Source organism: Streptomyces sp. NPDC059454 (genome assembly GCF_042749965.1).
Lineage (GTDB): Bacteria > Actinomycetota > Actinomycetes > Streptomycetales > Streptomycetaceae > Streptomyces.
The window spans coordinates 37,913-94,240 of sequence record NZ_JBHYVC010000001.1 but is presented as its reverse complement, the minus strand read 5'-3'; the positions used below and the strand labels follow the sequence as shown (position 1 = coordinate 94,240).

At 71.4% G+C, this 56,328-nt stretch carries 51 protein-coding genes and 1 tRNA gene (1 of these 52 running past the window's edge); 35 read left to right on the top strand and 17 right to left on the bottom strand.

The features are described from left to right. On the top strand, positions 1-646 hold the 3' portion of the coding sequence (locus ACFXAE_RS00435; RefSeq protein ID WP_384706111.1) for a MarP family serine protease. It extends 554 nt beyond the left edge of the window; 646 of the gene's 1,200 nt are visible here — the last part of the coding sequence; the start codon falls outside the window, past its left edge; the stop codon is at positions 644-646. Between the two features lie 37 nt (positions 647-683). On the opposite strand, the gene ACFXAE_RS00430 is transcribed toward ACFXAE_RS00435, so the two are convergent. The 6 genes from ACFXAE_RS00430 to ACFXAE_RS00405 all read right to left on the bottom strand — a co-directional run bounded on the left by ACFXAE_RS00430 (position 684) and on the right by ACFXAE_RS00405 (position 8,704). After that, positions 684-866 (bottom strand): hypothetical protein, encoded by a 183-nt coding sequence (locus ACFXAE_RS00430; protein WP_384706109.1) that lies wholly within the window; start codon positions 864-866, stop codon positions 684-686. Positions 867-971: 105 nt separating this feature from the next. After that, entirely contained in the window at positions 972-1,922 is a 951-nt protein-coding gene (locus tag ACFXAE_RS00425; RefSeq protein ID WP_384706107.1) for an alpha/beta fold hydrolase, read from the bottom strand. Continuing rightward, positions 1,919-2,407 (bottom strand): phage holin family protein, encoded by a 489-nt coding sequence (locus tag ACFXAE_RS00420; protein ID WP_384706105.1) that lies wholly within the window; start codon positions 2,405-2,407, stop codon positions 1,919-1,921. The genes ACFXAE_RS00425 and ACFXAE_RS00420 overlap by 4 nt, the downstream gene beginning before the upstream one ends. Before the next feature lie 72 nt (positions 2,408-2,479). Next, on the bottom strand, positions 2,480-3,916 hold the full coding sequence (gene nhaA / locus ACFXAE_RS00415; RefSeq protein WP_384706103.1) for a Na+/H+ antiporter NhaA: 1,437 nt from the start codon (positions 3,914-3,916) through the stop codon (positions 2,480-2,482). A gap of 194 nt (positions 3,917-4,110) precedes the next feature. Next, on the bottom strand, positions 4,111-6,066 hold the full coding sequence (acs, locus tag ACFXAE_RS00410; protein ID WP_384706101.1) for an acetate--CoA ligase: 1,956 nt from the start codon (positions 6,064-6,066) through the stop codon (positions 4,111-4,113). A 196-nt stretch (positions 6,067-6,262) separates the two neighbouring features. Continuing rightward, positions 6,263-8,704, bottom strand: a complete 2,442-nt coding sequence (locus ACFXAE_RS00405) for a SulP family inorganic anion transporter (protein ID WP_384706099.1) — start codon at positions 8,702-8,704, stop codon at positions 6,263-6,265. A gap of 248 nt (positions 8,705-8,952) precedes the next feature. Here ACFXAE_RS00405 and ACFXAE_RS00400 point away from each other — a divergent pair, with 248 nt between their 5' ends. Then, a complete protein-coding gene (locus ACFXAE_RS00400; RefSeq protein ID WP_384706097.1) occupies positions 8,953-10,221 on the top strand; it encodes a hypothetical protein in 1,269 nt (422 codons plus the stop codon). Between the two features lie 3 nt (positions 10,222-10,224). Here ACFXAE_RS00400 and ACFXAE_RS00395 read toward each other — a convergent pair whose 3' ends face one another. Then, a complete protein-coding gene (locus tag ACFXAE_RS00395) occupies positions 10,225-11,205 on the bottom strand; it encodes an ATP-binding protein (RefSeq protein WP_384706095.1) in 981 nt (326 codons plus the stop codon). A 101-nt stretch (positions 11,206-11,306) separates the two neighbouring features. Between ACFXAE_RS00395 and ACFXAE_RS00390 the strand changes: the two genes are divergently transcribed. Next, positions 11,307-12,131, top strand: a complete 825-nt coding sequence (locus ACFXAE_RS00390; protein WP_384706093.1) for an oxidoreductase — start codon at positions 11,307-11,309, stop codon at positions 12,129-12,131. 387 nt (positions 12,132-12,518) lie between these two features. Here ACFXAE_RS00390 and ACFXAE_RS00385 read toward each other — a convergent pair whose 3' ends face one another. Next, a complete protein-coding gene (locus ACFXAE_RS00385) occupies positions 12,519-13,352 on the bottom strand; it encodes an HAD family hydrolase (RefSeq protein WP_384706091.1) in 834 nt (277 codons plus the stop codon). A gap of 580 nt (positions 13,353-13,932) precedes the next feature. Here ACFXAE_RS00385 and ssd point away from each other — a divergent pair. From ssd to ACFXAE_RS00350, 7 genes are all read left to right on the top strand, one after another. Further along, on the top strand, positions 13,933-15,039 hold the full coding sequence (ssd, locus tag ACFXAE_RS00380; RefSeq protein WP_384706089.1) for a septum site-determining protein Ssd: 1,107 nt from the start codon (positions 13,933-13,935) through the stop codon (positions 15,037-15,039). An 11-nt stretch (positions 15,040-15,050) separates the two neighbouring features. Beyond that, positions 15,051-16,241 (top strand): TadA family conjugal transfer-associated ATPase, encoded by a 1,191-nt coding sequence (locus ACFXAE_RS00375; RefSeq protein ID WP_384706087.1) that lies wholly within the window; start codon positions 15,051-15,053, stop codon positions 16,239-16,241. Then, on the top strand, positions 16,238-17,113 hold the full coding sequence (locus tag ACFXAE_RS00370; RefSeq protein WP_384706085.1) for a type II secretion system F family protein: 876 nt from the start codon (positions 16,238-16,240) through the stop codon (positions 17,111-17,113). Before ACFXAE_RS00375 ends, ACFXAE_RS00370 begins: the two co-directional genes overlap by 4 nt. Next, positions 17,110-17,898 carry a type II secretion system F family protein gene (locus ACFXAE_RS00365; RefSeq protein WP_384706083.1) on the top strand — a complete coding sequence of 263 codons (789 nt, stop codon included), beginning with the start codon at positions 17,110-17,112 and terminating at the stop codon, positions 17,896-17,898. Before ACFXAE_RS00370 ends, ACFXAE_RS00365 begins: the two co-directional genes overlap by 4 nt. Positions 17,899-17,965: 67 nt before the next feature. Then, positions 17,966-18,175, top strand: coding sequence for a DUF4244 domain-containing protein (locus ACFXAE_RS00360; RefSeq protein WP_384706081.1), 210 nt, complete (start codon positions 17,966-17,968; stop codon positions 18,173-18,175). Next, complete coding sequence (locus ACFXAE_RS00355) at positions 18,162-18,527, top strand: TadE family type IV pilus minor pilin (RefSeq protein ID WP_384706079.1); 366 nt, start codon at positions 18,162-18,164, stop codon at positions 18,525-18,527. Before ACFXAE_RS00360 ends, ACFXAE_RS00355 begins: the two co-directional genes overlap by 14 nt. Continuing rightward, a complete protein-coding gene (locus tag ACFXAE_RS00350) occupies positions 18,524-19,018 on the top strand; it encodes an Rv3654c family TadE-like protein (RefSeq protein ID WP_384706077.1) in 495 nt (164 codons plus the stop codon). The genes ACFXAE_RS00355 and ACFXAE_RS00350 overlap by 4 nt, the downstream gene beginning before the upstream one ends. Here the strand turns inward: ACFXAE_RS00350 and ACFXAE_RS00345 are convergent. After that, positions 18,936-21,437 (bottom strand): DEAD/DEAH box helicase, encoded by a 2,502-nt coding sequence (locus tag ACFXAE_RS00345; protein WP_384706075.1) that lies wholly within the window; start codon positions 21,435-21,437, stop codon positions 18,936-18,938. The genes ACFXAE_RS00350 and ACFXAE_RS00345 overlap by 83 nt on opposite strands. A 79-nt stretch (positions 21,438-21,516) precedes the next feature. On the opposite strand from ACFXAE_RS00345, the gene bldG reads away from it, so the two are divergent. The 11 genes from bldG (at position 21,517) to ACFXAE_RS00290 (ending at position 37,695) form a co-directional block, all read left to right on the top strand. Continuing rightward, the gene (gene bldG, locus ACFXAE_RS00340; protein WP_006132569.1) at positions 21,517-21,858 is read left to right on the top strand and encodes an anti-sigma factor antagonist BldG; all 342 of its coding nucleotides are present in this window, start codon (positions 21,517-21,519) and stop codon (positions 21,856-21,858) included. A gap of 109 nt (positions 21,859-21,967) precedes the next feature. After that, on the top strand, positions 21,968-22,405 hold the full coding sequence (locus ACFXAE_RS00335) for an ATP-binding protein (protein ID WP_384706073.1): 438 nt from the start codon (positions 21,968-21,970) through the stop codon (positions 22,403-22,405). Between the two features lie 319 nt (positions 22,406-22,724). Next, positions 22,725-25,142: a sodium-translocating pyrophosphatase gene (locus ACFXAE_RS00330; protein ID WP_384706071.1), complete on the top strand. Its 2,418-nt coding sequence runs from the start codon at positions 22,725-22,727 to the stop codon at positions 25,140-25,142. A 192-nt stretch (positions 25,143-25,334) separates the two neighbouring features. After that, positions 25,335-25,925, top strand: a complete 591-nt coding sequence (locus ACFXAE_RS00325; RefSeq protein ID WP_384706069.1) for a small secreted protein — start codon at positions 25,335-25,337, stop codon at positions 25,923-25,925. Positions 25,926-25,974: 49 nt separating this feature from the next. Further along, complete coding sequence (locus ACFXAE_RS00320; protein WP_384706067.1) at positions 25,975-27,504, top strand: methyltransferase; 1,530 nt, start codon at positions 25,975-25,977, stop codon at positions 27,502-27,504. A 312-nt stretch (positions 27,505-27,816) separates the two neighbouring features. After that, complete coding sequence (locus ACFXAE_RS00315) at positions 27,817-28,014, top strand: hypothetical protein (RefSeq protein ID WP_384706065.1); 198 nt, start codon at positions 27,817-27,819, stop codon at positions 28,012-28,014. Between the two features lie 246 nt (positions 28,015-28,260). After that, positions 28,261-31,122, top strand: a complete 2,862-nt coding sequence (gene topA / locus ACFXAE_RS00310) for a type I DNA topoisomerase (RefSeq protein ID WP_384706063.1) — start codon at positions 28,261-28,263, stop codon at positions 31,120-31,122. 156 nt (positions 31,123-31,278) lie between these two features. Further along, the gene (tmk, locus tag ACFXAE_RS00305; RefSeq protein ID WP_384706061.1) at positions 31,279-34,494 is read left to right on the top strand and encodes a dTMP kinase; all 3,216 of its coding nucleotides are present in this window, start codon (positions 31,279-31,281) and stop codon (positions 34,492-34,494) included. A gap of 103 nt (positions 34,495-34,597) precedes the next feature. After that, positions 34,598-35,803, top strand: coding sequence for a DNA polymerase III subunit delta' (locus tag ACFXAE_RS00300; protein ID WP_384706059.1), 1,206 nt, complete (start codon positions 34,598-34,600; stop codon positions 35,801-35,803). 97 nt (positions 35,804-35,900) lie between these two features. Beyond that, the gene (locus tag ACFXAE_RS00295) at positions 35,901-37,499 is read left to right on the top strand and encodes an alpha/beta hydrolase (RefSeq protein ID WP_384706057.1); all 1,599 of its coding nucleotides are present in this window, start codon (positions 35,901-35,903) and stop codon (positions 37,497-37,499) included. A 119-nt stretch (positions 37,500-37,618) separates the two neighbouring features. Beyond that, positions 37,619-37,695: transfer RNA gene (locus tag ACFXAE_RS00290), tRNA-Thr, on the top strand. 134 nt (positions 37,696-37,829) lie between these two features. Here ACFXAE_RS00290 and ACFXAE_RS00285 read toward each other — a convergent pair. Continuing rightward, positions 37,830-38,084, bottom strand: a complete 255-nt coding sequence (locus ACFXAE_RS00285) for a hypothetical protein (RefSeq protein WP_384706055.1) — start codon at positions 38,082-38,084, stop codon at positions 37,830-37,832. A 430-nt stretch (positions 38,085-38,514) separates the two neighbouring features. On the opposite strand from ACFXAE_RS00285, the gene ACFXAE_RS00280 reads away from it, so the two are divergent. The 6 genes from ACFXAE_RS00280 to ACFXAE_RS00255 all read left to right on the top strand — a co-directional run bounded on the left by ACFXAE_RS00280 (position 38,515) and on the right by ACFXAE_RS00255 (position 43,832). Further along, on the top strand, positions 38,515-39,033 hold the full coding sequence (locus ACFXAE_RS00280) for a hypothetical protein (protein WP_384706053.1): 519 nt from the start codon (positions 38,515-38,517) through the stop codon (positions 39,031-39,033). Next, entirely contained in the window at positions 39,030-39,380 is a 351-nt protein-coding gene (locus tag ACFXAE_RS00275) for a winged helix-turn-helix domain-containing protein (protein ID WP_384706051.1), read from the top strand. The genes ACFXAE_RS00280 and ACFXAE_RS00275 overlap by 4 nt, the downstream gene beginning before the upstream one ends. Then, positions 39,377-40,297, top strand: a complete 921-nt coding sequence (locus ACFXAE_RS00270; protein WP_384706049.1) for an ABC transporter ATP-binding protein — start codon at positions 39,377-39,379, stop codon at positions 40,295-40,297. The genes ACFXAE_RS00275 and ACFXAE_RS00270 overlap by 4 nt, the downstream gene beginning before the upstream one ends. After that, the gene (locus tag ACFXAE_RS00265; RefSeq protein ID WP_384706047.1) at positions 40,294-41,199 is read left to right on the top strand and encodes an ABC transporter permease; all 906 of its coding nucleotides are present in this window, start codon (positions 40,294-40,296) and stop codon (positions 41,197-41,199) included. The genes ACFXAE_RS00270 and ACFXAE_RS00265 overlap by 4 nt, the downstream gene beginning before the upstream one ends. A 219-nt stretch (positions 41,200-41,418) precedes the next feature. Beyond that, positions 41,419-42,744: an RICIN domain-containing protein gene (locus ACFXAE_RS00260; protein ID WP_384706045.1), complete on the top strand. Its 1,326-nt coding sequence runs from the start codon at positions 41,419-41,421 to the stop codon at positions 42,742-42,744. Between the two features lie 194 nt (positions 42,745-42,938). Further along, positions 42,939-43,832 (top strand): glycosyltransferase family 2 protein, encoded by an 894-nt coding sequence (locus tag ACFXAE_RS00255; RefSeq protein ID WP_384706043.1) that lies wholly within the window; start codon positions 42,939-42,941, stop codon positions 43,830-43,832. Positions 43,833-43,873: 41 nt separating this feature from the next. On the opposite strand, the gene ACFXAE_RS00250 is transcribed toward ACFXAE_RS00255, so the two are convergent. Beyond that, complete coding sequence (locus ACFXAE_RS00250; RefSeq protein WP_384706041.1) at positions 43,874-45,565, bottom strand: bifunctional 3'-5' exonuclease/DNA polymerase; 1,692 nt, start codon at positions 45,563-45,565, stop codon at positions 43,874-43,876. A 76-nt stretch (positions 45,566-45,641) separates the two neighbouring features. Continuing rightward, positions 45,642-46,415, bottom strand: a complete 774-nt coding sequence (locus tag ACFXAE_RS00245) for a Clp protease N-terminal domain-containing protein (RefSeq protein WP_384706039.1) — start codon at positions 46,413-46,415, stop codon at positions 45,642-45,644. 86 nt (positions 46,416-46,501) lie between these two features. On the opposite strand from ACFXAE_RS00245, the gene ACFXAE_RS00240 reads away from it, so the two are divergent. Next, the gene (locus ACFXAE_RS00240; RefSeq protein WP_384706037.1) at positions 46,502-47,626 is read left to right on the top strand and encodes a DUF2786 domain-containing protein; all 1,125 of its coding nucleotides are present in this window, start codon (positions 46,502-46,504) and stop codon (positions 47,624-47,626) included. Here the strand turns inward: ACFXAE_RS00240 and ACFXAE_RS00235 are convergent. Next, complete coding sequence (locus ACFXAE_RS00235) at positions 47,623-48,141, bottom strand: DUF4232 domain-containing protein (protein WP_384706035.1); 519 nt, start codon at positions 48,139-48,141, stop codon at positions 47,623-47,625. The two genes, ACFXAE_RS00240 and ACFXAE_RS00235, sit on opposite strands and share 4 nt — an antisense overlap. Positions 48,142-48,242: 101 nt before the next feature. Further along, entirely contained in the window at positions 48,243-48,701 is a 459-nt protein-coding gene (locus tag ACFXAE_RS00230) for a hypothetical protein (RefSeq protein WP_384706433.1), read from the bottom strand. Positions 48,702-49,181: 480 nt separating this feature from the next. On the opposite strand from ACFXAE_RS00230, the gene ACFXAE_RS00225 reads away from it, so the two are divergent. Next, positions 49,182-49,466 carry a DUF397 domain-containing protein gene (locus ACFXAE_RS00225; RefSeq protein WP_384706033.1) on the top strand — a complete coding sequence of 95 codons (285 nt, stop codon included), beginning with the start codon at positions 49,182-49,184 and terminating at the stop codon, positions 49,464-49,466. A 92-nt stretch (positions 49,467-49,558) separates the two neighbouring features. Here the strand turns inward: ACFXAE_RS00225 and ACFXAE_RS00220 are convergent, their stop codons facing one another. Then, entirely contained in the window at positions 49,559-50,056 is a 498-nt protein-coding gene (locus ACFXAE_RS00220) for an ATP-binding protein (RefSeq protein WP_384706031.1), read from the bottom strand. A 408-nt stretch (positions 50,057-50,464) separates the two neighbouring features. On the opposite strand from ACFXAE_RS00220, the gene ACFXAE_RS00215 reads away from it, so the two are divergent. From ACFXAE_RS00215 to ACFXAE_RS00205, 3 genes are all read left to right on the top strand, one after another. Continuing rightward, positions 50,465-51,289, top strand: coding sequence for a helix-turn-helix domain-containing protein (locus ACFXAE_RS00215; RefSeq protein ID WP_384706431.1), 825 nt, complete (start codon positions 50,465-50,467; stop codon positions 51,287-51,289). A 99-nt stretch (positions 51,290-51,388) separates the two neighbouring features. After that, positions 51,389-52,849, top strand: coding sequence for an aldehyde dehydrogenase family protein (locus ACFXAE_RS00210; RefSeq protein WP_384706029.1), 1,461 nt, complete (start codon positions 51,389-51,391; stop codon positions 52,847-52,849). A 50-nt stretch (positions 52,850-52,899) separates the two neighbouring features. Beyond that, on the top strand, positions 52,900-53,541 hold the full coding sequence (locus ACFXAE_RS00205) for a helix-turn-helix transcriptional regulator (RefSeq protein ID WP_384706027.1): 642 nt from the start codon (positions 52,900-52,902) through the stop codon (positions 53,539-53,541). Between the two features lie 31 nt (positions 53,542-53,572). Here ACFXAE_RS00205 and ACFXAE_RS00200 read toward each other — a convergent pair whose 3' ends face one another. Both ACFXAE_RS00200 and ACFXAE_RS00195 read right to left on the bottom strand, forming a co-directional pair. After that, the gene (locus tag ACFXAE_RS00200; protein WP_384706025.1) at positions 53,573-53,899 is read right to left on the bottom strand and encodes a hypothetical protein; all 327 of its coding nucleotides are present in this window, start codon (positions 53,897-53,899) and stop codon (positions 53,573-53,575) included. Further along, positions 53,896-54,201, bottom strand: a complete 306-nt coding sequence (locus ACFXAE_RS00195; RefSeq protein ID WP_384706023.1) for a hypothetical protein — start codon at positions 54,199-54,201, stop codon at positions 53,896-53,898. Before ACFXAE_RS00195 ends, ACFXAE_RS00200 begins: the two co-directional genes overlap by 4 nt. Positions 54,202-54,321: 120 nt before the next feature. Here ACFXAE_RS00195 and ACFXAE_RS00190 point away from each other — a divergent pair, with 120 nt between their 5' ends. From ACFXAE_RS00190 to ACFXAE_RS00180, 3 genes are all read left to right on the top strand, one after another. Then, positions 54,322-55,116 carry a Scr1 family TA system antitoxin-like transcriptional regulator gene (locus tag ACFXAE_RS00190; RefSeq protein ID WP_384706021.1) on the top strand — a complete coding sequence of 265 codons (795 nt, stop codon included), beginning with the start codon at positions 54,322-54,324 and terminating at the stop codon, positions 55,114-55,116. After that, the gene (locus tag ACFXAE_RS00185) at positions 55,109-55,330 is read left to right on the top strand and encodes a DUF397 domain-containing protein (RefSeq protein WP_384706019.1); all 222 of its coding nucleotides are present in this window, start codon (positions 55,109-55,111) and stop codon (positions 55,328-55,330) included. Before ACFXAE_RS00190 ends, ACFXAE_RS00185 begins: the two co-directional genes overlap by 8 nt. Positions 55,331-55,436: 106 nt before the next feature. After that, complete coding sequence (locus ACFXAE_RS00180; RefSeq protein WP_384706017.1) at positions 55,437-56,198, top strand: MerR family transcriptional regulator; 762 nt, start codon at positions 55,437-55,439, stop codon at positions 56,196-56,198. The last annotated feature ends 130 nt before the right edge of the window (positions 56,199-56,328 follow it).

The following is a 56,328-nucleotide window of genomic DNA, read 5'->3' as shown; positions in this document are numbered from 1 at the left end:
GCCCCCGGACCCGGCCCTGGCGGGCAGCCCCGTCGCCCTCCGCGCGCAGCGCTCCATCGTCAAGGTGATGGGCACCGCCCCGAGTTGCGGCAAGGTCCTGGAGGGCACCGGCTTCGTCTTCGCCGAGCGCCGCATCATGACCAACGCGCATGTCGTGGGCGGCGTCGACGAGCCGACCGTGCAGATAGGCGGCGAGGGCAGGAAGTACGACGCCACGGTCGTCCTCTACGACTGGAAGCGCGACATCGCCGTCCTCGACGTACCCGAACTCAAGGCGCCCGCGCTGCGTTTCACCGCCGAGGACGCGAGCAGCAACGACAGCGCGATCGTCGCCGGCTTCCCGGAGAACGGGGCGTACGACGTCCGTTCCGCGCGTGTGCGGGGGCGCATCACGGCCAACGGCGCGGACATCTACCGCCGGGGCACGGTCCGCCGCGACGTGTACTCCCTGTACACGACCGTCCGTCAGGGCAACTCGGGCGGCCCGCTGCTGACCCCCGAGGGGGAGGTCTACGGCGTGATCTTCGCGAAGTCCAGGGACGACGCGGAGACCGGCTACGCGCTCACCACGGACGAGATCCAGGAGGACATCGCCAAGGGCCGCACCGCGAACCAGCAGGTGGACAGCGACAGCTGCGCGCTCTAGGGAGGGGCCTGACCCCGGGGAACGGCCGTACGGTCCGTCAGCCGCGCGGGTGGCGCAGGCGGACGGAGACCCAGCGGGCCCGGCGGCGGAGGATGCGCGGAATTCCCACCCTGAGGTCCGTACCTGCCATCCGTGATGCACCGCCTCGCTGGTGGGAACTCATACCGCCCGCCGAGCGGCGGTCGCGGCTTGCGTCACTGTAGTCGTGCGTCCAGCCCATACCCGGACGTCTGCCCCCGCCCCAAGGTCGATAACCACCTCACGCGCCCTCAATTGGCCTATGCGCCAGGCAATTGGCCGATCGTCAGACAAGTGATCGGTTCGATCACCGATCAGGTTCGGGATCCTTCAGCCAATTGATCAGTTCCGTCGAGAAAGTGACCGGATCCTCCTCGTGCGGGAAGTGTCCCAGCCCGTCGAACAGCCGCCAGCGATACGGCGCTTCGACGTACTCCCCGGACCCCGCGGCGCTGCGCGTGCGCACGACCGGGTCCAGCGAGCCGTGCAGATGCAGCGTCGGCACCCGCACCGGCCGCTTCATCCTGCGGTTGAACTGGATGCCGTCCGGGCGGGCCAGGGAGCGCACCATCCAGCGGTACGGCTCGATCGAGCAGTGCGCCGTGGAGGGGATGCACATGGCCCGCCGGTAGTTCTCCAGCGCCTTCTCGTCCGGCGGGTGCGGCCCGGACCACTCCTGGATGAGCTCGGCCACCAGCGCCCCGTCGTCCGCGGTGAGCCGGCGCTCCGGGATCCAGGGCCGCTGGAACCCCCAGATGTGGGACATCGCGGCCGACTGTCTGGCGTCGGAGAGCAGCGCCGAGCGCCAGCGCCGCGGATGCGGCATGGACGCGACCGCGAGCCGCCGCACGAGCTTGGGGCGCATCGCCGCCGCCGTCCACGCCAGGTATCCGCCCAGGTCGTGCCCGACCAGCGCGGCATCCGGCTCGCCGAGGGAGCGGATCACCCCGGTGATGTCCAGCGCGAGGTTGGCCGGGTCGTAACCGCGCGGCGTACGGTCGCTGCCGCCGACACCCCTCAGGTCCATGGCGACGGCCCGGAAACCGGCGTCGGCGAGCGCCGTCAGCTGGTGCCGCCAGGTCCACCAGAACTGCGGGAAGCCGTGCAGCAGCAGCACCAGGGGGCCGTCGCCCAGCTCCGCGATGTGGAAGCGGGCGCCGTTGGCGGCGACGTCCCGGTGCGTCAGTCCGGCGCCGCCGGGGATGCCGAGGCGTACGACCGAAGCGGGCTGCGCCGGAGGTGTGGCGGGTTCCGTCATGAGGACGAGCGTGCCACAGCCTCAATGGCCTGGGGGACCCGGTCCTCGGGCAACTCGGGGCGCGGGTGCGGCTTGGCCTTCTGCAGCACGCCGGCCGTCTCCTTCACGGAGGCGGCGACCTTCTGCGGGCCCCGGCCCTTCTTCGCCTTCTTGGCGAAGACGATGCCGATCAGCGCGAGGAACAGCGCGATCAGCACGTTCGCCGCGAAGGAGAGCAGGAAGCAGACCGCGAGGTTCCAGCCGCTCCAGGTGCGGATGCCGTACGCGAGAGCGAAGTTCAGCATCGGCAGGGAGAAGAGGAGCAGCACTCCTGCCGCCGTGAAGGCGCCGCCGCTGGTCGCACCCCGCTTGACGTCCTGCTTGAGCTGCGCCTTCGCCAGCGCGATCTCGTCGTGCACCAGCGCCGACATGTCTGCGGTCGCCGAGGCGAACAGCTGGCCGATGCTGCGTTCGGCGCCGACCGGGCTGCCGTCGGGTGCGCTCATCGCGGTCTCCCTCTTCTGCGTACGTCTTCGTGTCCGCGCGTACGGTTCAGTCTTTTGTACCGTCTCGTCAGATCATGCCGGACCGTCGTGCTCCTCGCCTGCCCCGCCCGTCACTTCGGCAAGCGCGTCCCGCTCGGCGGCCTTCTCCCGGGCGAGTCGCCGGTGCTCCGCGGCCTTCCGCTCGTGGATCTCCGCCATGCGCAGGTGGTACGCCGGGTCGTCCTGCTCGTAGACGTCCGGGACGCCGCTGAGGTCCTCGTCGCGCTCCTCTTCCTCGGTCAGTCTGCGGTACTTGGCGTTCCGTACCTTCAGCAGCACCGTCGCGACGGCGGTGGCGATCAGCGAGCCGGCCAGGACGGCCGCCTTGACGCTGTCGGTCATCGACGCGTCGCCCTCGAAGGCGAGTTCCCCGATGAGCAGCGAGACGGTGAAGCCGATCCCGGCGAGGGTCGCCACCGCGAACACGTCCGCCCAGGCGAGGTCGTCACTGAGCGAGGCCCTGGTGAAGCGTGCCGTCAGCCACGTACCGCCGAAGATGCCGAGCGTCTTGCCGACGAGGAGCCCGAGCACCACGCCGAGCGTCTCGGGCTGCGTGAACACGTCCGCGAGGGCGTCGCCGGAGATCACCACGCCGGCGCTGAACAGGGCGAACAGCGGGACCGCGAGGCCCGCCGAGAGCGGCCGGACGAGGTGCTCGATGTGCTCGCCCGGGGAGTGCTCCTCGCCCTCGCGGCGGTGGCAGCGCAGCATCAGGCCCATCGCGACACCGGCGATGGTGGCGTGGATGCCGCTGTTGTACATCAGTGCCCACACGACCAGCGCGAGCGGCACGTACACGTACCAGCCGCGTACGCCCTTGCGCAGCAGCAGCCAGAAGACGACCAGGCCCGCGACCGCGCCGCCGAGCGCCGCGAAGTTCAGGCCGTCGGTGAAGAAGACCGCGATGATCAGGATCGCGAACAGGTCGTCGACGACGGCGAGGGTGAGCAGGAAGGCCCGCAGCGCGCTCGGCAGGGAGGTGCCGATGACGGCGAGCACGGCGAGCGCGAAGGCGATGTCGGTGGCGGTGGGCACCGCCCAGCCGGCCAGGGAGCCGCCGCCCACGCCGCTGGTGAACGTGTAGACCAGTGCCGGTACGGCCATGCCGCACAGGGCGGCGACGACGGGGAGTGCGGCGGCCTTGGGATCGCGGAGATCACCGGCGACGAGTTCGCGTTTGAGCTCGACCCCCGCGACGAAGAAGAAGACCGCTAGCAGTCCGTCGGCGGCCCAGTGCGCCACGGACAGGTCGAGCCCGAGGGCCTCGGGGCCGAAGTGGAAGTGGCTGACACTCTCGTAGCTGCTGTGCAGACCGGGTACGTTCGCCCAGACCAGCGCGGCGACGGCGGCGAGGAGGAGCAGGACGCCGCCGACCGTCTCGGTGCGCAGCGCGTCCGCGACGTACGACCGCTCGGGAAGGGAGAGGCGGGCGAAGGCCTTGCGGGGGCCGGGGGTATGGGGCGCGGTCACGGGAAGTTCCTCTGGTCGGCGGGCAGCACGAATCGCGTGCCGACCAGACTTCCCGGCGCCCCATGAGACAACTTTTTGTTGAGCTTAGCCAATGTGCTCCTGGAGCGCATCCGGAGCGCATCTGGAGCACACGAGGCACCCGGCGCAGGAGTGCGCCGGGTGCCTTCGTCAGGCCGTGCCCGGCAGGTGTCCGCTCAGTCCTCGCCGGGCGCCTGGGGCAGCTTGGCCTGGATGAGATCCATGACCGTGCTGTCCGTCAGCGTCGTGACGTCTCCGAGCTGGCGGTTCTCCGCGACGTCCCGCAGCAGGCGGCGCATGATCTTGCCGGAGCGGGTCTTCGGCAGCTCGGCCACCGGCAGGATCCGCTGGGGCTTGGCGATCGGGCCGAGCGTGGTGCCCACGTGGCTCCGCAGCTCGCCGACGAGGTCCTCGGTCTCCGCCGCCGTGCCGCGCAGGATCACGAAGGCGACGATCGCCTGGCCGGTCGTCTCGTCCGCCGCGCCGACCACGGCCGCCTCGGCGACCGACGGGTGCGAGACGAGCGCGGACTCGACCTCGGTGGTGGAGATGTTGTGGCCGGACACCAGCATGACGTCGTCGACCCGGCCGAGCAGCCAGATGTCGCCGTCGTCGTCCTTCTTGGCGCCGTCACCGGCGAAGTACTTGCCCTCGAAGCGCGACCAGTACGTGTCGATGAACCGCTGGTCGTCGCCCCAGATGGTGCGCAGCATCGACGGCCACGGCTCGGTGAGGACCAGGTAGCCACCGCCGCCGTTCGGTACCTCGTTCGCCTCGTCGTCGACGACGGTCGCGGCGATGCCGGGCAGCGGGGTCTGGGCGGAGCCCGGCTTGGCGTCGGTCACGCCCGGCAGCGGCGAGATCATGATGCCGCCGGTCTCGGTCTGCCACCAGGTGTCCACCACCGGGGTGCGGTCCGCGCCGATGTTCTTGCGGTACCAGATCCACGCCTCGGGGTTGATCGGCTCGCCCACCGAGCCCAGCACCCGCAGGCTGCTGAGGTCGAACTTGGCGGGGATGTCGTCGCCCCACTTCATGAACGTGCGGATCGCGGTGGGCGCGGTGTAGAGGATCGTCACGCCGTACTTCTGCACGATTTCCCAGAAGCGGCCCTGGTGCGGTGTGTCCGGCGTGCCCTCGTACATCACCTGGGTGGCGCCGTTGGCGAGCGGGCCGTAGACGATGTAGGAGTGACCGGTGACCCAGCCGACGTCGGCCGTGCACCAGTACACGTCGGTCTCCGGCTTGAGGTCGAAGACGGACCAGTGCGTGTACGCCGTCTGGGTCAGGAAGCCGCCGGAGGTGTGCAGGATGCCCTTCGGCTTACCCGTCGTCCCCGAGGTGTAGAGGATGAACAGCGGGTGCTCGGCTTCGAATGCCTGCGGGGTGTGGTCGGCGCTCTGCCGTTCCACCAGGTCGTGCCACCACACGTCCCGGCCCTCGGTGAAGGCGACGTCCTGGCCAGTGCGGCGGACGACGAGGACGTGCTCGACGGTGCCGGCCTTGGCGACCGCCTCGTCCACGGCCGGCTTGAGCGCGGAAGGCTTGCCGCGCCGGTAGCCGCCGTCGGCCGTGATGACGACCCGCGCGTCGGCGTCCTGGATACGGGTGGCGAGCGCGTCCGCCGAGAAGCCGCCGAAGACGACGGAGTGCGCGGCGCCGATGCGGGCGCAGGCCAGCATCGCGATCGCGGTCTCCGGGATCATCGGCATGTAGACGGCGACCCGGTCGCCCTGCCGGACCCCGAGTTCCAGCAGGGCGTTGGCGGCCTTGGAGACCTCGTCCTTGAGCTGGGCGTAGGTGAGGGCGCGGCTGTCGCCCGGCTCGCCCTCGAAGTGGATGGCGACCCGGTCGCCGTGCCCGGCCTCCACATGCCGGTCCACACAGTTGTAGGCGACGTTGAGCTCGCCGTCCTTGAACCACTTGGCGAACGGCGGGTTCGACCAGTCCAGGGTCTCGGTGGGCTCGGTGGCCCAGGTCAGTCGGCGGGCCTGCTCGGCCCAGAAGCCGAGCCTGTCAGCCTTGGCCCGTTCATACGCCTCCGCCGTGACGTTGGCGTTCGCGGCCAGGTCGGCGGGGGGCGCGAAACGTCGCTCCTCCTTCAGAAGGTTGGCCAGGCTTTCATTGCTCACGGCATCTGCCTTTCCCAGGGTGTCCGTTGTGTCCCAGGCCACAGCTCATCAGACCCGGGGGTGCGCTGACAAGGGCCGACGGGAAATTGGTTTAGACCTGTCGGGCGGGTGGTGCGAGGTGCGCCATCCCTTCCCACGGAGCCCGGAGCGAGCCGGTTCAAGGTGTGTAACGCCTCTCACACCCGGACGGGCCCCCTCACATCGCCAGGCCCGCGGACCGCACCCGGTCGAACACCTTCCCCTCGTCCTGCTCGGTGAGGAGGTATGCCTGGGCCTCACCCACGTGGAAGTACATGCCGTGCAGTTCCAGGGCCCCGTCCTTCAGGGCCCGGGCCACCGGTTCATGGGCGCGCAGATGGTCCAGCTGCTGCACCACGTTCGTCAGGCAGAGCTGCTCGACCGCGTCGGCGGGCGCCCGCCCGGCCAGCCGCGACGGGGGCCCGCTGCCGTCGCCCATGCGCCGCAGGCTCGGCCGCCCGTGTCGCAGCCAGCGTCTCAGCGGGGTGCGGGCGCCGTCCGGCTCGGTGTCGAGCAGCGCCTGCATCGCACCGCACCCCGAGTGCCCGCACACCGTGATCGACCGGACCGCCAGCACCTCCACGGCGTACTCGATGGCGGCCGCCACCGAGTCGTCGCCGCTCTCCGCGCCGGGCGGTGGCACGAGGTTGCCGACATTGCGCACCACGAACAGGTCTCCCGGGCCGCTGGCCGTGATCATCGAGGTGACCACCCGGGAGTCGGCACAGGTCAGGAACAGATGCGCGGGCCGCTGTCCCTCGCGCGCCAGCCGGGCCAGCTCACCGCGCACCAGGGGAGCGGTGTTGCGCTGGAACGCGCTGATGCCGCGCATCAGTTCGTGGCCGCCGGTTTCGGTCGGCTCCGGCTCTCCTCCAGCGGCTCCTTCCGTTTCGTCTGCTCTCTTCGTTCCATCGGTCCCGTCCGGCCGTGGGCCGTCACCCGGCAGGGGGCGCGGGCGTTCGCACTGGTGGTTGCGCCAGGCCGTCCAGGGCCGGCAGCGGCAGTCGGTGTCGGACACGCAGGCCTCCTCGCTCCCGTCGGACGGGTGCCCGGAGGCGAGGGCCGCGGGTTCGGCGATCCGGACCCCGGCGCGATGGCCGGTGATCTCGACGGTGCCGCCCCGCGCGGTGTGCGTGCTCTGCCAGTCCTGCAATGTCTCGTACGCCGCGTGGTCCATGAAGGAGCCGTCCAACGCCACGACCGCGTCGGCCCCTTGGGGGACGAGGTGCAGGGCCCGGCTGAGTCGTGGCACCGCGAGGAACGTCAACTGGCCTCTTACCTGTACGTGATGGACTCCTTTCTTCTCCTCGTGCGTGATCCGGGTGCGGGTGAGCCGGTGCAGGGCCACGCCGACGGCGACGGTGATGCCCAGCGCCACGCCCTCCAGGACACCGAGGGAGACGACGCCGAGGGTGGTCACGGCGTAGACCAGGACTTCGCGGTGGCGGGTCACCGTGCGGATGTGGTGCAGGGACACCATCTGGATGCCGACGGCCATCACCAGGGCGGCGAGCGAGGCGAGCGGGATGAGCTCCAGGAGCGGAACCATCAGCAGCGCGGCGATCACTACGAGAACGCCGTGCAGCATCGTGGAGTTCCGGCTCACGGCACCTGCTTTGACGTTCGCGGAACTGCGGACCGCCACGCCGGCCACCGGCAGTCCGCCGAGTGAGCCGGAGACGATGTTGGCCGTGCCCTGACCGAGCAGTTCACGGTCCAGATCGGAGCGCCCCACGTGGCCGGGACCGGGGCGGCCTGACACCAGCTTGTCCACGGCCACGGCGCCGAGCAGCGACTGCACGCTGCACACCAGCGTCGTGGTGAGCACGGCGGCGGCGAGGCCGAGCACGGGCCCCTCGGGCAGTCCGGCCAGGGCGTGGTTGCGCCAGGACGGCAGATCCACCTTGGGCAGGAGGAGGCCGGCCGCGGCGGCGACCGCGGTGGCTCCGGCGACGGCGACGAGCGCTGCCGGAACCGTGCGGAGAACGCGTCCGGCACGGCCCGGGAGCCGGGGCCAGAGCAGCAGCAGGGTCAGTGTCAGCAGGCTCACCGACAGGGCCGCGGGATGCAGGTTCGCCAACTGGGCGGGAAGGGCGAGGAGGTTGTCGGGGACGGAGCTCTGCGGAGTGCCGCCGAGGACGATGTGCAGCTGGGCGACGGCGATGGTGACACCGATGCCGGCGAGCATGCCGTGCACGATCGCGGGGCTCACGGCGAGCGCGCCGCGCGCCACGCGCAGGCAGCCGAGGCCGAGCTGGGCGATTCCGGCGAGGACGGTGATGGCGCAGGTCGTCCGCCAGCCGTAGTGCTGGATGAGGTCGGCGGTGACGACGGTGAGTCCGGCGGCGGGACCGCTCACCTGGAGCGGGGAGCCGCCGATCCGCCCGGCGACGATCCCGCCCACGGCGGCGGCGACCAGGCCGGCCTGGAGCGGCGCGCCGGTGGCGAGGGCGATGCCGAGGGACAGCGGGAGGGCGATCAGGAAGACCGCGATCGAGGCCGACAGATCGGCTCCCGCGATACGCGGGCGTGGAGGGCCGGCCGGTGGCGGACTGTGGGGCGGGTGGGCGCGCTCGGTCCGATCCGAGTCGGCGGCGCGGGCGGGAACGCAGGCTGACATGGTTTCTCCTCTCTCGAACATCAACAATCCGTAAACGGATCGTAATTGAGAGTAAAGGACTGGCATAGACTTTCCGGGCAAATGGGTGAATCGGTCACCTCAGTGAGTGATGTAGCCATTCCATCGGCTTGTCGTATTAATTCCTTCTTCGTTCCGTGCGACTTTGACGGCGCTGCCGGCGTGGGCCGGCACGGCACCAGACGAAGTCCTCACCGAGCTCGGCCCGAGAGAAGGAAGAAGGTGGGCGGATGGCCGCCACCCACAGAATCGCCACGGGCACCGTGATCGTCGCGGTCTGCGTCGCCTCGCTCGCCGGCTGCGGGACCGGCACCGACAGCGCCGGCGAGCAGGCGCGTGACCAGGAGAAGGCCAAGCCGGCTCCGGCGCCGAAGAACGTCGTCCGGCTGATCGGCGACGGCTCCACCGCGTACACCGGGGCACAGCCGCACCTGCCCCGGCCCGAGCGGCTGAAGCGCGGCGAAAAGCCCCCGCAGTTCGTGGTCTTCTCCTGGGACGGCGCGGGCGAGGACGGCCAGAAGCTCTTTTCGCATTTCCGCAAGGTCGCCAAGGAGAACAACGCGACCATGACGTACTTCCTGAGCGGCGTGTACCTGCTGCCGGAGGAGAAACGCGATCTGTACCGCCCGCCGCAGCACTCCCCGGGCCGCTCCGACATCGGCTTCAACGATCAGGAGGGCATCGCCGACACCGTGAAGCAGTTGCGCCTCGCCTGGCTCGAGGGCAATGAGATCGGCACTCACTTCAACGGGCACTTCTGCGGCAGCGGCGGTGGGGTCGGCGAATGGTCGGTGGCGGACTGGAAGGACGAGATCGCCCAGGCCAAGCGCTTCGTGAAGACCTGGAAGACCAACACCGGCATGAAGAACTCGGCCCCGCTGCCCTTCGACTACGACAAAGAGCTGATCGGCGCCCGCACCCCCTGCCTGGAAGGGCGGAAGAACTTCATGGAGGCCGCCCGCGACCTGGGCTTCCGCTACGACACCAGCGGGGTCGACAACCAGGTGTGGCCGAAGAGGAAGCAGGGCCTGTGGGACCTGTCGATGCAGCTCGTGCCCTTCCCCGGACACTCCTTCGAGCAGCTCACCATGGACTACAACTTCATGGTCAACCAGTCCGGCACCACCCAGGGCGACCCCGCCAAGCACGAGATGTGGGGCGACCAGATGCGGGACGGCCTCCTCCAGGGCTTCGATCGGGCCTACAAGGGCAACAGGGCGCCCTTGATCATCGGCAACCACTTCGAGTCCTGGAACGGCGGCACCTACATGCGGGCCGTCGAGGAGGTCATCGAGGAGGTGTGCACCAAGTCCGACGTGCGCTGTGTCTCCTTCCGCCGACTTGTGGACTGGCTGGACGCCCAGGACCCGGAGACCCTGGCGAAACTGCGCACGCTGGACGTCGGTGAGGCCCCGAGGAAGGGCTGGGAGTCCTTCCTGTCCGGCGGTTCCGCACCGGCCCCCAAGGGGGTGCCCGGAGCCCCGGCCGAGAAGCGGTGAGCGTCAGGCGGACGCCGTGACGCTCTCGCCGAGCACGAAACCGGGGTCGATCTGGGCCGCCAGATCGGTCCCGGTGCGCTCGTCGCCCCACGACCGGGCGTTCTTCAGGTGGAAGTGCGCCATCTGGCGGGTGTAACGCTCGCGGTCGCGCGACCCGTACGTCGCGTCGGCGGCCGAGTGCAGCAGGCGCAGCGCGTGCCGGTTGGGCTCCTCCAGGAGGTCGAACCGGGGTGGCCGGCCCTTCTCCATGGCTCGGACCCAGTCCGAGTGCCCCACCGTCACCAGCAGGTCCTCCCCGGCCTCCGCGCGGAGGAAGTCGAGGTCGTCCGGGCCCTGCACCTTGTTGCCGACGACCTTCAGGGTGACGCCGAAGTCGCGGGCGTACTCCTTGTACTGGCGATAGACGGAGACCCCCTTCCGGGTCGGCTCGGCCACGAGGAACGTGATGTCGAAGCGGGTGAACATGCCGGAGGCGAAGGAGTCCGAGCCGGCCGTCATGTCGACCACGACGTACTCGCCGGGGCCGTCCACCAGGTGGTTCAGACACAGCTCCACCGCTCCGGTCTTGGAGTGGTAGCAGGCGACCCCCAGGTCGGCGTCGGTGAAGGGGCCGGTGACCATCAAACGGACAGCCCTCCCGTCGAGTTCCACCGGCCGCGCACAGGCGTCGTAGACCGGATTGTCCTCACGCACCCGCAGCAGTCGGGAGCCCTCACCGGGCGGAGTGGTCTTGATCATCGTCTCGGCGGACGCGATGCGTGGATTGGTGCCGCGCAGGTAGTCCTTGATCAGCGGCAGGTGCTCGCCCATCGCGGGCAGCGCGGCCGCCTCCGCCTCGTCCAGGCCCAGCGCGGCCCCGAGGTGCTGGTTGATGTCGGCGTCCACCGCGACGACCGGGGCGCCGACGGCCGCGAGATGACGGATGAACAGGGAGGACAGGGTCGTCTTTCCGCTGCCGCCCTTCCCCACGAAAGCAATTTTCATGTTCACCAAGCGTAATGGAATGATGGCTGTATGTGGTGATCGGACGTGAAGAAGACCACTCCTTCGTGGGGCGGGCGCCGGGGGTGCGTAGTGTCGTACTCATGAGTACGACAGGTGCGACCGCCGACCCGCTCGCCGCCCTGGGCTCCCTGCCTGGAGTGGCCGACTCCGTGGAGTCCGTGCGCAAGGCCGTGGACCGGGTCTACGGGCACCGGGTCATGCGGCGGCGCAGCAATGAGATCACCTCCGAGGCGGCGCTGCGCGGCGCCCGTGGCTCGGCGGCGCTGTCGGGCGCGGACTGGGCTCTGGAGGAGGTGCGCCGGCGCAGTGACTTCAGCGGCGACGGCGACGCCCGCACGATGGGCGCGGCACTGCGGCTGGCCGCCGAGGCGGGGCAGTTGCTGTCCATCTGGCGGCAGTCGCCTCTGCGGGTCCTGGCCCGGCTGCACCTGGTCGCGGCGGCCGACAAGGCCGAGCGGGTCGGGCGGCCCCGCCAGGAGGGCGAGCCGGTCGACGAGCCCTTGATCGGGCTCGATCTGCCGAGCGCGGCGGAGGCGCACGGCCGGCTGGACGGGCTGTCCGAGCTGATCATCGTGGGCGGTTCCGCCCCGGCGCTGGTGACGGCGGCCGTCGTGCACGGCGAACTTCTCGCGCTGCGCCCCTTCACCTCCCACAACGGCCTGGTCGCGCGTACGGCCGAACGCATCGTCCTGGTCGGCAGCGGTCTCGACCCCAAGTCGGTCTGCCCGGCCGAGGTCGGACACGCCGAGCTGGGCCAGGAGGCCTACACCAGGGCGCTGGAGGGGTACGTCTCCGGTACCTCCGAGGGCGTGGCGGCCTGGATCGCCCATTGCGGGCGGGCGATCGAGCTGGGGGCGCGCGAATCGACGGCCGTGTGCGAGGCGCTCCAGCGCGGGGCTGCGTAAAGGAGACCGGGCGAAAATCGGGCAGAAATGCGGCGGTACGAATACTCGTACCGCCGCTGGCATGTCCACCGCGTTACCAAGCGTCCTCGATATGTGCCCATCAGGTCGGGAACTTCGCCCGTCACCTGGTGCGGCTGGCCCGTAATCGACGGGTCGACGTCGCGTGGGTTCCCGGTGTTCATGCTCGGTCCGTGGGGCCACAAATGCGTTGGTGAAGGTGATCCTCGCGGATGTCCTTGGTCTCGCGGGCCGTTAAGTCCTTTGTACTCCGGTTTCGAAGCAAGCGGAAGTCCTCACCTTGCTTCTTTGCTCTTGGGCGCAAAGCCGTCCCGAACGGGTGCCGGCGGAGCGTTCGCCGGCCGGCGGAGCGGCTTGCGCGGAAGACGGTCAGGCCACCGTCGTGCGGCGCCGGCTCGCGTACCAGACGAGGCCCGCGGTGGCCGCCGCGGCGCCTATGGCGGCCGCTGCGACCAGGGCGGGGCGAGGCGGTACGGAGAACGCGGGCAAGCGCTGCTTGAGCCGTACCGGCCGGTGGAAGTCGAGGATCGGCCACTCCCGCGCGAGGGCCTCCCGGCGCAGTGCGCGGTCCGGGTTCACGGCGTGCGGGTGGCCCACGGACTCCAGCATCGGCACATCGGTCACCGAGTCGCTGTAGGCGTAGCAACGGGTCAGGTCGTAGCCCTCCGACTCGGCCAGTTCCCTCACCGCCTCGGCCTTGGTCGGGCCGTACGCGTAGTACTCCACCTCGCCGGTGAAGCACCCGTCGTCGCCGACGACCATACGGGTGGCCACCACTCGGTCCGCGCCGAGCAGTTCGCCGATCGGCTCGACCACCTCGGCGCCCGACGTGGACACGATCACGACGTCGCGTCCCGCGGTGTGGTGCTGCTCGATGAGGGTGGCGGCCTCGTCGTAGATGATCGGGTCGATCAGGTCGTGCAGCGTCTCGGCGACGATCTCCTTGACCTGCTGGACGTTCCAGCCGCGGCACAGTGCGGACAGGTACTTGCGCATCCGCTCCATCTGGTCGTGGTCGGCGCCGCCGGCCAGGAACACGAACTGGGAGTACGCGGTGCGCAGGACAGCCCTGCGGTTGATCAGGCCGCCTTGATAGAACGACTTGCTGAACGTGAGCGTGCTCGACTTCGCAATGACCGTCTTGTCCAGGTCAAAGAAGGCGGCTGTGCGGGGCATCGAGTGGTTTTCCACGTCCTTGAGCATAGGCGCAGCCCATTCGGCGTAAGGTGGGGCGTGTGGGTTTGCCTGAGAGGGCTCTCGGGTACACCATGGAAGTCACGGATCGTTCGCGACCGTGTCTAACCCGGTCCGACTCCTCCCCCCCCCGAGTCGGCCGTGGGGACGACCCCCGCTCTCCCCCCCGGCGGGGGTCGTCGCATGTCCGGGTGGGTTTTCTCCATTCTCCTCGTGGTTGGTGCACCTTGCCGGTGTCGGACGCATCCTCTTTTGTCATGTGCATGAATGGTTACCCGCGGTAGTTGTCGGACTGCTCTGCGGAAGTCGCACAGGAGGTGTGCGGGACTCACCGGTATGAGTGACCGCGATATTCACAGGCGTCGACTCGTCCACAGTTATCGACCAAGATCCACATGTTTTTCCGGATCGCTGCACCGTGATTCCGACGCGCCCGCTCGCCGCGAGTTCACGCCCGGTTCCGTTTGTCGGGTCGCGTACGGCCGGTTTCCGCCGGCCGTTCAAAGGAGAACCGCTTGCCGGCTCTTCGCACATCTGGGAATCGCGGGGCCGCAGGGCTGCGCGAGAGATGCAGCAAAGGAGGACGAACATGTCCGGAACCATCACCCATGATCCACCGCCGTCCACCGGAGGAGGCCGGCCGGGGGCACCGCTGATCGTCACCGAGGACGCCGGGCTCCTCGACGACCTGCTGCGCCTGTGCGCGGCGGCCGGCGCCACGCCGGAGGTCCACCACACGGTGCCGGAGCCAAGGGGCAGCTGGGAGGCCGCACCGCTCGTCCTGGTCGGGGACGACGCCGCGCGACGGGTGCGCGGGGCGTCACGCCGGCCGGGAGTGGTGCTGGTCGGCCGCGACCAGGACGATTCCGGGGTCTGGCGGCGGGCCGTCGAGATCGGCGCCGACCACGTCCTGATGCTGCCCGACGGCGAGCAGTGGCTGGTCGACCGCATCGCCGACGTGGCCGAAGGCGTCGGACGGCCCGCACTGACCGTCGGCGTCATCGGCGGCCGGGGCGGCGCCGGAGCGTCCACGCTCGCGTGCGCGCTCGCCGTCACCTCCGCGCGTGAAGGACTGCGCACCCTCCTGGTGGACGCCGATCCGCTGGGCGGCGGACTCGACGTGGCCCTCGGGGGCGAGACGGCCAAAGGGCTGCGCTGGCCGGCGTTCGCCGCGTCACACGGCCGGGTCGGCGGCGGTGCCCTGGAGGAGTCACTGCCGGAACTGCACTCGCTGCGGGTGCTCAGCTGGGACCGCGGCGACTGTCTCGCCGTACCGCCCAGGGCCGTACGCGCGGTGCTCGCCGCGGCGAGGCGCGGGGGCGGCACCGTCGTGGTCGACCTGCCGCGCCGCGTCGATGACGGGGTCGCCGAGGTTCTCGCCCAGCTCGACCTCGGGCTCCTCGTGGTCCCCGCGGAACTGCGCGCCGTCGCGGCGGCGGGCCGCGTCGCCTCCGCCGTGGGCATGGTCCTGCGTGATCTGCGGGTGGCGGTACGCGGGCCGTACGCGCCGGGACTGGACGACCGTGAGGTGGCCCGGCTGCTCGGGCTGCCTCTCGCCGGAGACGTGCCCGTCGAGCCCGCCCTGCAACGCCCGTACGAGGCGGGCCGTCCGCCCGGGGCCTCGGGCCGGGGCCCACTGGCCCGTTTCTGCAAGGAGTTCTGGGAGCGGGCGCTGGTGGAGGCGAGGGCGGCATGAGGAGGTCGGCGATGAGCGCGGCGGTCATCCCTCCCGGTCTGCTCGACGGGGTGCGGCGATGGCTGGCCGACAACGGGGCCGAGCCGACGCCCGCGCGGGTGGCGCAGGCGCTGCGGGACCAAGGACGGGTGCTCGGTGACGCCGAAGTGCTCGGAGCGGCCGAGCAGCTGCGGTCCGAGCTGGTCGGCAGCGGGCCGCTGGAACGGCTCCTGGCCGAGCCCTCGGTGACCGACGTGCTGGTGTCGGCGCCGGACCGGGTCTGGGTGGACCGGGGCGGAGGGCTGGAACTGACCGAGGTGGCCTTCCCCGACGAGACGGCCGTCCGGCGTCTCGCCCAGCGGCTCGCCGCCGTGACCGGCCGGCGCCTGGACGACGCCCGGCCCTGGGTCGACGCACGGCTGCCCGACGGGACCAGGCTGCACGCGGTGCTGCCCCCGGTGGCCGTCGGCTGCACCTGCCTGTCGCTACGGGTCGTACGACCGCGCGCCTTCACCCTCGACGAGCTCGTGGTGGCCGGGACGGTTCCGCCGGGCGGGGACCGCGTACTGCGGGCACTGCTGGACGCGCGGTTGTCGTTCCTCGTCAGCGGGGGGACCGGCAGCGGCAAGACGACCTTGCTGAGCGCGTTGCTGGGGCTGGCCGGGCCGGACGAGCGCATCGTCCTGGCCGAGGACTCGACGGAACTGCGGCCCGATCATCCGCACGTCGTACGCCTGGAGACCAGACCCGCCAACCAGGAGGGCGCGGGCCTCGTCACCCTCGAGGACCTGGTGCGGCAGGCGCTGCGGATGCGGCCGGACCGGCTGGTCGTCGGAGAGGTGCGCGGCCCGGAGGTGGTCCATCTGCTGGCCGCCCTCAACACGGGCCACGACGGCTCGGGAACGGTCCATGCCAACGCCGCCACCGACGTACCGGCCCGGCTGGAGGCGCTCGGTACGGCCGCCGGACTCGACCGGTTCGCCCTGCACAGCCAGGTGGCGGCCGCCCTCTCGGTGGTGCTCCACCTCGTACGTGACCGGAGCGGGCGGCGGCGGATCGCGGAGGTGCATGTGCTGGAACGGGACCCGTCGGGGCTGGTGCGGACGGTGCCGGCGCTGCGGTGGGGCCCGCAGGCCTTCACCCGGGAGCGGGGATGGCAACGCCTGCGGGAGCTGCTCCGGAACGCGGAAGCCGGCGGGCCGGGCGAGGGGATCGGGGGATGAACGGGGCGACCGAGGTGTCGACGGGTGCGGCCGTGGCGTGCCTGGCGACCGCGGCCTGGCTGCTGGGCGGCGGGCACGCCGGGGCCGGGCGGGCGCGACTGCTGCTGGCCGGCGAAGGCGCGGTGGGCGGCGGACCGCCGGGGTGGCCCCGGATGATCCGCGCGTGGGGACGGATGCGCGGGCGGCTGCGGGCCGAGTGGTGGTCGTTGGCCGCCGGCCTGGTGCCGGCGGTGCTGGGTGCGTCGCTGCTGCCGGTCGTCGCGGGGGCGGCCGGGGTGCTTCTGCTGAGGCGGGTGCGGCGGGCCGCCGGGGAACGCCGGGCGCGGGAGAGCCGCGGCGACGCGGTGATCGCGTTGTGCGGGGCGCTCGCCGGGGAGGTGCGCGCAGGGCGGCAGCCGGGTGAGGCGCTGCTGCCGGCCGCGCGTGACTCCGGCGGGCTCGGTGACGTGCAGGCGACGGTGCTGGCGGCGGCGCGCTTCGGCGGGGACGTTCCAAAGGCGCTCGCGGAGGCGGCACGGCAGCCGGGCGCCGAGGGGCTGCGAGGGCTCGCCGCGTGCTGGCGGGTGGCGGTGGACCAGGGAGCCGGGCTCGCGGCCGGGCTCGACCGGCTGGAAGCGGCGCTGCGTGCCGAACGGGACCAGCGGGCCGACCTGCGCGCCCAGTTGGCCGGCGCCCGCGCGACGGCGGTGCTGCTCGCCGGGCTCCCGGTCGTGGGCCTGGCGCTCGGTGCGGCGCTCGGCGCCGACCCGCTGCACATCCTGCTGCACACACCGTCGGGTCTGGTCTGTCTGGCGGCCGGCGGGGTGCTGGAGGGCCTGGGGCTGTGGTGGGCACTGCGGATCATGCGGGGCGCCGAGGAGGGAGCGGCATGAACGGGGACCTTGTCCACAGGCTGGGGGCAGTGGCGGGAGCGGTGCTCGTGCTCGCCTGGCTGGCGGGGTGGTGGAGCCGCACGCGGCGCGAGCGGAGAGCACGGCGGCGACTGGCCGGGGTGCTCTCCCTGGAGCGGACGGCGACTGCCTCGCACCTCGCGCTGCTGCACGCCGCGCGGCGCCGGCTGCCGTACGCGGGCGTGGCGGGTGCCGGATGGGCGCTGGTGGGCGGTCCCGCCGGAGCGGTGGTGGGACCGGCCGTCGCGGCCGGACTGTGGTGGTGGCGCCTTCGGCAGACGGCGGCCGCTCCGCACACGCGGGAGCCCGACACCGCCGGGGCGGAACATCAGCTGCCGCTCGCCGCAGACCTGCTGTCCGCCTGCATCACGGCGGGTGCCGGCCCGGTACTCGCCGCGCAGGCCGTCGGAGAGACCTTGGGCGGGCCGGTCGGGGAGGCGCTGGCGCGGGGTGCGGCGGAGGTACGGCTCGGCGGTGAACCGGCCGCGGCATGGTGCCGGCTGGCGTCGGTACCGGGCGCCCGGCCCCTGGCCCGGCTGCTGGAACGGGCAGATGTGTCCGGACTCCCCCTGGCCGCTCCCGTGGCCCGGCTCGCTGCCGAGGCCCGCGCGGAGTGGACCCGCGCGGCGACGGCCCGGGCCCGGCGGGCGGCCGTCATGGTCAGCGCGCCGGTGGGGCTGTGCTTCCTGCCCGCGTTCATCGCGGTCGGTGTGCTGCCCGTGGTGATCGGGCTCGCGGGCGGGGTGCTGGGAGGAGGTGGCGCCTGAGGGGAGAGGACCGGCGGAAGCAACAAGAACCACAAGATCAATGCGACTTCTCCTTACGGGGGTTGAGATGTATCAGGCGGTGTGGGCACGACTGAGTGCCCTGGTGTGCAAGGTGCGTACGGCACGGAGGGACGCCGGAATGGTGACTTCGGAGTACGCGATGGGCATCGTGGCGGCGGTGGCGTTCTCCGTCGTGCTCTACAAGGTGGTCACCAGCGGACCGGTCAGCACGGCGCTGCGGAACATCGTGCAGCAGGCACTCGATGGCCGGATGTGAGCGGCGTGCGGACCGCGGGTTCGTGACGGCGGAGTCGGCCATGGTGCTGCCCGTGCTGGTGATGTTCGCGACGGCGCTGGTCTGGGGCCTGATGGTGGTGGCGGCGCAGATCCAGTGCGTGGACGCGGCGCGTGCCGGCGCCCGCGCGGCGGCCCGGCAGGATCCCCCTGACGCCGTCGTCGAGGTGACCCGCGCGGCGGCACCGCCCGGCGCGAGAGTCACGGTGAGCAGGGAGGCCGAGCAGGTCCGGGTGGTCGTCGAGGCCAGACCCCCGGTCCTGCACGGACTGCCCTTCGACCTACGGGAGGAGGCCGTCGCCGCGGTGGAGGAGACGGTGGGGGCGGCAGCGTGAGGGCCCGGTTCCCGAAACGGTGGCCGACAGACGGCCGACGGCGCGCGCGGTGTTCCGACCGGGGCTCGGCGACCGTCTGGAGCGTCGGTGCGATCGCCGTGCTGTGTGCGGTGTTCGGCGTCGTCCTCGCCCTGGGACACGCCGTCGTGGTCCGGCACCGGGCGGCCGGCGGCGCGGACCTGGCGGCGCTCGCGGCGGCGGACCACTGGACGGAGGGCGCTGCGGCGGCCTGCGCCCGGGCGGACCGGGTGGCCCGGGCGCAGGGCACGCGGCTCGTACGGTGCGTGATCACCGGTGAGGTGTCGGACGTGTCGGTGGCGTCGGGCCGGCGGCCGTTCGCGGTGGAGATCAGGGCCCGGGCGGGCCCTGCCGGCCCGGCGGAACCACTGCCCCGGGTGCCGGCCCCGGTTACGTCCCAGCAGCTCCGGACGCCCCGGCCTCTCCCTCCTCCCCCTTCGCCTCCGCCGGTGCGCCCTCCAGCAGCACCGTGAGGAGTCGTACCGCGCCTCGCTTGTGCAGCGGATCGTTGCCGTTGCCGCACTTGGGGGACTGGATGCAGGAGGGGCAGCCGGCGTCGCACTCGCAGGAGGCGATGGCCTGGCGGGTGGCGGTGAGCCAGGCACGGGCGGTGCGGAAGGCACGCTCCGCGAAGCCCGCCCCGCCCGGGTGGCCGTCGTAGACGAAGACCGTGGGCAGCAGTGTGTCGGGGTGCAGCGGGATCGAGACACCGCCGATGTCCCAGCGGTCACAGGTAGCGAAGAGCGGCAGCATGCCGATCGAAGCGTGCTCGGCGGCGTGCAGCGCACCGCCGAGGACCTCCGGGTTGATCCGGGCCCGGTCCAACTGGTCCTCGGTGACCGTCCACCACACCGCGCGGGTGCGCAGCGTACGAGGAGGGAGGTCGAGCTTCGTCTCGCCCAGCACTTCGCCGGTGATGACCCGCCGGCGCAGGAAGGAGACCACTTGGTTGGTGACCTCGACGGAGCCGTAGCACAGGCGGCCGTCGCCCCACGGGATCTCGGTGTCCGTCTCCAGCACGGAGATCGACGTGGTGTCCCGGGCCACCGTCGTGTACGTCGGGGTCGCCCGCTCGACCAGGGCGACGGAGTCCTCCAGGTCGAGCGAGCGGACGAGATACGTCAGGCCCTGGTGCAGGTGGACCGCGCCCTCGTGGACGCTCGTGTGTGCCGCGCCCGCGTCGACCGTGCCGAGCAGCCTGCCCGTACCGGCCTCGACGACCTGGACCGGCCGGCCGCCCTGCCCCCGGATGTCGGTCAGGTCGGCGGCCCGCTCGCGGCGGGTCCAGTGCCAGGCCCTGGTCCGCCGGCGCAACAGTTTCGCGGCCTCCAGCTGCGGGAGCAGATCCCCGGTGGCCGGGCCGAACAGGTCCAGGTCCTCCTCGGTCAACGGCAGTTCCTCGGCCGCCGCGCACAGGTGCGGGGCGAGCACGTAGGGGTTGTCGGGGTCGAGGACAGTGGACTCCACGGGCCGGTCGAAGAGGGCCTCGGGGTGGTGGACGAGGAAGGTGTCCAGGGGGTCGTCGCGGGCGACCAGGACGGCGAGGGCGCCCTGCCCGGACCGTCCCGCGCGTCCGGCCTGCTGCCACAGAGAGGCACGGGTGCCCGGATAGCCGGCGATCACCACGGCGTCCAGACCCGAGATGTCCACGCCGAGTTCGAGGGCGTTCGTCGCGGCGAGGCCGAGCAGTTCGCCGGAGTGCAGGGCGCGTTCCAGGGCGCGGCGCTCCTCGGGGAGGTAGCCGCCCCGGTACGCCGCCACCCGCCGGGACAGCGAGCGGTCGACCTCGGCGAGGCGTTCCTGGGCGATCACGGAGATCAGCTCGGCGCCGCGCCGGGAGCGTACGAAGGCGACCGAGCGGATGTTCTGCACGATGAGGTCGGTCAGCAGGTCGGCGGTCTCGGCGGTGGCCGTACGGCGGACCGGTGCGCCCTTCTCGCCGTGCAGCTCGGTCAGCGGCGGCTCCCAGAGGGCGAACACCAGTTCACCGCGCGGTGAGGCGTCGTCGGCCACTTCCACGACCGGCAGGCCGGTGAGGCGGCGGGCGGCGACCGCGGGCTCGGCGGCGGTCGCCGAGGCCAGCAGGAAGACGGGCGAGGCGCCGTAGCGGGCGCACAGGCGGCGCAGGCGGCGCAGCACCTGGGCGACGTGTGAGCCGAAGACGCCCCGGTAGGTGTGGCACTCGTCGATGACGACGTACTTCAGCGACTTGAGGAAGGAGGACCAGCGGGGGTGGGACGGCAGGATGCCCCGGTGCAGCATGTCCGGGTTGGTCAGCACGTAGTTGGCGTACTGGCGGATCCACTCGCGTTCCTCGAACGGAGTGTCGCCGTCATGGACGGCCGCGCGCACCGAATGGCCCAGTGGTTGTGAAAGTTCCTTCACGGACCGGCACTGGTCCGCCGCGAGGGCCTTCGTGGGCGCGAGGTACAGGGCGGTCGCGCCGCGGCCGTTCGGGGCCTCGGCGCCGTCCAGGAGCGTGGACAGGACGGGCATGAGGTAGGCCAGGGACTTGCCGGACGCGGTGCCGGTGGCGACCACGACGGACTCGCCGTCCAGGGCGTGCTCGGCGGCACGTGCCTGGTGGGCCCAGGGGTGTTCGATACCCGCGGCCCGCACGGCGGCGAGGACCTCCGGGCGGATCCGGTCCGGCCAGACGGCATGGCGACCCTCGCGCGGGGGCAAGTGCTCCGTATGAGTGATGCGCGAAGCCCGGTTCGGTCCGGACGCGAGCCGGTCCAGGACCGCGCCCGGGGCGGGCCCGGACGGGAGGTCCGTCGGGGGTCGATCGGATCGGTGATTCTTGGCCATCGGCACCGAGTGTGTCACTGGCGTGACGGACAATGGGGCCAAGGCGTCGTGCACGCCTGCCGGTAAGTGATTGAATGCCATCGCGGCTGGCGAACCGTCCCGGGGGCTGAGCCGAGATGCCCCAAGGGCGACCGCTCGATAGCTAGGTGCTGGAGGATCCGTGGACCTGTCCCTGTCGACCGAAACCGTGGGCGATCGAACGATCGTCAGGGTCGGTGGCGAAATCGACGTATATACCGCGCCCAAGCTGCGCGAGCAGTTGGTCGAGCTGGTGAACGACGGCAGTTTCCACCTTGTCGTCGACATGGAAGGTGTGGACTTCCTCGACTCCACCGGACTCGGCGTGCTGGTCGGCGGCCTGAAGCGCGTCCGTGCCCATGAGGGCTCACTGCGCCTGGTCTGCAACCAGGAGCGTATTCTCAAGATCTTCCGCATTACCGGCCTCACCAAGGTGTTCCCGATCCACACCTCGGTCGAGGAAGCGGTGGCGGCCACCGACTGACCACCCCGCCCGGGCCGCGTGCCCGGGCGGCGGAAGAGAACCAAGAGGAGGGCCGGGTTTTCGGCGGCCCGGCCTCTCTACAGCACGCCCGTAGTCGCGAGGGGGATGCATGGCCACCGTCGAACTCCGCTTCAGCGCGCTGCCCGAGCACGTCAGGACCGCCCGGCTCGTGGCGGCGGCGGTGGCGCGCAGGGCCGGAGTGGACGAGGCCGTCCTCGACGAGGTCAGGCTCGCCGTCGGTGAGGCGTGCAGCCGGGCCGTGGGACTGCACCGGATCGGCGGTATCTCGGCACCCGTGAAGGTGCTGCTGATCGAGGAGGAGAAGCAGTTCTCCATCGAGGTCGGCGACGAGGCGCCCCACGCGGTCCCCGGCGAGCGGGCGCCCGGTGAAGTGCCGGGCGACGCCGACACGGAGACCGAGGAGGACGAGATGGGCCTCGCGGTCATCAGCGGACTCGTCGACGACGTCGAGGTCAGCGCGGGGGAGCACGGCGGATCGATCCGCATGAGGTGGCCCACCGTGCCGCCGGCCGCCCTCCTCGCCTGACCGCTTCACCCGGACGGCGACTGTTTTCCGAAGGGCCCCCTCGTGGGGCCCTTCGTCATGTGCGGGTGTCAGTGCTCGCGCTTACAGTGGTCTCGTGCGGTTGATCGCGTGAATTCGTTCACGACCGGCCGTGCCATGGAAAATGCGATCACACGAATGCCCCAAAGGCATTACGGATTTCCGGTCGCCGAGCACCCGGCGATCATTATGGAAGAGTGCGTGCAAGACATTTACATTTCACGCGCTCTGTTTTGATCGGCTTCCGGTACCTACAATCCCGTCCACATCTTGAGCTCAGCCCAAGCGTCAAGGAGGACGAATGGCGGGGCTTTCCATCACACAAGAGTCGGGACCGTCCACATCCCTCGCAGCCGCCGTGCTGACCGACGACAACCGCCTGCTCGTGGTGGTCATCGGCGTCGTCGCACTGGCGGCGCTGGTGGTCGCGGGAGTCCTGGTGCGCCAGGTTCTCGCGGCAGGCGAGGGCACCGACAGCATGAAGAAGATCGCGGCAGCGGTCCAGGAGGGTGCGAACGCCTATCTGGCCCGCCAACTGCGCACCCTCGGCGTATTCGCCGTGGTCGTGTTCTTCCTGCTCATGCTGCTGCCCGCGGACGACTGGAATCAGCGTGCCGGACGGTCGGTGTTCTTCTTGATCGGAGCGGCGTTCTCGGCGGCCACCGGTTATATCGGTATGTGGCTCGCCGTGCGCAGTAATGTGCGGGTCGCGGCAGCGGCGCGCGAAGCGACTCCGGCGGAGGGCGAGCCGGAAAAGGATCTCACCGCCGTCTCGCACAAAGCGATGAAGATCGCTTTTCGTACGGGTGGTGTCGTCGGCATGTTCACCGTCGGCCTCGGCCTGCTGGGCGCCTCCTGCGTGGTGCTGGTGTACGCGGCCGACGCCCCGAAGGTGCTCGAGGGGTTCGGTCTCGGGGCTGCGCTGATCGCGATGTTCATGCGGGTCGGCGGCGGCATCTTCACCAAGGCCGCCGACGTCGGCGCCGACCTGGTCGGCAAGGTCGAGCAGGGCATTCCGGAGGACGATCCACGCAATGCCGCGACCATCGCTGACAACGTGGGCGACAACGTCGGCGACTGCGCGGGCATGGCGGCCGACCTGTTCGAGTCGTACGCCGTGACCCTGGTGGCCGCGCTGATCCTGGGCTCGGCGGCGTTCGGCGACGCCGGGCTCGCCTTCCCGCTGCTGGTGCCCGCCATCGGTGTCCTCACCGCGATGGCCGGCATCTTCGCGGTGGCCCCGAGGCGCGCCGACCGCAGTGGCATGAGTGCGATCAACCGGGGGTTCTTCATCTCCGCGCTGATCTCGCTCGTCCTGGTCGCGATCGCCGTGTTCGTCTATCTGCCGTCGTCGTACGCCGACCTCGACGGCGTCACCGACGAGGCGATCCTGGGCAAGGACGGCGACCCGCGGATCCTCGCGCTCATCGCGGTGGCCATCGGCATCGTGCTCGCCGCCCTCATCCAGCAGCTCACCGGCTACTTCACCGAGACCACCCGGCGTCCCGTGCGGGACATCGGCAAGACCTCGCTCACCGGCCCGGCCACCGTCGTCCTCTCCGGTATCTCGCTCGGCCTCGAATCCGCCGTCTACACCGCCCTGTTGATCGGCCTCGGCGTGTACGGGGCGTTCCTGCTCGGTGGTACGTCGATCATGCTGGCGCTGTTCGCGGTGGCGCTGGCCGGCACCGGACTGCTCACCACGGTCGGTGTGATCGTCGCGATGGACACCTTCGGCCCGGTCTCCGACAACGCGCAGGGCATCGCCGAGATGTCCGGCGACGTCGAGGGTGCGGGCGCCCAGGTGCTCACCGACCTGGACGCGGTCGGCAACACCACGAAGGCCATCACCAAGGGCATCGCGATCGCCACGGCCGTACTGGCGGCGGCGGCGCTGTTCGGCTCGTACCGGGACGCCATCACCACCGGTGCGCGGGACGTGGGCGAGAAGCTCAGTGGTGAGGGCGCGCCGATGAGTCTGATGATGGACATCTCCCAGCCCAACAACCTCGTCGGGCTGATCGCGGGCGCGGCGGTCGTCTTCCTCTTCTCGGGGCTGGCGATCAACGCGGTGTCGCGGTCGGCGGGTTCGGTGGTCTACGAGGTGCGGCGGCAGTTCCGCGAAAAGCCCGGGATCATGGACTACAGCGAGGAGCCGGAGTACGGCAAGGTCGTCGACATCTGCACCAAGGACGCCCTGCGCGAGCTCGCCACACCCGGACTGCTCGCCGTGATGGCGCCCATCTTCATCGGGTTCACGCTCGGCGTCGGTGCCCTGGGCGCCTTCCTCGCGGGCGCGATCGGCGCGGGCACCCTGATGGCGGTGTTCCTCGCCAACTCCGGTGGCGCCTGGGACAACGCGAAGAAACTCGTCGAGGACGGGCACCACGGCGGCAAGGGCAGCGAGGCCCATGCGGCCACCGTCATCGGCGACACCGTCGGCGACCCCTTCAAGGACACCGCAGGACCCGCGATCAACCCCCTGCTGAAGGTGATGAACCTGGTGGCGCTGCTCATCGCGCCCGCGGTCATCAAGTTCTCCTACGGCGCGGACAAGAGCGTCGGGATGCGGGTGCTCATCGCGGTCCTGGCGCTTCTTGTGATAGTCGGCGCGGTGTACGCGTCCAAGCGGCGCGGTATCGCGGTGGAGGACGAGGACGAGGACGAGGACGACTCCGAGCCGGAGCCCAAGTCGGCCGATCCGGCGGTGGTTTCCTAGAGCCGGACGGCGGACACCGGATCAAGGTGCGGGCGGGCAGAGCGTATTGACGCGCCGCCCGCCCTCTCCCCACCCGCCGGACCATGCCGTGAGCCTTATCTCGCGTGGTGCAAATGGCTTCAAAAGTCCCTTACCGGATGTTCGACGGGTGGGTGTAGGCCATCTGGCGTGTATGTTCCGGGGCCGAAGGCCATGGAAGGGACCAATCCGGTGAACAAGAAGCTCGCGGCCGCACTGTCCGGCGGTGCGGTACTGGTACTGGCGCTGACGGGATGCGGCGGCGACGACAACAACGAGAAGCTGGACGCCTGGGCGAAGCAGGTCTGCGACGCGGTGCAGCCGCAGGCCGCGAAGATCAAATCGGCCAACGCCGCGATCCAGAAGGAGACCTCGGACAACAGCACGCCGGAAGAGGTCCAGAAGGCCGACTCGAAGGCCTTCCAGGACATGTCCGACGCCTACAAGGCGATCGGCGCCGCCGTGAGCAAGGCCGGGGCGCCGGACGTCGAGAACGGGGAGAAGAAGCAGACGGACGCGGTCAAGGAGCTCAACGGCATCTCCGCGTCGTACGCCTCGCTGCAGAAGCAGGTCGACGGCCTCGACACGGACGACCAGGCGGAGTTCGCCGACGGTCTGAAGGACATCGCCGCCGAGCTGGACAAGCTGGGCAAGAGCGGCAGCGACGCCCTCAGCACGCTGGAGGAGGGCGAGGTCGGCGAGGCGATGTCCCGGCAGTCCAGCTGCCGGACGGCCACCGCGACGGCGGGGGCCACCAAGAGCTGACGCCGCGGCGGCAGCCGCGGGGACGCGCCGGGTGAGGGCGGCGGCCACAATGGAGGGCGTGAGTGACGCCAGCCTGCCGCCCCTGCCCTCGTCCGACCGCCCCGACGCCGCCGCCCGGCTGCGGGACGCGCTGCTCGGAGCCGCCTTCACCGCCGACGGACTGCTCGAACTGCTCGGCGCCCCCGCGTACGCGGCGCTGGCCCGCAGCGAGACCGTTCCCGCCCTCCGGGCCACCCGCGGGGACACGCCGCTGGAGACGCTCGTACGGCTGTTCCTGCTGCAGCAGCCCGTGCCGCACGCGCACGTGGCCGACGTACTGCCCGTCGACGTCTGCCTGGAGAGCGGATGGCTGACGCGTGCCGGCGCGGACGAACTCGCCGCGACCGTGGACGTACGGCCGTACGGCGGCCCGGGCGGCGAGGACTGGTTCATCGTGTCCGACCTCGGATGCGCGGTCGGTGGTGCCGGGGGCATCGGCAGCCGCGACGAGGGTGTCGTGCTCGGTGTCGGCGGGGCGTCCACGACCCTGGCCGGCATCACCGTCCGTACGCCCGTGGCCTGTGCGCTCGATCTCGGCACCGGCTCCGGCATCCAGGCACTGCACGCCGCCCGGCACGCCACGCGCGTGACGGCCACCGACGTCAACCCGCGCGCCCTGCACATCACCGCGCTCACCCTGGCCCTCTCCGGGGTCCCGGCCGCCGACCTGCGCGAGGGCTCGCTGTTCACGCCGGTCCGGGACGACGAGACGTACGACCTGATCGTGTCCAACCCGCCGTTCGTGATCTCGCCGGGCGCCCGGCTCACCTACCGCGACGGCGGAATGGGCGGGGACGATCTGTGCCGCACGATCGTTCAGGAGGCGGGGGAACGGCTGAACGAGGGCGGGTTCGCGCAGTTCCTCGCCAACTGGCAGCACGTCGAGGGGGAGGACTGGCAGGACAGACTCAGGTCATGGGTGCCCCGCGGGTGCGATGCCTGGATCGTGCAGCGCGAGGTGCAGGACATCACCCAGTACGCCGAGCTGTGGCTGCGGGACGCGGGCGACCACCGCGGTGACCGGGCCGAGTACCGGGCACGGTACGACGCGTGGCTGGACGAATTCGAGGCGCGCAAGGTGAAGGCGGTCGGCTTCGGCTGGATCACCCTGCGCAAGTCGGGCTCCGCCGCGGAGTCGGTCACGGTGGAGGAATGGCCGCACCCGGTCGAGCAGCCGCTCGGCGAGACGGTCCGGGCGCACTTCGCCCGGCTCGACTACCTGCGGACGCACGACGACGCGGCGCTCCTCGAAGCGCGCTTCGCGCTGGCCGCCGAGGTGGTGCAGGAGCAGGTCGGGCTGCCCGGCGCCGAGGACCCGGAGCACGTCGTGCTGCGGCAGAACCGCGGGATGCGCCGGGCCACCAAGGTGGACACGATCGGCGCGGGCTTCGCGGGCGTGTGCGACGGCACCATGGGCGCGGGCCGGATCCTGGACGCCATCGCCCAACTCCTCGGCGAGGACCCCGTGCTGCTGCGCGACCGGACGCCGGCCCAGATCCGGCTGCTCGTGGAGCAGGGGTTCCTGGAGCCCGTCGGCTGACCGGAGCCCGTCGGCCGACCGGAGCCCGTCGGCCGACACGAGCGGCAGCGGTCTCACGGGCACCTCGGCGGACCGAACCTCATGAGCCACATCACTGTCTTGTGCCGCATCTTTCACGCCGACCACAGCCACCGGCCCGGCCCTTTCCCACCGATCCGGAATTTCCGGGAAAGGGTCCCCGGACCGGTTCCGGACACTCGCTCCGGCCCGTAGCCCTCGCGTTCACCTCCGATTCGCCTGCCCGCTGTCCGGGCGTGGCAGCGTCACCCCAGGGCCGTTGTCGGCGGACGGGAAAGAGGGCATCGGGCGACCATGGAGAGCGGACCGGCGATCTTCGCGGGGATGGTGTTCTGCCTGTTCGGAGGCGGATTGCTGGCCTGGACCGTGACCCGCGCGCGACAGCACCGCCCCGTCGCCCAGGGTGTGAGCCCCGTCGCATCGGTCACCGTCGCGGGACTGGCCGCGATGATCTTCCTGGCCCTCGGCGCATGGTGCCTGACCCGCCTGTGAGAAGCGCGCAACCCTAGCAGCTCCCGGTAACCGGTATATCGCGCTCCGCATAAGCGCGGGCCGAGTCTGGACACTCCGGGCGGCAGGAACGGTGGTAGTCGGGTTACCGTTCGAGTGGCCGTTGCGGGCTTTTCCCGTTTGACACGGGGGCGGGATGTACCGTCACACTCCGCAGCGTCACCATGACCCGACCCCGGGGGAGACCGCCTGGGGAGCCCCAAGCGTCGACCGGAGAGAAGAGCGAAGTTGTCCCCGACCAGCGAGACCGCGAAGGGCGGCCGCCGACTCGTCATCGTCGAGTCGCCTGCCAAGGCGAAGACGATCAAGGGCTACCTCGGCCCTGGCTACATCGTCGAGGCGAGCGTCGGGCACATTCGTGATCTTCCCAACGGCGCCGCCGAGGTGCCGGAGAAGTACACCGGCGAGGTCCGCCGTCTCGGTGTGGACGTCGACCACGACTTCCAGCCGATCTATGTGGTCAACGCGGACAAGCGGGCCCAGGTCAAGAAGCTGAAGGACCTGCTGAAGGAGTCCGACGAACTCTTCCTCGCCACCGATGAGGACCGCGAGGGCGAGGCCATCGCCTGGCACCTGCAGGAAGTGCTCAAGCCGAAGATCCCCGTCAAGCGGATGGTCTTCCACGAGATCACCAAGGACGCGATCCGCGCGGCCGTGGCCAACCCGCGCGAGCTCAACCAGAAGCTGGTCGACGCCCAGGAGACCCGTCGCATCCTCGACCGCCTCTACGGCTACGAGGTCTCGCCGGTCCTGTGGAAGAAGGTCATGCCCCGGCTGTCCGCCGGCCGCGTCCAGTCCGTCGCCACGAGGCTCGTGGTGGAGCGGGAACGCGAGCGCATGGCGTTTCGTTCTGCTGAGTACTGGGACCTGACGGGCACCTTCTCCCCCGCCTCCGGCTTCGCTCCGGCGGGGGGACCCCCACCAGGCCGCGCGGGGGGCCGGCCGGACCCCTTGTCGCTGGTCGCCCGCCTGCAGACCGTCGACGGACGGCGGGTCGCGCAGGGCCGCGACTTCGACTCCCTGGGACAACTGAAGAGCGCGAACACCCTCCACCTCGACGAGGCGAACGCCCGCGCGCTCGCCGCCGCCCTGGAGAACACGCGGTTCGCCGTGCGTTCCGTCGAGTCCAAGCCGTACCGCCGTTCGCCGTACGCCCCGTTCCGTACGACGACGCTGCAGCAGGAGGCGAGCCGCAAGCTCGGCTTCGGCGCGAAGGCCACGATGCAGGTCGCGCAGAAGCTGTACGAGAACGGCTACATCACTTACATGCGTACGGACTCGACGACCCTGAGCGAGACGGCGGTCGCCGCCGCCCGCGCCCAGGTCACACAGCTGTACGGCGCCGACTACCTGCCCCCGCAGCCGCGCACCTACGCGGGCAAGGTCAAGAACGCGCAGGAGGCGCACGAGGCGATCCGCCCCTCGGGCGACCGTTTCCGTACGCCCGCCGAGACCGGGCTGACCGGCGACCAGTTCAGGCTCTACGAGCTGATCTGGAAGCGGACCGTCGCCTCGCAGATGAAGGACGCCACCGGAAACTCCGTCACGGTGAGGATCGGCGGCGTGGCGGCCGACGGCCGGGACGTCGAGTTCAGCGCGTCCGGCAAGACGATCACCTTCCACGGTTTCCTGAAGGCGTACGTGGAAGGCGCCGACGACCCGAACGCCGAGCTCGACGACCGCGAGCGCCGGCTGCCGCAGGTCACCGAGGGCGACGCCCTCACCGCCGAGGAGATCACGGTCGACGGGCACGCCACCAAGCCCCCGGCCCGCTACACCGAGGCGTCGCTGGTCAAGGAGCTTGAGGAGCGGGAGATCGGCCGTCCGTCGACGTACGCGTCGATCATCGGCACGATCCTCGACCGCGGCTACGTGTTCAAGAAGGGCACGGCCCTGGTGCCGTCCTTCCTCTCCTTCGCCGTGGTCAACCTGCTGGAGAAGCACTTCGGCCGGCTCGTCGACTACGACTTCACCGCCCGGATGGAGGACGACCTCGACCGCATCGCGCGGGGCGAGGCGCGGGCGGTGCCGTGGCTGAAGCGGTTCTACTTCGGCGAGGGCGCGAGCAACGGTGACGCGGCCGACGCCGGCAACGGCGACGGGGACCACCTCGGCGGCCTCAAGGAGCTGGTGACCGACCTGGGCGCGATCGACGCGCGCGAGGTGTCGTCGTTCCCGGTGGGCAACGGCATCGTGCTGCGGGTCGGGCGCTACGGCCCGTACATCGAGCGCGGCGAGAAGGACACCGAGCAGCACCAGCGCGCCGACGTCGCCACGGACCTGGCGCCCGACGAGCTGACCGTCGAGCTGGCCGAGGAACTGCTCGCCAAGCCGAGCGGCGACTTCGAGCTGGGCACCGACCCGGCGACCGGTCACGCGATCGTCGCCAAGGACGGCCGCTACGGCCCCTACGTCACGGAGATCCTCCCCGAAGGCACCCCGAAGACCGGCAAGAACGCGGTCAAGCCGCGCACCGCCTCCCTCTTCAAGTCGATGTCCCTGGACACGGTGACGCTCGACGACGCGCTGAAGCTGATGTCGCTGCCGCGCGTGGTCGGCGCCGACGCCGAGGGTCAGGAGATCACCGCGCAGAACGGCCGCTACGGGCCGTATCTGAAGAAGGGCACCGACTCGCGGTCGCTGCAGTCCGAGGATCAGCTCTTCACGATCACGCTGGAGGAGGCGCTGGCGATCTACGCCCAGCCCAAGCAGCGTGGTCGGGCGGCGGCCAAGCCGCCGCTGAAGGAGCTGGGCACGGACCCGGTCAGCGAGAAGCCGGTCGTGGTGAAGGACGGTCGCTTCGGGCCGTACGTCACCGACGGGGAGACCAACGCGACGCTGCGCTCCGGCGACAGTGTCGAGGAGATCACCCCGGAGCGCGGGTTCGAGCTGCTCGCCGAGAAGCGGGCGAAGAGTCCCGCCAAGAAGACGGCGAAGAAGGCCACCAAGAAGGCACCGGCGAAGAAGGCACCGGCGAAGGCGACAGCCGCAAAGAAGACCGCGGCGAAGAAGACCACGACCGCGAAGAAGGCGACGGCGAAGAAGACCGCCGCCAAGAAGGCGACCGCCTCGAACGCGGCGGAGGACTGAGCCCTCCGGATCACGCCAGGGCTCTTCTGCCGATCTCCTGTGTGATCTTCGCCCAGGGTTCGGAATGCGAACGCCCCGACAACACTTCGATGTCGGGGCGTGGGCATGTCAGGCGCGTCGCGCCGGGCCGGCGGTTCGGGCCGATAGGCTGAACGCATGACGCGAGCCGAGCAGCCAAGGGCCCCTCAACCGGCCCCCGACGACGTCCTTGTGGTGGACTCCCGCGAGCGTGCCGTCCGCGCCCTGCTGCGCCGGCCGCAGCTCAAACGGCTGTGGAGTGCGCAGCTCGTGGGCGGGGTCGGTGATGTCCTCGCCCTTCTGGTGCTGGTCCTCCTCGTCCTTCAGGCGGCGATCGCCGAAGGGTCCTTCGGGGGCGGCTACCGGGGCGTGGCGTTCGCAGTGGCGACCGTTTTCGGGGTGCGCATCCTCGCGACGCTGCTGTTCGGCGCCGTACTCCTCGGCCCGCTCACCTCGCTCACCTCGCAGGACGGACCGCTGAACCGCCGCTGGACCATGGTCGGCGCCGACGGTCTGCGGGCCGCGCTGCTCATCGTGGCGCCGCTGTGGATCGACTGGACGCCCGAGGACGCGCCGGCCGTCCTCCTCGTCACCGCCTTCGTGACCGGAGTCGCCGAGCGGTTCTGGACGGTGTGCCGGGAGAGCGCCGCGCCCGCCCTGCTGCCCGCCCCGCCTCCGGAGGGCGCGACCGTGCGCCCGCTGCCCGACCACATGGACGCGCTGCGCCGGCTGTCGCTGCGTACGAGCTTCGTGGCGATACCGCTCGCGGCCGTCACGCTCGTCGTCGCGTCCCTGTTCAACAATCTTCTCGGCACCGGGATCGACTGGTTCGGCGACCACCGGGCGGCCCTCGCCTCGTATGTCGCGGCCGGGCTGTTCGCCGCGTCGCTGTCCGTCCTGACCTTCCTGGAACTGCCCGGCACGCGCACTCCGCGTGCCCGGTCGCCGCTGGAGGGACTGCGCCGCCCGAAGAGCGCCGCAGGCTCCGACAAGGGCCGCACCGGCGCGATGCCGCTGCTGGTCCTCGCGTCCGCGTCCGTCGCCGCCGCGGTGGCGGCCGCCGTCGCCGTGTCGGTGCTGCACGCCAAGGACCTGGGCGGCGGCCCCGTACTGTACGGACTGCTGGTGGGCGCGCTGACCGGTGGTGTCGTCGTCGGCATCCGTACGGCACCCGCCCTGCTGCCGGCCCTGTCCCGGCGCCGGCTGCTCGCGCTCGCCCTCGCCTTCACGGGCGTCGCGCTGCTGGCGGCAGGACTCGTGCCGGACGTCACCAGCGTGCTGCTGATCATGGCGCTGGCCGGTGTCGGCGCGGGCATGGCGGCCAACACCGGGCACACGCTGCTCGACCAGGAGACCGAGGACCAGCGGCGGGCCCGTACGACCGAGCACCTGCACGCCGTGGTCCGGGTCTTCGTGGCGCTCGGCGCGGTGATCGCCCCGCTGGTCGCCGCGGGCATCGGACCGCACCGGCTGGAGAACGGCCGGTTCGTCTTCGCGCACGGCGGCGCCGCCTTCACGCTGATGCTGGTCGGCGCGTTGCTGCTGCCGGTGGCCGCGCTGGTGCTGGCCAAGGTCGACGACCGCTCCGGCGTGCCACTGCGACAGGATCTGCGCGACGCGCTGCTCGGCGGCGACGACCCGGACCAGGCGCCCGCCGCCTCCGGCTTCTTCATCGCCCTGGAGGGCGGCGACGGCGCCGGGAAGTCCACCCAGGCCGAGGCCCTCGCCGAATGGATCAGGGCCAAGGGCCACGAGGTCGTGCTCACCCGAGAGCCCGGGGCGACCCCGGTCGGCAAGCGGCTGCGGTCCATCCTGCTGGACGTCTCCAGCGCCGGCCTCTCGCACCGCGCGGAGGCACTGCTGTACGCCGCGGACCGCGCGGAGCACATCGACACCGTCGTACGGCCCGCCCTGGAGCGCGGAGCCGTCGTCATCACCGACCGGTACATCGACTCCTCCGTCGCCTACCAGGGAGCCGGGCGCGACCTGTCGCCGACCGAGATCGCCCGCATCAACCGGTGGGCGACCGACGGGCTGGTCCCGAACCTGACGGTGCTGCTCGACGTGGCGCCGGAGACCGCGCGGGAGCGCTTCACCGAGGCGCCGGACCGGCTGGAGTCGGAGCCCGCCGAGTTCCACGCGCGCGTACGGGCCGGTTTCCTCACGCTGGCCGCGGCCGACCCCGGCCGCTACCTGGTGGTCGACGCCGGCCAGGAACCGGAGGCGGTCACCACGGTGATCCGGCACTGGCTCGACCGGGTGCTGCCGCTGTCCGAGGCCGAGATCCAGGCCCGTGAGGAAGCGCGCCGCAAGGCCGAGGAGGAGGCCCGCCGCAAGGCGGAGGAAGAGGCGGCCCGCAAGGCCGAGGAGGAGCGCCTGGAGCGCGAGCGCCAGGAACAGCTCGCCCGGCTGCGCGCCGAGGAGGAGGAGCGCAAGCGGCGCGAGCTGGAGGAAGCTCAGCGGCGCGAGGCGGAGCGGCAGGCGGAGGAGGCCCGGCAGCGGGCCGAGGAAGCACGCCGGCGTGCGGAGGAGGAGCGGCAGCGGCTGCTCGCCGAGGAGAAGGCGCGCGCGGAGGAGGAGGCCCGCCGCAAGGCCGAGGAGGAGCGCCGCCGCAAGCAGGCCGAGGAGGAGGCGCGGCTGCGCGCCGAGGCCGAGGCACTGCGTCTGGAGAAGCAGCGCAAGGCCGAGGAGGCGCTGCTGCGCGCGGAGCAGGCCCGGCGGCTGGCCGAACAGGCGGCGGCCGCGGCGGAGGCGGGACCGAAGACGACGAGTGTCCCCGATGCCGCACGTCGGGGAGCGGCCGACGAAGCGGTGACCGTGCCGACGCCGGTGGTGACGCCGACGAACGCGTCGGGCGGGCCGGTCGACGAGACCGCCGTGCTGCCCCGGGTGCCGGACGGGGACGCCGGGCAGCGGTCCGGCCGGTCCGGGATGTCCGACGCCGAGGTGACGACCGAACTGCCGAAGCCGTCGGTTCCGCCGGGCGCGGCGGACGAGACGGCGGTGCTGCCTCCGGTGCCGCCGGGTGCCGTGGACGATACGGCGGTGCTGCCTCCGGTGCGGGAGGACGAGAGGGGGGCCGCGGGCCGGGTGCCGCCGGGCTACTTCCGGGACGAGCGTCCGGCGAGCGGACCCGAGGCAACCGACGGCCCCGACGACCGCACGCGCGAGCTGCCCCAGGTCGACCCCGAGGACTTGTCCCGCCGACGCCGGCAGCGTTCCGACTGGGCCGAGGAGACCCCGCTGGACGACCTGCCGACGCTGGCCGACGAGCTGCTGGGCACGCACGACGGCGACGACGACGAGCAGGGTGACGAGGACGGGGGCCGAGGCCGCCGGGGGCGTCGGCGCTGACCGGTCCACCGGTACCGCCGTGGTCCACAGGTGCGGGCGCTGTCAGTGCCCACCCGCACAATGGATCCGGTAAGGCAGACGTGACGGAAGGGCGGGCTGACCCATGACCGTGTGGGACGACCTCGTCGGGCAGGAGCGGGTGAGCGAGCAGCTCGCCGACGCCGCCCGCGATGCGGACGCGCTCGTCACCGCGGCGGCGGCCCACGAGCCCCTCCCCGAGACGTCGAGGATGACGCACGCCTGGCTGTTCACGGGCCCGCCCGGCGCGGGACGCAACCAGGCGGCGCGTGCCTTCGCGGCAGCGCTCCAGTGCGTCAGCCCCGACCGCGCCCTCGGCGGAGTTCCCGGCTGCGGCTTCTGCGACGGCTGCCACACCGCGCTGATCGGTACCCACGCGGACGTCAGCTCGATCGCCGCCGTCGGCGCGGAGATCCTGGTCAGGCACATGCGCGACACCGTCCGCAAGTCGTTCACGGCTCCGGCGAACGGCCGCTGGCAGGTGATCCTCGTCGAGGACGCCGAGCGGCTGAACGAGAAGTCCGCCAACGCCGTCCTCAAGGCCGTCGAGGAGCCCGCCCCGCGCACGGTCTGGCTGCTGTGCGCCCCGTCCGTCGAGGACGTCCTGCCGACGATCCGCTCCCGCTGCCGCCACCTCAACCTGAGCACGCCGTCGGTGGCCGCCGTCGCCGACATGCTCGTACGGCGCGAGGGCATCGAGCCGGACGTCGCCGCCGCCGTCGCCCGCGCCACCCAGGGCCACGTCGACCGGGCCCGCCGCCTGGCCACCGACCCGGCCGCCCGCGCACGCCGGGCCTCCGTACTGAAGCTGCCCCTGCGGGTCGAGGATGTCGGTGGTGCGCTCAAGGCCGCCCAGGAACTGGTCGACGCGGCGGCGGAGGACGCCGACCAGCTCGCCAAGGAGATGGACACCAAAGAGACCGAGGAACTGAGGGAGGCCCTGGGTGCGGCCCAGGGCGGCCGGCTGCCACGTGGCACGGCAGGCGTCATCAAGGATCTGGAGGCCGATCAGAAGCGTCGCAAAACGCGCACGCAGCGCAACACCCTCGACATCGCGCTGAGCGACCTGACCAGCTTCTACCGCGATGTCCTCGCCCTCCAGCTCGGCTCCCGCATCGCCATCGCCAACGGCGACGCCGAGGACGTACTGGAGCGCATGGCCCGCAGCAGTTCTCCGGAGTCCACACTCCGCCGCATCGAGGCGATCGCGGCGTGCAGCAAGGCCCTGGACCGCAATGTGGCCCCGCTTCTCGCGGTGGAGGCGATGACGATGGCTCTCAGAGCGGGCTGACCGAGGGCATTCGCTCAGTGGCTTGACGCGGTAACTCGTACGAGGCACGGCGTGCGCGCAGAGCATTCATTCCGTTGCGCACGGTTACGCTCGCTGCATGCACACAAGGCGCACCCACCGCAGGACCCGTACCGGAACCGGAGTCGTTCTGCTCGCCGCAGGCGCGCTGCTGATCGCGGGCTGCTCCTCGGGGAACAGCCCGAGTACGGCCAGCGCGGCGGCGGCGGAGGCGGCGGAGGCGGCAGCCCTCGCCCCCCTGCCCCGCTCCACACCCGCGGCCCTCGCGCCGTACTACGGGCAGAAACCGGTCTGGCGTGACTGCGGAGTCCCCGGTTTCCAGTGCGCCAGGCTGAAGGTCCCGCTCGACTACGCCGAACCGGCGGCCGGTGACGTGCGCCTCGCCCTCACCCGAAAGAAGGCCACGGGCCCCGGGAAGCGGCTGGGCTCACTGCTGGTGAATCCCGGCGGCCCGGGTGGCTCGGCGGTCGGCTACGTCCAGGCGTACGCCGGGATCGGCTACCCGGCCGACGTGCGCGCCCGCTACGACATGGTGGCCGTCGACCCGCGGGGCGTCGCCGGCAGCGACCCCGTCGAGTGCCTGGACGGACCCGGGATGGACGCGTTCACGCGGACGGACGTCACACCGGACGACGTGAAGGAGACCGGCGCGCTGGTCGCGTCGTACAAGAAGTTCGCCGAGGGCTGCGGGGCGGACGCGCCGAAGCTGCTGCGCCATGTGTCCACCGTCGAGGCGGCCCGGGACATGGACATCGTCCGGGCCGCGCTGGGCGACGGGAAGCTGAACTACGTCGGCGCCTCGTACGGCACCTTCCTCGGCGCGACGTACGCCGGCCTGTTCCCGGACCGGGCGGGACGGCTGGTGCTGGACGGCGCGATGGACCCCTCGCTGTCCGCGCGGCGGCTCAACATCGAGCAGACGGAGGGCTTCGACACGGCGTTCACCGCCTTCGCGAAGGACTGCGTGCGGCAGAGCGACTGCCCGCTCGGCGGCCGGGGCGCCGGCGCCGGGCAGGCCGGCAAGAACCTCAAGGCGTTCTTCGAGAGGCTCGACACCCGGCCGATCCCCACCGGTGACGCCGACGGCCGCAGGCTCACCGAGTCGCTGGCGACGATCGGCGTGATCGCCGCGATGTACGACGAGGGCGCCTGGCAGCAGCTGCGCGAGGCGCTGACGGCCGCGATGAAGGAGAACGACGGCGCCGGACTCCTCCTCCTCTCCGACAGCTACTACGAACGTGACGCGAACGGCGACTACAGCAACCTGATGTTCGCCAACGCGGCCGTGAACTGCCTCGATCTCCCGCCCGCCTTCGACTCCCCGGACGAGGTGCGGCGGGCGCTGCCCGACTTCGAGAAGGCGTCCCCGGTGTTCGGCGAGGGCCTCGCCTGGGCCTCGTTGAACTGCGCGTACTGGCCGGTGCGGGCCACGGGCGAGGCCCAGCGCATCGAGGCGAAGGGCGCGGCCCCGATCATCGTCGTCGGCACCACCAGGGACCCGGCCACCCCGTACCGCTGGGCCGAGGCCCTGGCCGGCCAGCTCTCCTCGGCCCGCCTCCTCACCTACGAGGGCGACGGCCACACCGCCTACGGCCGGGGCAGCGCCTGCATCGACTCCGCGATCAACACCTACCTGCTCGCAGGCACCCCGCCGAAGGACGGAAAGCGCTGCTCATAGCCGGTACGACCACCCCCGGAGGCATCCGCTCCGGCCCGCCTCCGGGGCCGGTACGAAGCACCCTTGGAAACTGTGTAGACTTACCGACGTTGCTGATCGCACCATAGTGCCAGCAGCGCGCCGCCTTAGCTCAGATGGCCAGAGCAACGCACTCGTAATGCGTAGGTCTCGGGTTCGAATCCCGAAGGCGGCTCCAGATGAACTCCAGGTCGAGCCTCTCGCCTGGGGTTTCTTCATTTCGTTGCTCTTGACGCGAGCAAAGAGGAGACCGGCCGCGCCCGCACCGGGCGCCTCCCCCTGTACCGCGGTCGTCCGTTTCCCCGCCCGCGCTCAGAGGTCGTCCACGTCGACCAGCCTGTCCTGGATGGCGCGGGCCACCAGGCTCGCCTTGGTCCGTGCGGGGCGGCCGACGTTCGCGTACTTGATCCGCACCCGGTCCAGGCACGAGTTGACGGTCCGTACGGAGTTGCCGGCCGCGACCACGGTGATGGGCCGCCGGGATGCGACGTACCACGCCTCGACACCCGAGAGGATCGCGGGCTGGTCGTCGACGACGACCACGCTGACTGGCGCGTTGTCACTCATGCCGGGTCAACTCCCCACGGTGCCGGTCGTCTCCAGCCGGCCTCCACCCGCGCGCCGCTCTGTCCACGGTCACCTTCGCGTCCGTGGCACGGCCGTGTTCCTGAGCCGGCTCTCCCGTGCCGCGACTGTCGGCGCAGTCCTCACCGGCCACGCTCACCCGTGCCGTGCGGGTCGTCCACACGACAGTCACCTGCGCCGTCGAGCGCGTGCGGCCCAGAATCACCGCCATCCCCCCGCTGTTCGGCCGTACCTGAGTCGCGGGGAGTGTGCCGGCGTCGGGGTGCGGTTCCTGGGCGCTGCGGCCCGGGTCCTTCCGGGATCTGGAGCCGTCTGTCGCGCCCCGCGGGGACGTTGCGTCGGCCTCTCGTCTTGCCTTTCGGGAAAGTCAAGGGTTAACTTTCCCAGCAGGAAAGCAGAAGCGGGGGAGGCGATGGCCGTGGGTGTGCCGGTGGATGCCGAGCGTGCGTGGAAGGACCTGCAGCGGATCCGGGTGCCGCAGGAGCGGGTGTACGACGAGGTCGAGCGGAGTGCGGCCGGTGGCGCCGGGGCGACCTACGCCACGGCCGCGATCATGTGGGTCTTCCTGGCCGGTATGGGCCTGGACCTGCCCCGGTGGGGTGTCTGGCTGATCCTCGCGGGGTACGTCGCGATGCTGCTCGCGGTGGCCGTGGTTCACAACCGCAGGAGCCGGGTGCGTCTGCACCACACCCGTTACAACTGGCGGATGTCCGCCGTGTTCGTCGGGGGGATGGTCGTGACCGGCGGGACGGTCCTGCTGTCCGGCCGTCTGGTCGAGTCACTGACAGGGGAGCCGATGGTCGTCAGTCTGATCCAGGCCACGGTCTCGGCGGCCGTGTTCGTGCTGTTCGTCGGGCCGGCGAACCGCTGGGCGGTCGGTTCGTTGCGTGGTCGCGGGGAACCGGCGGCCCGTGAGGGGGCGGGCCGATGAGCACGCCCGCCGGCTTCGACGAGCTGATCCATCCGGCCACCCGGCTGTCGGTGGTCGCGCTGCTCGCCACCACCGAGTGGGCGGACTTCGCGTTCGTCCGCGACGGCCTGTCGCTCAGTGACTCCGCGCTCTCCAAACAGCTGCACACCCTGGAGGAGGCCGGATATCTGGAGATCCAGAAGGAGGGGGGCGGCCGCAAACGGCGTACGAAGGTGCGGCTGACGGACCGCGGACGCACCGCCTTCGAGGGGCATGTGGCGGCGCTCCGGGCGATCGTCGAGGGGGCCGGGCCCCCGGCGGCGACCGGGCCGGCAGCACGGCAGCGCCATGCGGGGGCAGGACGATGACGGCGCCCGAGCGCACCCCCGCACCGTCCGGCACGGTCTCCCGACCCGTCATCCGGGCCCGCGACCTGACCATGGCGTACGGCGATGTCGCCGTCCTCCACGGCGTCGATCTGGAGATCCACCGCGGTGAGGTGTTCGCGCTGCTCGGGCCCAACGGGGCCGGGAAGACCACCACCGTGGAGATCCTGGAGGGTTTCCGGCGGCGGTCCGCCGGGGAGGTCCGCGTCCTCGGCGCGGACCCGGAGCGGGGTGACGACGCCTGGCGGGGCCGGATCGGGCTGGTCCTGCAGTCATGGCGCGACCACCGCCGCTGGCGGGTCGCCGAGCTGCTGACGCACTTCGCGACGTACTACCCCCACCCGCGCGACCCGGCCGAACTGCTGGCCCTGGTCGGCCTCACCGATCAGGCCGGCCGGCAGGTGGACCGGCTGTCCGGCGGGCAGCGCCGGCGGCTGGACGTCGCGCTCGGCATCGTCGGCCGCCCCGAGTTGCTGTTCCTGGACGAGCCGACCACCGGCTTCGACCCGGAGGCGCGGCACGAGTTCCATGTCCTGGTCGAACGGCTGGCCCGTGACGATGGCGTCACCGTCCTGCTCACCACCCACGACCTGGCGGAGGCCGAACGGCTCGCCGACCGGATCGCCATGCTGGTCGGCGGACGGATCCGGGCCTGCGGCACCCCGTCGGAACTGGCCCGGCGGGCCGCCGCGCAGGCCGAGGTCCGCTGGACGGCCGACGACGGGACGTACCGTCGTGAACGCACCGCGGACCCCTCACGGCTGGTCTGGGAACTCCACCGGGACGCGGACGGCCCGATCGCCGGTCTGGAGGTCCGCCGCCCGACCTTGGAGGACACCTACCTGCACATGGTCCATCAGAAGGACGGCAGCACGGACGGGGAGGCGGCGGCCGTATGAGGGACACACCCGAGGCCGGACCGGGCGGGACGAGCACCCCGCGCCGCCCTGTCCGCCACTACTGGCGTGCCGGGTTCCTCCGCGGCGGCATCGAGCTACGGCACCTCCTGCGCAACCCCAAGGAGATGTCCGGCCACCTGGCCAACGTGGCCGTCGCGCTGCTGGTCATCGCCTACGCCGGCGACGACGTGCCCGGCACCCGAACCCCGATGGCGCATCTGATGCTCGCGGGATTCGCCGCCTATCTGCTGTTCCAGATCGGGCTGCTCAATCTCCCGCAGATGCTCGTGACCGAGCGGGAGGAGGGCGCCCTGCTGCGGTTGCGTGCCACGCCCGGCGGGATACCGGCCTACCTCGTCGCCAAGTGTCTGCTGGTGGTCGTCACGGCGGTCGGCACCCTGGCCCTGCTCCTGGCGGCCGCGGCACTGCTGGCGGACGGGCCGCTGCCGCAGGGTCCGGGCGGCTGGCTGACGCTGCTCTGGGTCACCACGCTGGGGCTGCTCGCCGTCGTACCGCTGGGCGCGGCCCTGGGCGCCGTCCTGCCCAACCCGCGCGAGGCGCTGGCGTTGATCATGCTGCCCGTGATGGGGTTGCTGCTCACCTCCGGAACGGTGTTCCCGATCACCTCGCTGCCGGTGCCGGTCCAGCAGGTGGCCTCCGTCTTCCCGCTCAAGTGGATGGCGCAGGGCCTGCGTTCGGCGCTGCTGCCGGACGCGGCACGGGCCGCCGAGCCGGCCGGCTCCTGGGAACTGCCCATGGTCGCCCTCGTCCTGACCGCCTGGGCGGTCCTCGGTTTCCTCCTCGCGGTCCCCCTCCTGCGCCGCGCAGCCCGCCGCGAGTCCGGATCCCGCCTGTCCGCCCGCCACCGCAAGGCGGAACAGAGCGGGGCGATGCCCGCGTAGGTTCAGGCCGCTCGGGCGCAGCCTGTGTCGTCCTACGTTCACCCGGTCGAGGTTCGGACGCAACCAAGCCTGATCCAGAGTGGGTTGCGTGAATTTCGAGCCCTTGGAACATGCCTGTGACCGGCGGGACCGGGCCGGGGCCGGGCGGGTCGCAGTGAGTGGAGAGCAGCGTTGATGCCACGTCAGCACGAGCCTCGAGCCGGTGAGGTGACGCCCTCCGTGGCCGTCCGCCGTGCGGTTTCCGTGCCCGCGCCGGGCAAGGATCCCGGTGCGGATCTGAGACCGCGCGCCCCCGGGCCTGCTCCCGCCTCCGGTTCGGCCACCGATCCGGACGCCCCGGTACCGACATCGTCCGAGCCCATCCCCGAGCCCGTCCCCGAGCCCGCGCCCGAGCCCGCCTCCGAACGGCGCGCCGGACGGCGCTCCCGGTCCGCCGCCGCGGAACCGGCAGCCGCCGAGGAGCAACAGCGACAGGAGAGGCAGGAAAGGCAGGAAAGGCAGGAGCAACGAAAGCGGCAGGCGGCGGAGCCCGACGGAGCGGAAGCCGAGGCGGCGGCCGGTGCGGTCTTGGCCGGGGACGGCGCGGACACGAAAGCGGACACGAAAGCGGACGCGGACACGAAAGCGGACGCCGACGCGGACGAGACGGTGCCGGGACGGCTGCGCGGGCCCATGGTGGCCGCGGCCGCCCTCGTGGGAGCGGTGCTGGTCTGCGTACCTCTCCTGGTGCTCGGCCTCACCCGGGAGGACGAGCGCACGGTCGAGACGGCTCCCGCCGGCGGAACGACGCTCGACCCCGGTACGTCCGACGACATCCCGGCCGCCGACTACCGGGCCGCGTCCCCGTCACCCTCGGCGTCGCCCAGCGGAGCCGCGTCCGCGTCCGGACCCCCGGCCGAGTCCGAGGCCAAGTCCGAGCCGGTGCCCTCCGGTTCGGGCGCGACGGGCGACGAGGTGGAGGCCGCACCCCGGCCCGGCACCGAGAGGAAGGCCGACGGCGAGGCCGAGAAGCCGAAGGCCGAGAAGTCTTCCGCGATCACCGCCCGGCAGCTGGCCAACGCCCTATCCACCCGGGTCAACGCGCAGTTGAAGAACATCGCGACCGGCAAGTGCGCCGACCTGCCCTACTTCGACAAGGGGTCGGTCGACGGCCCGGTGAGCCAGTACAACTGCCGGCCCACCACCGAGGACAACCAGCTCTGGGACCTCGAGGTGGCCGACGCGGACGGCGGGCCCCAGGGGGCGAGTCTGTTCGTCATCAGGAACCGCAAGGACGGGATGTGCATGGACCTGCCCAACTACGGCAGTGTCGCCCCCGGAACCAAGGTCACCGAGTACCACTGCAGGCCGGACGCGGACAACCAGCTCTGGTGGCTGGACCCGCGGTCGGGGGGATACTGGATCCGCAACGCCGCGAGTGACCTGTGCATGAGCGTGGCCGGCGGCGGTTCCGCCGGAAACGACGCCAGGCTTCAGGTGGTGCGCTGCGGCTCGGGGCCGGGCGCGCTGCGCTGGTCCGTCGTCTCCGTCGTCAAGCCCTCCTGAACGGCGGCCGCCGCTGACGTCCTGCTTCGTCGACCCCGGCCTCGCCTGGTGAACACCGTCCCGCCCCTCTCCGTAGGAGAACGTGTGCCGCGTGACGCCGCACGGAGACGTCCGTGCGGCCTACCACGGGAGACCATGGCGTGAACGGCTAGCATCGCGGACGCAGTCGTCGGCCGGGATGGTGAGGTGAGGACATGGAGACGCCGAGGATCGCCGTCGCCGTGGTGACCATGGGGAACCGGCCCGCCGAGGTGGACGCGTTGCTGGAGTCCGTGGCGAAGCAGGATGTGGCGCCCGCGCGGATCGTCGTCGTGGGCAACGGCTGCCCGCTGCCCGAGTTCGCCCGGCGGCTGTCGCTCCCCGGCGAGGTCACCCTCGTGGAACTGGAGGAGAACCTCGGCTGCCCCGGCGGGCGGAACGCGGCGATCGCGCGGCTGCGGGAGTTCGGGGACGTGGACGTCGTCGTCGAGCTGGACGACGACGGGCTGCTCGTCGACGCCGATGTGCTGCGTCGGGTGGGGGAGCTGTACGCCGCCGACGAGCGGCTCGGGGTCGTCGGGTTCCGGATCGCCGACGAGCTGGGGGAGACCCAGCAGCGGCATGTGCCCCGGGTCGGGAAGTCGGATCCGATGCGTGGCGGATACGTCACCGGGTTCCTCGGGGGCGGGCACGCGCTGCGGATGGCGATGCTGGACGAGATCGGTGACTGGCCCGCCGCGTTCTTCTTCGCGCACGAGGAGACCGACCTCGCCTGGCGGGCCGCCGACGCCGGGTGGCGGATCCTCTACGCGCCCGAACTGCTGCTCCAGCACCCGAAGACCTCTCCCGCCCGGCACGCCATCTACTACCGGGTGAACGCCCGGAACCGGGTGTGGCTGGCCCGGCGGCGGCTCCCGTTCGTGCTCGTCCCCGTCCATCTCGGGTTGTGGATGCTGCTCACCGTGGCGCGGAACCGGTCGGCCGGCGGATTGCGGGCCTGGTTCGGCGGATTCACGGAAGGGCTGCGGGAGCCGGCCGGGGAGCGACGGGCCATGAGCTGGCGGACGGTGTGGCGGCTCACCCGGCTCGGACGGCCACCGGTCATCTGACCCGACGGGCGAAGCGACGAGGGGCCCGGCCGGAGGCCTGATCACTTGGCGTCCGCATAGCACTCCACCACCGCCGTCGTGAACGGGAACCGCACCGGTGTCTCCCCGAAGGTCAGCCGTCCGGCCAGGTCCGCGGCCTGCCGGATCGCCGCCACCACCGTCTCCGCCTCCTCCTCGGGACAGTGCACGATCACCTCGTCGTGCTGGAAGAAGACCAGCTCGGCCGCCATGCCGCTCAGGGCCCGCCGCAGCGCGGCGAGCAGCAGCAGGGCCCAGTCGGCGGCGCTGCCCTGGACGACGAAGTTGCGGGCGAAGCGGCCACGGGCGCGGGCGTCGGCCGAGGCGTGGCCCGCAACCCACGGGCGGGCGGCGGACTCCCGGTCCTCCTCCGCGACCGGGATGCCCGCCTCCTCCGCCGCGTCGTCCGTCGTGTGGGCGGCCGGCGGGCAGGTGCGGCCCAGCCAGGTCCGTACGAGCCGGCCCTCCTCGCCCGCGCGGGCCGCCTCGTCGACGTAGGCGACCGCCCTGGGGAAGCGGCGCCGGAGCGCGGCGAGGTTCTTCAGGCCGTCGCCGGAGGTCTGGCCGTAGACCGCGCCGAGGACGGCGAGCTTGGCCTGCGCGCGGTCGCCGGAGAAGGCGCGGTCGGACACCGACTGGTACAGGTCGGCCTCCCGGCCGGCCACCTCCATCAGTCCGGGGTCGCGCGAGACCGCCGCCAGTACGCGCGGCTCCATCTGGTCGGCGTCGGCCACGACGAGCCGCCAGCCGGGGTCGGCGACGACCGCGCGGCGGATCACCTTGGGGATCTGCAGCGCGCCCCCGCCGTTGGTCACCCAGCGGCCGGTGACCGTCCCGCCGGCGAGGAACTCGGGCCGGAAACGGCCGTCGCGCACCCAGTCCTGGAGCCAGGACCAGCCGTGCGCGACCCAGATCCGGTACAGCTTCTTGTACGCGATCAGCGGTTCGACGGCCGGGTGGTCGACGGACTCGATCTCCCAGCGACGGGTCGAGGTGACCTTGACGCCGGCCTGCGCGAAGGCCTTCACCACATCGGCGGGCAGGTCGGGCCGGACCCGGCGGCCGAAGGCGGCGGACACCTCGTCGGCGAGCTCGGCGAGCCGGCGTGGCTCGCCGCCGCCCGCGTACCGCTCGCCGAGCAGGTCGTGCAGCACCGCGCGGTGCACGTCCGCCCGCCAGGGCAGTCCCGCGCGGTTCATCTCGGCGGCCACCAGCATCCCCGCCGACTCGGCGGCCGTCAGCAGCCGCATCCGGTCCGGGTGCGCGGTCGCGTCGGTCCGCCGCTGCTGCTCGGCGTAGACCGCGAGGAGGTCCGTCAGCGGCAGCTGGACGCCCCGGGGTTCGAAGAGGGAGGACTGGGCGCCCGGTTCGGCCTGGCGCTGCGGTGGATCGGGCGGTACGGGGCCGCCGCGCAGCCGGGCCAGCGCCGCCGCGGCCGAACGGGGCTCCCCGTACCGGCCCTCGTGGCCGAGGAGGAGCGTCTCGGCGGCCTCGATGTCGTAGGCCCGCTCCACGCGCACCCCCGCGGCGAGCAGGCGCGGGTGGACCTCGGCGGTGGAGCGCCACACCCACCGCGTGACACCGGGACGGCTCCGCACGGCCTCGGCGAGGTCCGCCTCCCGCAGCACCGGACCGGCGGGCAGCCCGTCCGGACCGAGGGGGGCGACGTCCACGCCACCGTCCTCGGCCGGAGCGAGCGCCCACCGGTCGGCCATGCCGCGAGTGTGGCAGGGGGGTCTGACATCGGCCCCTGACCGGTCTCCCGGGGCTCAGCGATCGGTCTCCCGCGGCTCAGCCCTCCTGCGCGACCTCGCCTCCACTCTCGCCCTTGCCCTTGCCCTCGGTCCGGGTCTCGACGTACTGCGCCAGCATGTCGGCGATGCACCGCTCGGTGGCGGTCTTGCCGACGCCGAGGCCGCTGAGGAGGCCCTTGCCGTTCTCGTGCTCCAGCAGGGCGAGCAGGATGTGCTCGGTGCCGATGTAGTTGTGGCCGAGGCGGAGGGCCTCGCGGAAGGTGAGTTCCAGGACCTTCTTGGCCGCCGGGTCGAACGGCACCAGCTCCGGGGCGTCCTCGACGGCCGGCGCGAGCGCCGCGCGGGCGGCCTCACGGACCGCCTCCACGGTGACGCCCTGCTCGGTGAGCGCCTTCACGGCCAGCCCCTGGGGCTCGGCCAGCAGACCCAGGACCAGGTGCGCGGGCAGGAGCTCCGCGTTGTGCGCGGCCTGCGCCTCGTTGTGCGCGGCCATGACCGTGTTGCGGGCGCGGGGCGTGTAGCGGTCGAAGCCCTGGCTCGGGTCGAGGTCGTTGCCCTCCTTCGGCACGAAGCGCTTCTGGGCCGCCTGCCGGGTGACGCCCATGCTCTTGCCGATGTCCGTCCAGGAGGCGCCCGAACGCCGGGCCTGGTCCACGAAGTGGCCGATCAGGTGGTCGGCCACGTCGCCGAGGTGCTCACCAGCGAGCACCGCGTCCTGGAGCTGTTCCAGGGGCTCCTCGTGGACCTTCTTGATGGCCGCGATGAGGTCGTCGAGACGCACGGATGACTTGATGGTCGGGTTCGTCGTCATGTGTCAACCGTAAGTTGACAGTCCAGGGGTGTCAACCCGAAGTTGACACTTGTGGGTGAATCCCCGGGACATGGCACGATCGGCCCGTGAGTACGTCCAGCACCGTCGACCGCGCCTTCCGGGCCGCCCTCTACGACACCGGCGACACCGCCCTCGACACCGGCGCGTCCCTGCTCGCCGCCGACCCGGAGGCCGACGCCGAACTCACCCGGCGGGGTGAGGAGTTCGTGGCGACCGCCTGGCAGCGCGGCTGGCAGCCGGCCGATGTCGTACGGATCGTCCGGCGCGAGCTGGACGACATCCACGTACGGCTCGTCTCCGCGCTGATCCGCGCGCAGGCACCGCGCGACGACCGGCCGCGCGGACCCCGCTGGAAGGACCAGCTCGAGGAGCTGAGGGCGGACGACGTCCCGCGCGGCGACCGTTTCTCGTACGCCACGGCCGCGCTGGAGCTGTACCGCCTGCTGCTGCGCCTGCCCGCCCTCGAACCCCTCGACGAGACGGCCGCCCCGGATCCGCGGGACCGGCGGCCGGAGTCCCGCGCGCTCGGCCGCATCCGCGCGCTGCTGGCCAAGGCGGAGGCGACCGGGTTCCCGGACGAGGCGGAGGCGCTCAGCGCCAAGGCGCAGGAGCTGATGGCGCGGCACAGCGTCGACGAGGCGCTGCTCGACGCGCGGGAGCCCTCGGCCCGGGAGCCGGATGCCTGCCGGATCGGGGTGGAGCCGCCGTACGAGCAGGCCAAGGCGGTGCTGCTGGACGCGGTCGCCGGAGCGAACCACTGCCGGGCCGTGTGGAACGAACCGCTCGGCTTCTCCACCGTGGTCGGCTTCGCCCCCGACCTGGAGGCGGTGGAACTCCTCCACACCTCACTGCTGGTGCAGGCCATGACCGCGATGACCAAGGCGGAGGCCGGACAGCGGGCGGGCGGACGCAAGCGGACCAAGAGCTTCCGGCAGTCCTTCCTCGCCGCCTACGCGCACCGCGTGGGGACGCGTCTCGCGGCTGTCGCCGAGACCCAGGTGAGCGACGACCTGCTCCCGGTGCTCGCCTCCCGCGCGGTGGCGGTCACCGAGCGGACGGACCGGCTGTTCCCGGAGACGACGACCACCCGGCTGCGCGGGGTGAGCGACGCGGCGGGCTGGGAGGAGGGTGCCCGCGCGGCGGACGACGCACAGGTCAGGGCACACCCGCGCCTTCCCGGGGAGTTCTAGTCACCCGCCTGCTGGTAGGCGCCCACGGAGATCTTGTGGCCGCCCTGGCCGTCGTGCGCGACCGGGCCGTACGTCCAGCGGAAGGTCCGGGTGCCGGAGAGTTCGACCTGCATGTTCTCGGCGATGAAGGCGCCGTCGCCGCGCGTGCCGCGTTCGTAGGCGAGGGTGAAGGACGCGGACTCGCCCTTGGCCAGGGTCAGCTTCTGGGCCTTGGCGCCCTCGGTCGGCGGCACCTCGAGGGTGGCGGAATCGCCGACCCCGACCAGGTCCACCTCGGGGAAGCCGTCCAGGGTGCAGGCGGCGCTCTGGTTGGTGAAGGCGACCGGGACCTCACCGGTGTCCCCGGCGGCCGGCGCGATGCTCGCGGGCCCGACCTCCATGCTCACTGTGTCGACGGAACAGGCGGCGCTCTCCTGCTTCCCGTCGCCGTCCTCGTCGCCGCCCGTGGTGCCGCAGGCAGCGAGCAGGAGGAGCGCGGCGAGTGCGGCGGGGACGGCGATCGGCGTGGTGCGCATGAATGATCCTCTGGGGTTCGTGGAGGTGCCCACCGGTCATCATCACGCACCCGCCACCGATCCGCCCCACGGACAGGACCTAGAAGATCGATGAAGATCTTCTAGGAGCCCAGCCCTTCCGTGGGCAGCCCCGGCGGGAAGGAACCGCCCTCGGCCTTGGTGTACGTCTCGGTGCCGAGGGAGCCCTCCCAGGTGATCTTCAGGGAGTCCTCGCCGACGGAGTCGACCGTGCCGCTCGCCCGGTCCTCGGCGCCGTCGCCGCACTTCAGGCGGATCGAGTGGGTCCCGGCCCGCTCCCGCGCGGTGCCGCTGCACACGGTGCCGCCCGTGGCGAAGAGGGCGGCATCCCCGCCGTTGACCATCAGGACCACGGCCTTGCCGTCGGCCGTGGTGAGCCAGCTGCCTTCCAGTTCGCCCGCCGGAGCCGTGCTCGCGTCGGAGCCTGCGGTGCCGCCGCCGGAGTCCGCGGTCGCCGTGGCGGACGGGGTGGGACCGGCCGCGGAGTCGTCCGAGCCGTCCCCGCTGCACGCGGTCAGCACGAGCGCGCCGGTTAGCCCCACGGCCACGGCCGCGACCCGGGCGCGCCGGAAGCACGCCCCGCGCGATGACGGCGATGCGGGCCGGTACGTCACCGAAGCCTCCGAAGTCACTGCGAGCCCCCTGGCTGTGGCCGGCCCCGTCGGCCGGACGACCGCTGCCAGCTAACAGGACCCACCCGGCACCCCACCAGCCTCCGTGACACACCTCGCACCGCATGTTCACGGCGGATCGGCGGGTCGGCGTGCGTGGAACGACGCGCGGGGGACGCGGAGGACACACAAGGGAACACAAAAGCCCCCGCGTGCGTCTCTAAGGGAGCGGGGTTCGGTAAAGCGTCCGTCAAAGCGGGCACCGCTCGACCGTCAAGGCTGTAACCGCGGGAACACCCCGCGTGCACGTGCATCTGCCCATGCATCTGCACATGAACAAAGCTATGATCCCGGTCAGTTGACCATTGCATCAATGGCCACACCAGCCAGTGCACCAGCGGGGAGCGACCTGTGGACCACGACGTGTACGACGGTGACGTGTACGACGGTGCCGACGCGTCCGGCGTGTACAACGGCATGGCGGCCACCGGGCTGGACGGCGTGGCCTGGCAGAAGAGCAGGCACAGCAACTCACAGGGTTCCTGCGTGGAGTTCGCCCGGCTGCCCGACGGAGGAGTGGCCGTGCGCAACTCCCGTTTCCCCGACGGTCCCGCGCTCGTCTACACCCGCGCGGAGATCGAGGCCATGCTGCTGGGCGTGAAGGACGGCGAGTTCGACCACCTGGTCGCCGGCTGATCGATGGCGCCGGGCCGCTCCGGAAGGGACCGGAGTGGCTCAGGAGGCGCCAACGCGCGTAGAACCGCGGCGCCCGGAAGCGCCGCGGTTCGTCATGTGCCGGGACAGGGGCGGTCGGCGGGACGCGGAAGCCGGAACAGGGCCCAGACCACCTTGCCGCTGAGCGCGCCGGCCATCGGGTGCCAGCCCCAGCTGTCGCTGAAGGATTCGACCAGGAACAGCCCCCGGCCCGACTCGGCGGAGAAGTCGTCCGACTCGCGGGCGACGGGGCTGTCGTCGCTGGGGTCGCGCACCGCGCACACCAGCCGCTCGGTCCACCGCATCAGATGCAGCCGTACCGGCAGGTCCGGCGCCGTCGGCCGTGGGGTCCCCGCCGGCAGGCCGTGCCGCAGGGCGTTGGTGACCAGTTCGGAGACGACCAGGCACACGTCGTCGAAGCGGTCGCCCAGGTCCCACTGGTCGAGGGTCTTGCAGGTGAACTGCCGGGCCTCCCGGACCGCTTCGTAGCGGGCGGGGAGGGCGCAGGAGGCGGCGTCGGACGCGGCCGCGAGGTTCAGCGGCGGAAGGCCCTGCCGTAACGGCTCGAGCATGGTCGATCCATTCGTCCCCATGCGAGGCACTCCCGGGAATTCGCGGTCGTAGCGAGGCTGCGGTGGTGCGGAGACCATGGTTTCGGATGCGTACAGCAGATGCAAGGGCAGATGCACGTGCAGCTGACCGAAATCGTCCCTGCCGTACTGGTTTGTTGGCCAATTTTTCCGTCATCTCCCTGTCGTCTGCCGGCTGTTCCCTTGTCTCCCCGTTGCTCCTTCCTTCTCCTTCCTTCTCCTTCCGTGCCCGTTCCGTGCTCCTTCCCGAGCGGAATCCTCGGCCGGATTCCGTTTCCGTAACCGGACGAGTACTGCTCGAAGTGTTTTAGTGGCAGACTGCGGGCCCTGAAGACGTTGGGGAGGCTGGCGAACGTGAGCGCGGGAGAGCCGGGATCGGTGGTGCGGCGCATGCTGCTCGGATCACAACTGCGGCGACTGCGTGAGGCGCGGGGGATCACGCGCGAGGCGGCGGGCTATTCGATCCGCGCCTCCGAATCGAAGATCAGCCGGATGGAGTTGGGCCGGGTGAGCTTCAAGACCAGGGATGTAGAAGACCTGCTGACGCTGTACGGCATCACGGACGAGCAGGAGCGCCTGTCGCTGATCTCCCTCGCCAAGGAGGCCAACGTGGCGGGCTGGTGGCACAGTTACTCGGACGTACTGCCGAGCTGGTTCCCCACGTACGTGGGCCTGGAGGGTGCCGCCTCGCTGATCCGGGCGTACGAGGTGCAGTTCGTGCACGGTCTGCTGCAGACCGAGGAGTACGCCCGTGCGGTGGTGCGGCGCGGCATGAAGGGGGCGAGCGAGGAGGACGTCGAGCGACGGGTGGCGCTGCGCCTGGAGCGGCAGAAGTACCTGGTCTCGGAGAACGCCCCCGAGTTCCACGTCGTCCTCGACGAGGCCGCCCTGCGCCGGCCGTACGGCGACCGCGCGGTGATGCGCGGCCAGCTCCAGCACCTCATCGACATCTCCGAGCGGCCCAACGTCCGGCTGCAGGTCGTGCCGTTCAGCCTCGGCGGGCACTCCGGCGAGTCGGGCGCGTTCACCATCCTCAGCTTCCCCGAGTCCGACCTGTCGGACGTCGTGTACCTGGAGCAGCTGACCAGCGCGCTGTATCTCGACAAGGCCGAGGACGTGGCCCAGTACGAGAAGGCGCTCAAGGAGCTCCAGCACGACAGCCCGGGTTCCGCGGAGAGCCGGGACCTTCTGCGGGGACTGCTGCACATGTCCTGAGCATCCCTCAACTCACATGAAACGCAAGTACGATGACGTGTGATCAGACCATGCAGTCGATCGGTGCTCCGCTGATGCGGCAAGGGATTGAGGGATCACATGTCGTCGTACTTCACCGACCTGGCTCAGCAGTACATCGACGGTGAATGGCGCCCGGGCACCGGCTCCTGGGACATCATCGACTTCAACCCGTACGACGACGAGAAGCTCGCGTCGATCACGATAGCCACGGTCGACGAGGTCGATCAGGCGTACCGGGCGGCCGCCCGCGCGCAGAAGCAGTGGGCGGCGACCAACCCGTACGCCCGCCGCGCGGTGTTCGAGAAGGCGCTCGGACTGGTCGAGGAGCGCGAGGAGGAGATAGCCGGGGCGATCGTCGCCGAGCTCGGCGGTACCCGGCTGAAGGCCGCCTTCGAGCTGCACCTCGCCAAGGAGTTCCTGCGCGAGGCGGTCCACCTGGCGCTGCGCCCCGAGGGCCGGATCATCCCCTCGCCGGTGGACGGCAAGGAGAACCGCGTCTACCGCGTGCCCGTCGGGGTCGTGGGCGTGATCAGCCCCTTCAACTTCCCCTTCCTCCTCTCCCTCAAGTCGGTCGCCCCCGCACTCGCGCTCGGCAACGGCGTGGTGCTCAAGCCGCACCAGAACACGCCGGTCGTCGGCGGTTCCCTGGTCGCGAAGATCTTCGAGGACGCGGGCCTGCCCGGTGGTCTGCTCAACGTCGTCATCACCGACATCGCGGAGATAGGCGACGCCTTCCTGGAACACCCGGTACCGAAGGTCATCTCCTTCACCGGCTCGGACGCGGTCGGCCGCCATGTGGCCACCGTCTGCGCCTCCCTCTTCAAGCGCTCGGTCCTCGAACTCGGCGGCAACAGCGCACTGGTGGTCCTCGACGACGCCGACCTCGACTACGCGGTGGACGCGGCCGTCTTCAGCCGGTACGTCCATCAGGGCCAGGTCTGCATGGCAGCCAACCGCGTCCTGGTCGACCGGTCGGTCGCCGACGAGTTCACCGAGAAGTTCGTCACCAAGGTCACGTCCCTCAAGGCCGGCGACCCGCGCGACCCGGAGACCGTCATCGGCCCGGTGATCAACTCCCGTCAGGCGGACGCCCTGTCCGGCGTGGTCGAGCAGGCGCTCGCCGAGGGTGCCACCGCCCTGGTCCGGGGCGCGCGCAGGGACAACCTGGTCGAGCCGTCCGTCCTCACCGGTCTGCCCGCGGACTCGGCCCTGCTGCGGCAGGAGGTCTTCGGGCCCGTCGCCTTCCTCGTCCCGTTCGACGGCGAGGAGGAGGCCGTACGCATCGTCAACGACACCCCGTACGGCCTGAGCGGCGCCGTGCACACCGGTGACATCGAGCGCGGTGTGAACTTCGCCAAGCAGATCGACACCGGCATGTTCCACGTGAACGACGGCACCGTGCACGACGAGCCGATCGTCCCCTTCGGCGGCGAGAAGCACTCGGGCATCGGCCGGCTGAACGGCGACACCATGCTGGACGCCTTCACCACGGTGAAGTGGATCTCGGTGCAGCACGGCCGGAGCGGCTTCCCGTTCTGAACGGGCAGGGCAGCCCCCGGGGCCGGCCTTGGGGGTCCTAGGCTGGGCGCATGTCAGTGATCCGTCTCCTGGTGCTCGGCGCGGTGCGCCAGCACGGGCGGGCCCACGGGTACCAGGTGCGCAACGACCTGGAGTACTGGGGCGCGCACGAGTGGTCCAACGCCAAGCCCGGCTCGATCTACCACGCGCTGAAGCAGATGGCGAAGGAGGGGCTGCTGCACGCGCACGAGATCGCGCCGTCCACGGCCGGCGGCCCGCCGCGCACGGAGTACGAGATCACCGGGCAGGGCACCGAGGAGTTCTTCCGGCTGCTGCGGGAGGCCCTGACCTCCTACGACCAGAAGCCGGACGTGCTCTCGGCGGGGCTCGGGCTCATGGTCGACCTGGAGCGTGCGGAGGCCCTCGCCCTCCTTGAGCAGCGGATGCGTGCGATCGGGGAGTGGCGCAAGGCCGTCACCGAGTACTACACGCCCGAGGGCGGCCCCGGTCAGCTGGGCCACATCGGGGAGATCATGGACTTCTGGGTCCACTCGGCCGACTTCGGCGCCGAGTGGACCCGGGGGCTCATCGAGCGCATCCGGGGCGGCGCCTACACCTTCGCGGGCGAGGGTGAGCCGTTCGTCGCCGTACTGGCCGAGGGCGAGGAGAACCCGTACGCGTCGGGGGAACGGCACCCCGGGGACGACCGCTGACCGAGTTCACCCGATGCGCGGCGAGGTGACCTCAACCGTCCCGATCCGTACCTTCCTCGACGTCCGCGCACACGCACAGGCGGGCGCCCCTGCTCTCCGCGATGCGGCACACGTCGGTCAGGGACTCGCCCATGCGGGCCAGCAGGTAGCGGAGCTGGACGGCGCTCACGTGCTCCTCGTCGTGGAGCATGTCGGCGAGATGGGCGAGCAGATCGGCGGCCATGCCGAGTTGGACGACCTCGGCGATGTCGGCGGCCCGGGAGAGACGTCCGCCGCCGTCCGTCAGGAGGTAGCAGGGCTTGCCTTCGGGGCTCGGCCAGGGCAGGAGGCGGGCGGGGGTGAGGGCGCGGTGTGTCATGCGGTCAGTCCCAGGCGGTGCGTCGAGTACGGGGACAGGGGGAGGCCCTGAGGGGCGATCAGCAGGGAGCGGCGCCGGGCTTGTCGGCGCCGTTCCTGTTCTCGGCGCTCGTGTGCGATGACGTAGGGGCGTACGAGGCTGTGGTCCTCGCCGCGCAGGGGACGCGCGCCGAACTGGCGCGGGGCCGGGCCCTCGATGGGCGGAGGGTCGTATCCGTCCCGCGCGTCGAGCCGGCGTCGTCCGGTACCGGGGGAGACGAGACCGAGCAGGGGCTCGAGGAGGCGGGCGATGAGGCCGAGCATGATGTGACTCCGTGATCGATGTCGCGTTCTGTGGCGATCGACATACAGAGCGAAACGGCCCGTATGGGCTCGCCAGGGGGTTCGGCGTGACAGACCATTTGTCACAGGGGAGCTGATCTCGTGGGCACCAACTACGGCGACTGGCTCAAGGAGCAGCGCGAGGCGGCGGGGCTGACGCAGCAGCAACTGGCCGAGGCCGCGGTCATGACTCGAACGCACATCGCGCATATCGAGGCGGGTCGCCGGGTGCCGTCGAGGGAGGACGCGCGACGGCTGGACAACGCGCTGGGCACGGGGAACGTGCTGAGCAGCTTCCTGCCGCAGGAGGAAGCGGCGGTCGCGGACTACTTCGAGGCGGCCCGGCTGCTCGAACAACAGGCGGTGATGATCAGGGAGTTCGCCCTGTCGTTCGTCCCGGGCATCCTCCAGACGGAACGGTACGCGCGTGCGGTTCTGAGCACGTCGTTCCCTCCTGTGAGTGAAGAGGAACGTGACAGGCTCGTCGTCACACGCCTTGAGCGGGCGAAGATCCTGGACGATCCGGTGACGCCCGTGGTCTGGGCGCTGCTGGACGAGGCGGTGCTACGGCGGGTCGTGGGCGGCCGGGAGGTCATGGCGGAGCAGATCGCGCATCTGGTGCGCTTGGTGGAACGGCACCGAGTGCGCGTGCACGTGGTCCCCTACGGGGTTGGCGCGTATCAACTGTTGCAGGGTTTGGTCACGCTGATGTCCTTCGAGGATCAGCCACCGTTGGCGTACTCGGAGGGTGTCCAGGTGGGCAAGGTGCACGACTCTCCGTCTGTGGTCACGCGCCTTGAGGGGGCCTACGATCCGGCACTGAGCGACGCGCTGCCGCTCAAGGAGTCCACCGCCATGATGCAGGCGATCGCGAAGGAGTACAGACGTTGTGACTGAGTCCCTCATAGCGGATGACGCCCTGCTGGACGGCTGGCGGAAGTCGTCGTACAGCGGCCCCGAGGCAGGCAGCTGCCTCGAAGTGCTGGATGGTCACCCTGCGGGCGTCCCCGTACGCGACTCGAAGAACCCCCACGGACCTGCCGTGATCGTTCCGGCGTCCGCGTGGCCGACGTTCGTCACGGCGGTCAGGAGCGGCGGCTTCCCCTCCTGACCGCCTGCGCGGCCCCGCCGCTCCTCCGCGGACGAGTCCGTCACCGGCTTGCACCTCACGTGGCGTGAGGACCCAGGCTGGAGCGCGTACCGAGAAGGGAGCGGAAGTGAGCTACTCCGTGGGACAGGTGGCCGGATTCGCCGGTGTCACCGTGCGCACCCTGCACCACTACGACGACATCGGCCTGCTCGTCCCGAGCGAGCGCAGCCGCGCGGGGCACCGGCGCTACGGCGACACCGACCTCGACCGGCTGCAGCGGATCCTGTTCTACCGAGAGCTCGGCTTCCCGCTCGACGAGGTCGCCGTCCTGCTCGACGACCCGGACGCGGACCCGCGCGCGCACCTGCGCCGCCAGCACGACCTGCTGACCGCCCGGATCGAGAGGCTGCAGAAGATGGCGGCGGCCGTGGAGCACGCCATGGAGGCACGCAAGATGGGGATCGATCTGACGCCCGAGGAGAAGTTCGAGGTGTTCGGGGACAAGGACCCCGAGCAGTACGCCGACGAGGCGGAGGAACGCTGGGGCGGCACCGAGGCGTACGCCGAGTCGCAGCGCCGCGTCGCCCGGTACACCAAGGAGGACTGGAAGCGCGTCCAGGCCGAGGTCGACGACTGGCAGGAGCGGTACGCCGCCCTGGTGGCCGCCGGGGAGCGGTCGTCCGGCGAGGCGGCCATGGACCTGGCCGAGGAGCACCGGCAGCACATCAGCAGGTGGTACTTCGAGGTGACGTACGAGATGCACCGGTGCTTCGCGGAGATGTACGTCTCCGACGAGCGCTTCAAGGCGTTCTACGACTCCATGCGGCCCGGTCTCGCCGAGCATCTCAAGGAGGCGATCCTCGCCAACGCCGCGCGGCGCACCGCCTGAGCGTCGTGGGGGGGGGGCCCCCCCCCCCCCCCCCCCCCCCCCCCCCCAAAAGCCAGGGGCAACCCGCGTGGGGAGAGGGGGCCGGGGCGACTCTAGGTTTGACCGACCGCCCCAGCCCCCCCCGCCGCGC

Coding starts and splice junctions, on each gene's coding strand:
- tmk (WP_384706061.1), top strand. CDS start 31,279: ATGACGCGAGCCGAGCAGCCAAGGGCCCCTCAACCGGCCCCCGACGAC.
- ACFXAE_RS00430 (WP_384706109.1), bottom strand. CDS start 866: ATGGGCTGGACGCACGACTACAGTGACGCAAGCCGCGACCGCCGCTCG.
- ACFXAE_RS00345 (WP_384706075.1), bottom strand. CDS start 21,437: ATGGCATTCAATCACTTACCGGCAGGCGTGCACGACGCCTTGGCCCCA.
- ACFXAE_RS00320 (WP_384706067.1), top strand. CDS start 25,975: ATGGAGGGCGTGAGTGACGCCAGCCTGCCGCCCCTGCCCTCGTCCGAC.
- ACFXAE_RS00375 (WP_384706087.1), top strand. CDS start 15,051: ATGAGCGCGGCGGTCATCCCTCCCGGTCTGCTCGACGGGGTGCGGCGA.
- ACFXAE_RS00220 (WP_384706031.1), bottom strand. CDS start 50,056: ATGCTCGAGCCGTTACGGCAGGGCCTTCCGCCGCTGAACCTCGCGGCC.
- ACFXAE_RS00300 (WP_384706059.1), top strand. CDS start 34,598: ATGACCGTGTGGGACGACCTCGTCGGGCAGGAGCGGGTGAGCGAGCAG.
- ACFXAE_RS00295 (WP_384706057.1), top strand. CDS start 35,901: ATGCACACAAGGCGCACCCACCGCAGGACCCGTACCGGAACCGGAGTC.
- ACFXAE_RS00335 (WP_384706073.1), top strand. CDS start 21,968: ATGGCCACCGTCGAACTCCGCTTCAGCGCGCTGCCCGAGCACGTCAGG.
- ACFXAE_RS00390 (WP_384706093.1), top strand. CDS start 11,307: ATGAGTACGACAGGTGCGACCGCCGACCCGCTCGCCGCCCTGGGCTCC.
- ACFXAE_RS00425 (WP_384706107.1), bottom strand. CDS start 1,922: ATGACGGAACCCGCCACACCTCCGGCGCAGCCCGCTTCGGTCGTACGC.
- ssd (WP_384706089.1), top strand. CDS start 13,933: ATGTCCGGAACCATCACCCATGATCCACCGCCGTCCACCGGAGGAGGC.
- ACFXAE_RS00405 (WP_384706099.1), bottom strand. CDS start 8,704: ATGTCAGCCTGCGTTCCCGCCCGCGCCGCCGACTCGGATCGGACCGAG.
- ACFXAE_RS00270 (WP_384706049.1), top strand. CDS start 39,377: ATGACGGCGCCCGAGCGCACCCCCGCACCGTCCGGCACGGTCTCCCGA.
- ACFXAE_RS00200 (WP_384706025.1), bottom strand. CDS start 53,899: ATGACACACCGCGCCCTCACCCCCGCCCGCCTCCTGCCCTGGCCGAGC.
- ACFXAE_RS00420 (WP_384706105.1), bottom strand. CDS start 2,407: ATGAGCGCACCCGACGGCAGCCCGGTCGGCGCCGAACGCAGCATCGGC.
- ACFXAE_RS00355 (WP_384706079.1), top strand. CDS start 18,162: ATGGCCGGATGTGAGCGGCGTGCGGACCGCGGGTTCGTGACGGCGGAG.
- ACFXAE_RS00265 (WP_384706047.1), top strand. CDS start 40,294: ATGAGGGACACACCCGAGGCCGGACCGGGCGGGACGAGCACCCCGCGC.
- ACFXAE_RS00400 (WP_384706097.1), top strand. CDS start 8,953: ATGGCCGCCACCCACAGAATCGCCACGGGCACCGTGATCGTCGCGGTC.
- ACFXAE_RS00395 (WP_384706095.1), bottom strand. CDS start 11,205: ATGAAAATTGCTTTCGTGGGGAAGGGCGGCAGCGGAAAGACGACCCTG.
- ACFXAE_RS00385 (WP_384706091.1), bottom strand. CDS start 13,352: ATGCTCAAGGACGTGGAAAACCACTCGATGCCCCGCACAGCCGCCTTC.
- ACFXAE_RS00285 (WP_384706055.1), bottom strand. CDS start 38,084: ATGAGTGACAACGCGCCAGTCAGCGTGGTCGTCGTCGACGACCAGCCC.
- ACFXAE_RS00215 (WP_384706431.1), top strand. CDS start 50,465: ATGCTGCTCGGATCACAACTGCGGCGACTGCGTGAGGCGCGGGGGATC.
- ACFXAE_RS00365 (WP_384706083.1), top strand. CDS start 17,110: ATGAACGGGGACCTTGTCCACAGGCTGGGGGCAGTGGCGGGAGCGGTG.
- ACFXAE_RS00245 (WP_384706039.1), bottom strand. CDS start 46,415: ATGACGACGAACCCGACCATCAAGTCATCCGTGCGTCTCGACGACCTC.
- ACFXAE_RS00330 (WP_384706071.1), top strand. CDS start 22,725: ATGGCGGGGCTTTCCATCACACAAGAGTCGGGACCGTCCACATCCCTC.
- ACFXAE_RS00210 (WP_384706029.1), top strand. CDS start 51,389: ATGTCGTCGTACTTCACCGACCTGGCTCAGCAGTACATCGACGGTGAA.
- ACFXAE_RS00370 (WP_384706085.1), top strand. CDS start 16,238: ATGAACGGGGCGACCGAGGTGTCGACGGGTGCGGCCGTGGCGTGCCTG.
- ACFXAE_RS00325 (WP_384706069.1), top strand. CDS start 25,335: ATGGAAGGGACCAATCCGGTGAACAAGAAGCTCGCGGCCGCACTGTCC.
- ACFXAE_RS00255 (WP_384706043.1), top strand. CDS start 42,939: ATGGAGACGCCGAGGATCGCCGTCGCCGTGGTGACCATGGGGAACCGG.
- ACFXAE_RS00205 (WP_384706027.1), top strand. CDS start 52,900: ATGTCAGTGATCCGTCTCCTGGTGCTCGGCGCGGTGCGCCAGCACGGG.
- ACFXAE_RS00280 (WP_384706053.1), top strand. CDS start 38,515: ATGGCCGTGGGTGTGCCGGTGGATGCCGAGCGTGCGTGGAAGGACCTG.
- ACFXAE_RS00315 (WP_384706065.1), top strand. CDS start 27,817: ATGGAGAGCGGACCGGCGATCTTCGCGGGGATGGTGTTCTGCCTGTTC.
- ACFXAE_RS00195 (WP_384706023.1), bottom strand. CDS start 54,201: ATGCTCGGCCTCATCGCCCGCCTCCTCGAGCCCCTGCTCGGTCTCGTC.
- ACFXAE_RS00360 (WP_384706081.1), top strand. CDS start 17,966: ATGTATCAGGCGGTGTGGGCACGACTGAGTGCCCTGGTGTGCAAGGTG.
- ACFXAE_RS00250 (WP_384706041.1), bottom strand. CDS start 45,565: ATGGCCGACCGGTGGGCGCTCGCTCCGGCCGAGGACGGTGGCGTGGAC.
- ACFXAE_RS00275 (WP_384706051.1), top strand. CDS start 39,030: ATGAGCACGCCCGCCGGCTTCGACGAGCTGATCCATCCGGCCACCCGG.
- ACFXAE_RS00235 (WP_384706035.1), bottom strand. CDS start 48,141: ATGCGCACCACGCCGATCGCCGTCCCCGCCGCACTCGCCGCGCTCCTC.